This window comes from Variovorax sp. J22R115, from assembly GCF_030317005.1.
Classification (GTDB): Bacteria; Pseudomonadota; Gammaproteobacteria; order Burkholderiales; family Burkholderiaceae_C; genus Variovorax.
Window position 1 is genome coordinate 54,992 of record NZ_JASZYM010000023.1, and the last position, 45,161, is coordinate 100,152.

Genomic DNA, 45,161 nt, shown 5'->3' on the forward strand with positions numbered 1-45,161 from the left:
CTACGTCGGCCCGCGCGACGATTACGGCTACAACCAGGCGCATGCGCAGGCGGCGGCCGAACTCAAGAAGATGCCCGGCCTCAAGGTGGTCGAGGAAGAGAACGTGCCCGAGACCGCGGCCGTGCAGAAGACCATGACCGGGATGATTGCGCAGGACGGCGCGTCCCTGCTCTTCCCCACATCCTTCGGCTACTTCGATCCCCACATCCTGGCCGTGGCGCCGAAGAACCCTGACGTGCGCTTCTCGCATTGCGGCGGTCTCTGGACCGAAGGCAAGCATCCCAAGAACGTCGGCAGCTTCTTCGGCTACATCGACGAATGCCAGTTTCTCAACGGCGTGATCGCCGGCCACATGACGAAGAGCAACAAGATCGCCTTCGTCGCCGCCAAGCCGATTCCACAGGTGCTGCGCAACATCAACGCCTTCACGATGGGCGCGCGCTCGGTCAAGCCCGGCATCACCTGCAGCGTGATCTTCACCGGCGACTGGTCGATGGCCGTCAAGGAAGCCGAGGCCACCAACAGCCTCGCCGACCAGGGTTGCGACGTGTTCACGATGCACGTCGACGGCCCCAAGGTGATCGTCGAGACGGCCGCCAAGCGCGGCAAGATGGTGTGCGGCTACCACGCGAGCCAAGCCAAGCTGGCGCCCAACGCGTACCTCACCGGTGCCGAGTGGAACTGGCTCACGGCCTACAAGACCGTCGTCGAGGCAGCGCAGACCGGCAAGCCGCATCCCAACTTCCTGCGCGGGGGATTGAAGGAGGGCTACGTGAAGATGTCGCCCTACGGCCCGATGGTCACCGACGCGGCGAAGAAGAACGCCGACGACATCAAGGCCAAGATGCTCGCCGGCACCTTCGACATCTTCAGCGGACCGCTGAAGGACAACAAGGGTGCGGTCGTCATCGCGGGCGGCAAGACGCTCAAGCAGACGGACCTGGAGTTGGAAAAGATGAACTATCTCGTCGAAGGTGTTGTCGGCTCCATCGGATAAGCATCCCCGCACTGCGAGCCGACGATGCGCAACGCGTTGAAAGAAATCGCACTGCCGGTATTCGCCATCGCGGCGGCGCTGCTCCTGTTCGGCGTATTCGTGTGGTTTGCAGGCGTGAGTCCGGTGGAGGTGTGGATCATCCTGTTCAAGGGAGCTTTCGGCGACTGGTTCTCGTGGCAGAACACGCTGCAGCGGGCGGCGCCGTTGATGCTCACCGCGCTCTGTGTCGCGATCCCTGCGCGTGCGGGTCTGGTGATCATCGGCGGCGAGGGCGCGGTCGTGCTGGGCGGACTCGCCTGCGCGGCCCTGCCCTACCTGCTGCCGCTCCCGGCCAACATCGTGGGCACCGTGGCGCTTTGCATTGCGGGCGCTATTGCCGGCGCCGCGTGGATCGCCCTGGCGGGCTGGCTGCGCCAATACCGCGGCATCAACGAAACCATCAGCAGCCTGTTGCTCGCGTACGTCGCGATCGGCCTCTTCAAGCACGTGGTCGAAGGTGTGCTGCGTGATCCGGCGAGCCTCAACAAGCCTGCGACGCGCTCGCTCGCGGATGGGTTGTCCATCGGCGGTATCGGCGGTTCCGATGTGCACTGGGGGCTGGCGATCGGCGTGGTCGCGTGCCTGGTCTCGGGGCTCTGGCTGCGGGCCACCGCGTCGGGCTTCTCCGTTCGCGTGGTCGGCGGCAATCCCCGCACCGCTCAGTTGGTGGGCTTGCCGGCCAACCGGCTGATCCTCGCAGCCTGCGGGCTGGGCGGCGCCTGCGCTGGCGTGGCCGGCGCGGTGGAAGTGGCGGCGGTGCATACCAACGCCAATGCGTCGCTGATCGCGGGCTATGGCTATGCGGGCATCCTGGTGTCCTTCATCGCGCGTCACAACCCGGTGGCCGTGATTCCCGTCGCGATCCTGTTCGGCGGCTTCGGCGCCGCGGGCAGCCTGCTGCAAAGGCGGCTCGGCCTTCCCGACGCGTCGGTGCTGGTGCTCCAGGGCATGGCCTTCGTGCTCATCCTGGCGAGCGAAGGCCTGCGCATGATCGACTGGAAGGCATTGTTGAAAAATCGCGCGCCGCACATCTCGCCCACTGCGCCTCTGGCGAAGGAGGCCGCGCAATGACCGCCGACCAATGGATCGCGCTCGTCGCCGGCATCGTCGGCGGCGCATTGCGCGTCGGCGCGCCCTTCCTCTTCGTGAGCCTCGGCGAGTGCCTGACCGAGAAATCGGGCCGCATCAACCTCGGCCTCGAAGGGGTGCTCGTGCTGTCAGCGATGGCTTCGTTCGGTGGTGCATGGCTGACCGATTCCGCTTGGCTCGGCGTGTTGATCGGTGGCGTGGTTGGCGCGATGCTCGCCTTGCTGCACGGTCTGCTGTGTTCGCTCGACCGCGTCAATGACGTCGCGACGGGCATCGCGCTGATGCTGTTCGGCACGGGGCTCGCTTTCTATCTGGGCAAGCCGCTGATCCAGCCGCAGGCGCCGCAGCTGCCGTCCATTCCGCTGGGCAACTGGAGCGACAACCCGGTGATCCGCTCGGCGCTGCAGGTGAATTCTCTGGTGCCCATCGGCATCGTCCTTGCGGTGCTCCTGTGGTGGGGATTTGCGCACACGCGCGCAGGGCTCCTCGTGCGCATGGCGGGCGATTCGGCGAACGCGACGCGCGCGCTCGGCTACTCGGTCGCCGGCCTGCGCATCGCGGCGACCACCGCGGGCGGCTTCATCGCGGGGCTGGGCGGCGCATCGCTCACGCTGTTCTATCCGGGAAGCTGGAACGAGGGCATCTCCAGCGGGCAGGGCCTGATCGCGGTGGCGCTCGTGATCTTCGCGCGCTGGAGCCCGCTGCGTTGCATCGGCGCGGCGCTGCTCTTCGGAGGGGCGGGCGCGATCGGACCGGCGTTGCAATCGATCGGCGTCGGCTGGGGTTACCACCTCTTCAACACGGTGCCCTATGTGCTCACGCTGGTCATCCTCGTGCTGACCTGCAAGCCGGGCAGCGTGGCCGTCGGAAGCCCCGGCGAGCTGTCTTCCACGCGTTGAACCGTCGCCCCATGAGTCCCTCCGCCACGCCACCCGATCTCTTCGTTGCCGCGGACCCGTATCCGTGGCCTTACAACGGCGCGCTCCGGCCCGACAACACAGCGCTGATCGTGATCGACATGCAGACGGACTTCTGCGGCAAGGGCGGCTATGTCGACGTGATGGGCTATGACCTCTCGCTGGTGCAAGCGCCGATCGAGCCGATCGCTCGCGTGTTGGCGCGGTTGAGGCCGCTGGGATTCCACATCATCCACACGCGCGAGGGGCATCGACCCGATCTCGCCGACCTGCCGGCCAACAAGCGCTGGCGTTCGCGTCAGATCGGCGCCGAGGGCGTGGGCATCGGCGACGCGGGGCCGTGCGGGCGCATCCTGGTGCGCGGCGAGCCGGGGTGGGACATCATCCCGGCGCTGGCGCCGCTCGATGGCGAGGTGATCATCGACAAGCCCGGCAAGGGCTCCTTCTATGCGACGGATCTCGAACTCGTGCTGCGCACGCGCGGCATCGAGACCCTGATCCTCGCCGGCATCACGACCGACGTGTGCGTGCACACGACGATGCGCGACGCCAATGACCGCGGCTTCGAGTGCCTGCTGCTGTCGGACTGCACGGCGGCCACCGACCACGGCAACCATCTGGCGGCGCTCAAGATGATCACCATGCAGGGCGGTGTGTTCGGCGCGCATGCGCCTTCGGGCGCCTTGCTCGACGCGCTGTCGGCGTTTTAGAACGGAGAGCCTCCGCATCATGATCGCGCCCGTCGACCCGCTGCCCCCCACCACCGGCGCGCTGGCGCTGGACACCTACGAGCTGACCAAGCGCTTCGGCAGCTTCACGGCGATGGACCGGGTGACGATGCATGTCGAGCCCGGCACCGTGCATGCCTTGCTCGGCGAGAACGGCGCGGGCAAGAGCACGCTGGTGAAGTGCGTGGCGGGTTTCCAGCGGGCCGAGGAGGGGAGCATCCTCATCGACGGCCGGGAGCAGGACATCGCAAACCCGATCGTCGCGCGCGCGCTCGGCATCGGCATGGTCTATCAGCACTTCACGTTGGCGCCGGGCATGACGGTGGCGGAGAACCTGTTGCTGGCGGGCGGCAAGACGCCGGCCGTGATCGACTGGAAGTCCACGCGTGCCGAGCTCAAGGCGTTCCTCGCGACCACGCCCTTCAGCCTGGACCTCGACATGCGGCCCTCCGAGCTGGCGGCGGGCGAGAAGCAGAAGCTGGAGTTGCTGAAGCAGCTCTACCTCAAGCCGCGCCTGCTGATCCTGGACGAGCCGACCTCGGTGCTGACACCGCAGGAAGCCGACGAGGTGCTGGGCCACGTGCGCGAGTTCGCGCGAAGCGGCCTGTGCACGGTGCTGATCATCACGCACAAGTTTCGCGAGGTGATGTCGTATGCCGACAGCGTGACGGTGTTGCGTCGTGGCAAGGCGGTGCACCACTGCAAGGTGTCCGAGACGAATCCTGCGAGGCTCGCGGCGGCGATGATGGGCGAGGGCGAAGCGCCGCCGCCCGAAGGCGACACGGCAGCGCCGATCGGGCGTGCGCTGCATTCGATGAGCGACACAGCTGTGGATGCGCCCGTTGCATTGCGGGTCGAAGGGTTGCAGGCGCAGGGCGATCGGGGGACGTTGGCGGTGCACGACCTGAGCCTCAGCGTGCGGTCGGGCGAGATCCTGGGCGTAGCGGGTGTCTCGGGCAATGGCCAGCGCGAGCTGGTGGAAGCGTTGGTGGGTCAGCGGCCCAGGCTCGCAGGGAAGGTATCGGTGATGGGCGAGCCCTACGCCGCCCGCCGCGAAGAGAACCGGCGCCTGAAGGTACGAAGCCTCCCCGAGGAGCCATTGCGCAACGCCTGCGTCGGCGATCTGAGCGTGGCGGAGAACATGGCGCTGCGTGATTTCGATCAGCCGCCGTTGGCCTGGAAGGCACTCGGTGCCGGGGTGCTCAACTTTCCGTTGTGGCGCAGCAGGGCGCGCGAGTGGATTGCCGAGTATGGGGTCAAGACGCAGGGGGAGGGGGCGCCGATTCGATCGCTTTCTGGGGGTAACGTGCAGCGAGCAGTGTTGGCGCGAGAACTGGCGGGGGACATCAATGTGCTGATCGCGGCGAATCCCGTGTTCGGACTGGACTTCGCGGCAGTCGCGGAGATTCACAGCCGCATCGTGCAGGTGCGGGCGCGTGGCGGGGCTGTCCTGCTGATCAGCGAAGACCTCGATGAACTGCTCGAGATGGCGGATCGAATCGTCGTCATGAGCGAAGGACGCGTGGTGTTCGAGTCCGCCGCGGCCACGGCCGAAAGACATGTACTGGGAGCTCACATGGGGGGTGGGGATCACTCTGCGGTGTCTTCATGATGCAAATAGACGCCAACCCCTTCGCCTACGAATTCGATCTGGCCAAGACAGCGCTGGTCCTCATCGACATGCAGAGGGATTTCATAGAACCGGGCGGATTCGGCGAAACCCTGGGCAACGATGTCTCGCTGCTCGAAGCCATCGTGCCAGCGACGAAGAAGACGCTCGAAGCCTGGCGCGAAGCAGGCGGCCTGGTGGTGCACACGCGCGAGGCACACAAGCCAGATCTTTCGGACTGCCCACCGGCGAAGCGCAATCGCGGCAGCCCGACCCTGCGCATCGGTGACGAAGGTCCGATGGGGCGCATCCTCGTGATGGGAGAACCGGGCAACCAGATCATCGACGCCCTCGCGCCCATCGAAGGCGAGATCGTCGTCGACAAGCCTGGCAAGGGCGCGTTCTACGCCACCGGCTTGCACGAGATGCTGAAGCGGCGCGGCATCACCCATCTGCTGTTCGGCGGCGTGACCACCGAGGTCTGCGTGCAGACCAGCATGCGCGAAGCCAATGACCGCGGCTACGACTGCCTGCTGCTGGAAGACTGCACCGAGAGCTACTTTCCTGCCTTCAAGGCAGCAGCCGTCGAGATGATCCGCGCCCAGGGCGCCATCGTCGGCTGGACGGCACCGAGCGCCGCGCTGTTGGATGCGCTCCGCAAGCACTAACATCCCCACGTGTCCTCTGTCCGATCTCCTGCCGCTCCCGCCGAGCCCGTGGCTCCAGATCCCGCGTTTCGTACGCGAGCCGATCAGGTCTATGCCCAGCTCAAGCGCGACGTGGCCGAATTCAGCCTCGTCCCCGGCGATCGCTTTACCGAGAACGAAATCAGCGAACGGCTCGGTGTCTCGCGCACGCCAGTGCGGCAGGCGCTGTTCCGGCTGCAACAGGAAGGGTTCGTCGAAGTGCTGTTTCGCAGCGGCTGGCGCGTGCTGCCCTTCGACTTCGACCAGTTCGAGCAGCTCTACGACCTCCGGATGGTGCTGGAGACCACGGCCGTGCATCGGCTTTGCGAAAGTGACCATCGCGTCGATCGCAGCCTGGTCGAGGCGCTGGCCGGCATCTGGCTCGTGCCGGCGGCGCAGCGCAGTTCGGACACCGTGCAGGTGGCGCAGTGGGACGAGGCTTTTCACTGCGCGCTCGTTGCCGCCGCCGGCAACGCCGAGATGGCGCGTGTGCACCGCGACGTGACCGACCGCATCCGCATCATTCGCCGGTTGGACTTCACCAAGCAGCCGCGCATCGACGCCACCTACGACGAGCACGCCAAGATCCTGAAGGCGATCCGCGCGAATCGGGGCGATCAGGCCGCGATGCTGCTGCGCGCGCACATCGAGACCAGCCAGTCCGAAGTGCGCAAGATCACGCTGCACCAGGTGCACATGGCGCGGCATGCGGGCCGCCCGCCGCCGCCCGGGCGCTGAATCAGTCCGCGGTGATGCCGCCGCGCTGAACCACGTCGGACCAACGCCGGCCGTCCTTCTGGATCAGCGCGCCGAATTCCTCGGGTGTCGACGCGGACGGCACCATGCCTTGCGCCTCGAAAGCGGTCGCGACTTCGGGCAGCTTCAGGATCGCGCCGATCTCCCTGTTGAGGCGGGCGACCACGGCGGGCGATGCTCCCTTGGGCGCGAGCACGCCGTACCACATGTCGACGTTGCCTCCCTGGATGCCGGCCTCGGCCAGCGTCGGCACGTTGGGCAACTGAGGCAGGCGCTTGTCGCTGCCGGTCGCGATCGCCCTCAGCTTGCCGGCCTGGATGTGCTGCAGCGCGACGTGCACTGGCAGGAACATGTAGTCGATGCGCCCGCCCAGCAGGTCCGTGACCGCGCCGGCCGTGCCCTTGTAAGGCACGTGCAGCATCTCGGTGCCGGTGTTCTGCATGAGCAAGGCCATCGAAAGATGGTGAGGCGTTCCGACGCCGGGCGTCGCATAGGTCAGCTTGCCGGGCTCCGCCTTCGCGGCCGCCACCATCTGGGCCACCGAAGTGGTCTTCTGCACGTTGGGATTGGTCACCAGCAACAGCGTGCCCCAGGAAGTGAGCGACACAGGCGTGAAGTCGGCGACGGGGTCGTAGGCGAGCGACTTGTAGAGGCTCTTGTTCATCACCAGCGTGTTGACCTGCACCATGAGCGTGTAGCCGTCGGGTTTGGCGCGCGCCACCTTCTCGCTGCCGATGTTGCCGCTGGCGCCGGGCACGTTGTCGACGATCACAGGCTGGCCGAGCGCGGCGGGCAAGCGCACGGACAGCTGGCGCGCGATCAGGTCGATGCCCGTTCCGGGGGTGTAGGGCACCACCAGCGTGATCGGCTGGTCGGGCCAGGCATGCGCAGCCACGGCGCTGACGGCCATCGCGAGGGTGGCGAGGATCTTCTGCAATGGGCGCATCGGGGTCTCCGTGTCGTTCTGAATGTCGTGTCTCAAAGGTAGGAAGGGCGAGACTTCAAAGCCGCCGGCTCGTAGCCCGCCACCCGCTTGTAGTTGTCGGAAATGGCTTGCAGTTCCTGCTGCGTCACGAAATCTTCCAGCCGGTCGAAGCGTTGCCCGCCGGAGCGCTCGAACACCTCGCGCAGGATCGCGTCGGGTGGATTGCTGCGGTTGGTGAGCACGACGTTGGTGGTCGCTTTCACGCGCACGCGGTCGTAGTCTTCCAGCGCTGCGTTGCCGACGCCCAGCTTGTGCAGCGCACCCGCGAGATAGCGCGCGTCGATGACCGCCTGCCCGGCGCCGTTCGAGCCGCGCGGCACCATCGGATGCGCAGCGTCGCCCAGCAGCGTGAGCCGGCCGTGGGTCCACTTCGGCAGCGGGTCCTGGTCGACCATCGGGTATTCGAGGATCGAGTCGGACGAGCGGATCAGCGCCGGCACGTCGAGCCAGTCGAAGTGCCAGTCCTCGAAGGCCGGGAGAAAGTCTTCGAGCCGACCGGCGCGGCTCCAGTCCTGGAGTGCCGGCTGCGGTGCGTGGATCTCGGCGACCCAGTTGACGAGCTGGTTGCCTTCGTCGTCCACGTTGTCGCGGATCGGGTAGATCACCATCTTGCCCTGGTCGAGCCAACCCGCGCGCACCATGCTCGCACCCGAGAGAAAAGGCTTGTGCTTTGCTGTGCCGCGCCACATGTTGACGCCCGAGTAGCGCGGCGCGCCTTCGTTCGGATAGAACTGCTTGCGCAGCACCGAATGGATGCCGTCGCAGCCTACGGCCACCGAACCGCGCACGCTGGGCAAGGGCGAGCCGTCCGGCGCGGTGAAGCGCGCGGTGACGCCGGTGTCGTCCTGGTCCACGCCGGCACAGCGATGGCCGCAGACCACGGCATCCGCGCCGAGTCGCTCGCGCGTCGCTTCGAGCAGCGCGGTGTGAAGGTCGCCGCGATGGATGGAGTACTGGGGCCAGTCGTAGCCCGCGGCGATGCCGGCGGCTTCGCGAAACACCAACTGGCCATGCGAATTGAAGAACACGGCCTCCTGGGTGCGCACGCCCACCGAATCGAGCGCGGGCATCAGGCCCAGTTCGCTCAGTTCGCGCACCGCATGCGGCAGCAGGTTGATGCCCACGCCGAGGGGCTTCAGTTCGGGCACTGCGTCGTAGACCCGGCACGCGATGCCGGCCTGATGCAGGCTCAATGCCAGGGTCAGTCCGCCGATGCCGGCGCCCAGCACGATGACTTCGGTTTGCTTGCTCATGTCTTGTTTCCGCTTTTCCTGATTCAAGGAAAAGCGGATTAGACAGAGTCGTCGATCATTTGGGAAGTTTAGATATCGTATGGATCTATCATGAAGTCGTATGAATCTATCCGTCCGCCAGATGCGTGCGTTCCTGCACGTCGCCCGCGTCGGCAACTTCACTCGCGCGGCCGAGCTGGCGCACATGACGCAGGCCGGCCTGAGCACGCTGGTGCGCGAGATGGAGCGCCAGCTGGGCTGCCGCCTCTTTGATCGCACCACGCGCATGGTCAGTCTCACGGCGGCGGGGCGGCGGCTGCTGCCGGTGGTCGAAAGAGTCGTGACGGATCTGGACGACGTCACCGCGCAGCTCGGCGTCGAAGGTGACGCGGCGCGCCAGACACTGCGCATCGCCGCCACGCCACTGGTGTCATCCCACCTCCTGCCGCAGGTCTTCCATCGGTTCCGTGAAAGCCACCCGTCGGTCAGCCTGAAGCTGTTCGACGCCGACCTGCGTGACGTCGAGGCGATGGTCACGAGCGGTGAGGCGGACATGGGGCTGGGCTTTTTCTTCAAGGGCGCGCCGGGACTGGATCGAGCGCCGGTCGGGCGCTTCCACTTGATGCGGGTGGCCGCGGCGGAGTCGGAGCAGGCCTCGCTCGTCACGGGCACCGCGCCCTGGTCGGCGCTGCGCTCCGCCGAGCTGATCGGGCTGCCGCAGAGCAATCCGATCCAGAAGGTCATCGACGTGCACCTGGGCGCAATCGGTCGGGCCGACGCGCAACGGCAGGCCTTCAACTTCTTCGGCACGCTGATCTCGATGGTCGAGTCGGGATTCGGCACCGCCGTGATGCCGACCTTCGCCCTGGCGGCCTGCCGGCGGCACCGCGTGCGCACCGACGTGCTGGTCAAGCCGAAGGTGGAGCTGGATTTCTATCGCATCACCAAGCGAGGCGCGCACGAGAGCGAGGCCATGCGCTCGTTCAGCGACACCCTGGTGAAGGCGCTGCCCGCTCTGTCGCGCTAGCGAACGAGGATGGGCGCGGCGCGCTTCACAGCGTGAAGTCGTAGTCCACCGTGATCGGTGCGTGGTCGCTGAACTTGATGGTCTTGAAGATCGATTCGTGGCGCGCGAGCTTGCCGAGCTTCGGCGTCGCCAGGTGGTAGTCCAGCCGCCACCCCACGTTCTTGGCGTAGGCCTGGCCGCGATTGCTCCACCAGGTGTAGGCCTCGTCGGTGGTGTCGGGCTTGAGCATGCGGTAGACGTCGACCAGGCCGGCGCCCGCCGCGCCGGCGTCGAGCAGGTTCGTCATCCAGGCGCGTTCCTCGGGCAAGAAGCCGCTGTTCTTTTGGTTGCCGCGCCAGTTCTTCAGGTCGATCTCCTTGTGGGCGATGTTGATGTCGCCGCACAGAATGAAGTCGCGCTCGCGCTTCAACGCGATCAAGTGGGGGAAGAAGCCCTTCAGGAAACGGAACTTGGCCGCCTGCCGCTCTTCGCCGGAGGACCCGCTCGGGAAATAGCAGCTGATGATCGACAGCTTGCGTTTCGGCGTGTCGAAGCGCAGTTCGAGGTAGCGGCCTTCGGCGTCGAACTCGCGATCTCCCCAGCCGACGACCACGTCGCTGGGCGCATGCTTCGAATAGATGGCGGTTCCCGCGTAGCCCTTTTTTTCTGCGAAATGAAAGTGGCCCTTGAGCCCCGCCATCTCCTCGAAGCGGCCTTCGATGTCGCTCGCCTGGACGCGGATCTCCTGCATGCAAATACAATCCGGCGCCAGTTCGGCGACCCAGTCGGCGACACCTTTGGTGGCAGCCGATCGAAGGCCGTTGAGGTTGAGGCTGGTCAGTTTGAACACAAGGACATTCCCTATGGCTGAAGAGATTGGAGAAGGCGGCGCGCTCGCACAGGAGTTCGTGCAGTTCGCGCTGGAGTCGGGGGTGCTGCGTTTCGGCCAGTTCAAGACCAAGGCCGGTCGCATGAGCCCCTATTTTTTCAACGCGGGCCTGTTCGACGATGGCGCCAAGATCGCGCGGCTCGCGGGATTCTATGCAGACCGGTTGCTTGCCAGCGGCCTGGAGTTCGACATGATCTTCGGGCCGGCCTACAAGGGCATTCCGTTGGGCGCCACGGTCGCGGCCGAACTTGCGCGCCGGGGGCGCAACGTGCCCTTTGCGTACAACCGCAAGGAAGCCAAGGATCACGGCGAGGGCGGCACGCTGGTCGGCGCACCGCTCGAGGGGCGTGTGCTGATCGTCGACGACGTGATGTCGGCCGGCACCGCGGTGCGCGAATCGATCGCCGCCATCCGTGGCGCCGGCGCCACGCCGCATGCCGTCGCCATCGCGCTGGATCGCCAGGAGAAAGCGACCGAAAACGGCGTGGATGTGGACCACAGCGCTGTGCAATACGTCCGCGACCAGCTCGGCCTCCAAGTAATTGCCATCGCAACGCTTGACGACTTGTTACAGTACCTCTCAGGCCGCGCGGATGATGAACTGGGCGCCCACCGCCAGGGAGTGCTGGCGTACAGGGCCCGGTACGGCGCAGGCTGATGCAACCTGTCTGAAGGATTGACATTGGCGAGAACCCAAGCACTGTATGCATCTCTGGCGCTCTCGCTGGCTGCGGCCGGTGCGGTGCACGCACAACCTCAGGCCGGCGCGCGTCCTGCGACCGGCGACGCGGGGTCGGGTCCCAGCATCTACAGCTGCACCGACGCGAAGGGCCGCACGATCACCGCGGACCGGCCGATCCCCGATTGCATCGACCGCGAGCAGCGCGAACTGAATCCGAGCGGCACCACGCGGCGCAAGCTCGAGCCCACCTACACGGCGCGCGAACAGGCCGAGCGGGAGGAGCGCGAGCGCCAGGCGCAACTGCTGGCCGCCCGCCAGTTGGAGGAGCGGCGGCGCGAACGCGCGCTGCTGATCCGCTACCCGACGCCCATGGCGCACGACCGGGAACGCGCAGAAGCGCTGGTCCAGATCGACGCGGTGATCCAGGCCGCCAAGAAGCGACTGGGCGAGCTCGCCGACGAGCGCAAGCGAATCGACGATGAACTGGAGTTCTACAAGAAGGACCCGAGCAAGGCGCCCGATTCGATCCGCCGCAAGGTCGAGGACAACGCGCGCAGTGTGGCGGTCCAGAATCGTTTCATCGGCGAACAGGAAGACGAGAAGAAGCGCGTGAACGTTCGCTTCGACGAGGAGCAGGCGCGGCTCAAGCCCCTGTGGGCGGCGAAATAGGCTCGCCCCCAGGCTTGCCCACTTCGTGTGGCCGCCCACCCCCTGCCGGGGGCAACACCTGCGGCCCGGCTGAGCCGGATCCGCGGTGTTCCGCGAAAGGGCCGCGCTTTGCGGGCCCTTGTAGGGTTCAGCCTAGCTTGGCTTTGAGGAGGGCGTTGACTTGGGCGGGGTTGGCCTTGCCTTGGCTGGCTTTCATGACCTGGCCGACCAGGGCGTTGAAGGCCTTGTCCTTGCCGGCGCGGTATTCGTCGATGTTCTTCTGGTTGGTGGCCAGGACGCCGTCGATGATCCTCTCCAGGGCGCCGCTGTCGCTCATCTGCTTGAGGCCCTTGGCTTCGATGACGGCGTCGACGTCCTGGCTTTCGCCAGTCCAGAGGGTGTCGAAGACCGTGCGTGCGGCGTTGTTCGAGATGGTGTCGTCGCTGATGCGCTGGATCAGCTTGGCAAGCTGTGCCGCGGTGACCGGCGCATCGGTGATGGCGATGTCCTGCTGATTGAGGCGTCGGGCGATCTCGCCGGTGATCCAGTTGCTGGCCAGCTTGGGCGCGGCGCCCGCGCTCACGGCGGCGTCGAAATAGCTGGCGAGAGCCGGGCTCTGCGTGAGCTGCGTGGCGTCGTATTCCGAGAGGCCGTGCTGCTGCACGTAGCGCTCGGCCATCGCGCGCGGCAGCTCGGGCATCTCGGCGCGCACGCGCTCGATCCACTCGGCGGCGATCGCCAGCGGCGGCAGGTCGGGGTCGGGGAAGTAGCGGTAGTCGGCCGCGTCTTCCTTGGTGCGCATGGCGCGGGTCTCGCCGGTGTCGGGGTCGAACAGCACCGTGGCCTGCTGGATCTGGCGGCCTTCCTCGATCTCCTCGATCTGCCAGCGGATCTCGTAGTCGATCGCCTGCTGCATGAACTTGAAGCTGTTGAGGTTCTTGATCTCGCGGCGGGTGCCCAGCGGCGAGCCGGGCTTGCGCACCGACACGTTGGCGTCGCAGCGGAAGCTGCCTTCCTGCATGTTGCCGTCGCAGATGCCGATCCAGGTCACGATCTTGTGCAATTCGCGCGCATAGGCCACGGCCTCGGCGGTGGAGCGCATGTCGGGCTCGGTCACGATCTCCAGCAGGGGCGTGCCGGCGCGGTTCAGGTCGATGCCCGACTGGCCGATGAAGTCCTCGTGCAGCGACTTGCCCGCGTCTTCCTCCAAGTGCGCGCGCACCAGGCGCACGGTCTTCTTCTCGTCGCCCAGGAAGAAGCTCACCGAGCCGCCCTGGACGACGGGAATCTCGAACTGGCTGATCTGGTAGCCCTTGGGCAGGTCGGGGTAGAAGTAGTTCTTGCGCGCGAACACGCTGCGCGGCGCGATGTGCGAGCCGAGCGCGAGGCCGAGGCGGATGGCGCGTTCGACGGCGCCCTTGTTCATGACCGGCAAGGTGCCCGGCAATGCCAGGTCGACCGCGCAGGCCTGGGTGTTCGGTTCGGCGCCGAAGGCGGTGGACGCGCGGCTGAAGATCTTCGACGCGGTGGAAAGCTGCGCGTGGGTCTCGAAGCCGATGATGACTTCGTAGCCGCGCACCAGCGGGCCGGTCGGACGTCCGCTCTGCGCGGCTTCGAAAGTGTTGATTTCGCTCATGTCAGTTCTTCGCCATCAATAGCCGGCCGGCACACGCTGGTGCCAGTCGGTGGCTTGCTGGAAGCGGTGCGCGGCATTGAGCAGCCGGGCTTCGTCCAGGTAGTTGCCGATGAGTTGCACGCCGACGGGCATGCCGCCGTCGAAGCCTGCAGGCACGCTCATGCCGGGGAGGCCGGCGAGAGAGGCGGGCAGCGTGAAGATGTCGGCGAGGTAGTCGGCGACCGGGTCGCCGCCGTGCTCGCCGAGCTTCCATGCCACCGTGGGCGCGGCCGGGCCGGCGATGACATCGCACTGCCTGAAGGCCTGCTGGAAGTCGTCCGCGATCATGCGGCGCACCTTTTGCGCTTGCAGGTAGTAGGCGTCGTAGTAGCCGTGGGAAAGCACGTAGGTGCCGATCATGATGCGGCGCTTGACCTCGTCGCCGAAGCCTTCCTCCCGCGTCTGCGCGTACATGTCGGCGAGATCGCGGTAGTTGCTGGCGCGATGCCCGAACTTGACGCCGTCGAATCGGCTCAGGTTGCTCGATGCCTCGGCGGCGGCCAGGATGTAGTAGACGGGAATCGACAGTTCGGTGCGCGGCAGCGTGATCTCGACGCGGCGTGCGCCGAGCTTTTCGTACTCGGCCAACGCCGTGTCGACCACCGCGCGCACGCCCGGTGCGACGCCGTCGCCGAGGAACTCCTTGGGCACGCCGATGCGAAGGCCTTCCAGCGAATCGCCGAGGCGGCGCGAGAAGTCTTCCGCCGGCTTGTCCAGCGAAGTCGAATCGCGGTCCGGATCGGGCCCGCACATCGCGGAGAGCAGCAGGGCGCAATCCTCGGCCGACCGGGCCATGGGGCCGGCCTGGTCGAGGCTCGACGCGAAAGCCACCATGCCGTAGCGCGAGGCGCGACCGTAGGTCGGCTTGATGCCGGTCACGCCGCAGAACGACGCCGGCTGGCGGATCGAGCCGCCGGTGTCGGTGCCGGTCGCGGCCGGCGCCAGGCGCGCCGCGACGACGGCCGCGCTGCCGCCCGATGAACCGCCGGGAATGCGCGCCCGGTCCCAGGGGTTGCGCACAGGCACCGCGCTGTCGAAGCCGAGGGCGGGCACGGCGACGTTCTCGTTGGCCGAACCCATCGCGAATTCGTCGCAACTCAGCTTGCCGAGCGTCACGGCGCCGGCTTCGGCGAGGCGGCGCACAACGGTCGCGTCGAAGGGTGAGCGGTAGCCCGCCAGGATGCGCGAACCGGCCGTGGTCGGCAGATCGGCGGTGACGAAGATGTCCTTGTGCGCGATCGGCACGCCGGCCAGCGCCGGCGCATTGCCGGCAGCGATCCGCGCGTCGGCCGCGCGGGCTTGGGTCAGCGTCAATTCTTCGTCGAGCGCCACGAAAGTGCCAAGATCCTGATGCTTCCGGATGCGGGTGAGATGGTGCTGCGCGGCCTCGACCGCCGAGACCTTGCGCTCGCGCAGGGCCTTTGTGAGCTCCGCCACGCCCATCTGATGCAGTTCGGCGCTCATTCGATCACCTTCGGGACGAGGAACAGGCCGTTTTCGACCGCCGGCGCGCTGCGCTGGTTGGCCTCGCGGTTGTTCGGTTCGGTGACGACGTCTTCGGCGAGGCGAAGCGTCACGTCGTCGACCGTGGCGACCGGATGCGCGAGCGGCTCGACACCCGCGGTGTCGACCGCCCGCATCTGCTCGACCAGGTCAAAGAAGCCGTTGATCTGGCCCAGCATGCGCTCGCTTTCGTCGGGAGCTAGCTGGAGCCGGGCAAGCGAGGCGATGCGCGCGATATCGGAAGAAGTGAGGGACATCGGAAAAAGAGGCTGGCGGCCGTGAAAACATGGGCACTCGGAACCCGCAAAAAGGGCGCCAAAACGCTGGAGTGCCAGGGGATTCGGGTATTATCCCGCCTTTGCCGCAACCCCCGCGAACGCGGCGGCATTTGCCGCAAAAACGATTCAAACCACCCCGTCAAACGACCCAGCAAGAGGGCGACGGCCTGCCGACGCGCATGCCGTGCTCCAGAGGATTCCACAATGTTTGGAGCTTTCCGTCGGTACTTCTCTACCGACCTCGCGATCGACCTCGGCACCGCCAACACCCTGATTTTTGCCCGCAACAAGGGCATCGTCCTGGACGAGCCTTCGGTTGTCGCAATCCGTCATGAAGGCGGCCCGCACGGCAAGAAGGTGATCCAGGCCGTGGGTCGCGAAGCCAAGGCGATGCTCGGCAAGGTGCCGGGCAACATCGAGGCCATCCGTCCCATGAAGGACGGCGTGATCGCCGATTTCGTGATCACCGAGCAGATGATCAAGCAGTTCATCAAGATGGTGCACCCGCGTTCGCTGCTCACGCCCAGCCCGCGCATCATCATCTGCGTGCCTTGCGGTTCGACCCAGGTCGAGCGCCGCGCCATCAAGGACGCGGCCGAAGCTGCCGGCGCCACCTCGGTCTACCTGATCGAGGAACCCATGGCCGCCGCCATCGGCGCCGGCCTGCCGGTGTCCGAGGCCAGCGGCTCGATGGTCGTCGACATCGGCGGCGGCACGACCGAAGTGGGTGTGATCTCGCTCGGCGGCATGGTCTACAAGGGCAGCGTCCGCGTCGGCGGCGACCGCTTCGACGAGGCCATCATCAACTACATCCGCCGCAACTACGGCATGCTGATCGGCGAGCCGACGGCCGAAGTCATCAAGAAGAGCATCGGCTCCGCATTCCCGGGCTCCGAAGTCAAGGAAATGGAAGTCAAGGGCCGCAACCTCAGCGAAGGCGTGCCGCGTAGCTTCACCATCAGCAGCAACGAAGTGCTGGAAGCGCTGACCGATCCGCTCAACAACATCGTCTCGGCCGTCAAGAACGCACTCGAGCAGACGCCGCCCGAACTGGGCGCCGACATCGCCGAGCGCGGGATGATGCTGACCGGTGGCGGCGCGCTGCTGCGCGACCTCGATCGCCTGCTGGCCGAGGAAACAGGCCTGCCTGTGCTCGTGGCCGAGGATCCACTGACCTGCGTGGTGCGAGGCTGCGGTATCGCACTCGAGCGCATGGACAGGCTCGGAAGCATCTTCACAAGCGAATAATGCGACTGATGCACAAATGGCCGGCCCGCGTTTGCGCAGGGCCGGCTTTTTCAATTTAAAGCAGTCTTCCCGCCATGCCGCTCGGCACGCTCGATCGCACCGCGCCACCTCTGTTCAACCAGGGGCCTTCGGCGCTCAGCAAGCTGATCTTCTTCAGCGCGCTCGCGCTGTTCCTGATGGTGGCGGATGCGCGTTTCCACATCGTGCAGCCGCTGCGCACGGCCATCGGCGCGGTGCTCTATCCCATCCAGTGGCTGGCGCTGAAGCCGGTGCAACTCGCGGTGGAGGGAAGTCGCTACCTCGAAGACCTGCAGACGGCGCAGAGCAACGAAGCGGTTGCCCGCAAAGCGCTCGCCCTGCAGTCCGAGCGCGCCAGCCAGGCCGACACGCTCGCGCAGGAAAACGCGCGGCTGCGCGCGATGCTCGAACTGCGCGAAACCACGCAGACCCCCGGGCGAGTGGCCGAGGTGCTGTATGACACTGCCGACCCCTATACGCGCAAGCTAGTGATCGACCAGGGCCTGACGAACGGCATCGTGGCTGGCTCGCCGGTGATCGACGAACACGGGGTGCTCGGGCAGGTCACGCAGGTGCTGCCGTTCTCGAGCGAGATCACCCTGGTGATCGACCGAGACCTGTCCATTCCCGTGCAGAACGTGCGCACCGGCGCCCGCAGCGTCGCATTCGGTGACGCGAGCGCCCACGGCGGCGGGCTCGAACTGCGCTTCATGGCCGCCAATGCCGATCTGCAGGAGGGCGACATGCTCACCACGAGCGGCGTCGATGGCGTCTACCCGCCGGGCCTTCCGGTTGCCAAGATAGACCGCATCGAACGTCGCGCGGACTCCGCCTTCGCGCGCATCCACCTCCTGCCGGTGGGGCATGTGACGGCGGCGCGCTACGTGCTCGTGCTGGCACCGATCGGCGCGCAAGCCGTGCCCCGGCCCGCGCCGACCGCGGCCGCGAGCCCCGCGGCCAAGAAGAAGGCCGATCGTGCGGACGCCAAGGCGGCCAAGGCCGACGCAAAGGCCGACGCCAAGAGCGACAAGAAGGCAAAGGCTCCGCGATGATCATGCGTCCCGGTCAGCAGCAGCTTCTGCTGCCCGTCAGCCCGCTGTTCATGTGGGGCAGCCTCATCGCTGCGCTGCTGTTCAACATGGTGCCGCTGGGCCGTGCCGCGTGGACGCCCGACCTGCTCGCGTTGGTGATCGTGTTCTGGAGCGTGCACCAGCCGATGCGCATCGGCATCGGCGCGGCCTTTGTCTTCGGCCTGCTGATGGACGTGCACCAGGCGGCCATGCTGGGCCAGCATGCGCTCTCCTACACCACGCTGGGCTTCTTCGCGATCATGATCCACCGTCGGCTGCTGTGGTTCCCTGTGATCTCGCAGGCGCTGCAAGTATTGCCGCTGTTCGCGCTGTCGCATCTGATCGAACTCGCGATCCGCATGATTGGCGGCGGTGTATTTCCGGGATGGTCGCTGTTGATTGCACCGGTGATCGAAGCCGCCCTGTGGCCACTGGTCAGCATCGTGTTGCTGGCGCCTCAGCGTCGGACGCCGGAACCAGATGCCAACCGTCCCCTCTAATTGGGCTCGCCCCCAGGCTTCGCGCACTTCGTGTCGCTTCGCCAACCCCCTGCCGGAGGCGGCGCGGCCGCTTCGGGCGGCCGTGCGCGGCGCGCCCCTCGAATTGGGGCTCGCGTCGCCTCGCCGCCCGTTGGTTGCTTCCGTTGTTTTGGCCGTTTAAGCTGATTTTTCATGACCGAGATCCGCAATGTTGCTGCCGACCTCTCGCGCTTCCGGCGTCGGGTGATCGTGATCGGCCTTGTCGTGCTGACGGCCTTCGGGTTGCTGTGCGCGCGGCTGGTCTATTTGCAGGTGGTGCGCCATGGCGACCTCGCGGAGCAGGCGGAGAGCAATCGCACGGCCATCGTGCCGGTGGTGCCGAATCGCGGGCTGATCCTGGATCGCAACGGCATCGTGCTGGCGTCGAACTATTCGGCCTATACGCTGGAGATCACACCGTCGAAGGCGGGCAATCTCGAAGAGACGATCGAGAGCCTCACCGAGGTGGTGGAGGTCTCGCCGCGCGACCGCCGGCGTTTCAAGCGGCTGCGGGAGGATTCGCGCAGCTTCGACTCTGTGCCGATCCGCACGCGGCTGAGCGACGAGGAGGTGGCCCGTTTCGCGGCGCAGCGCTATCGCTTCCCTGGCGTCGAGATCAAGGCGCGGCTGTTCCGCAACTACCCCAACGGTGATCTGGCGAGCCATGTGCTGGGCTACATCGGCCGCATCAACCAGGCCGAGAAGGCGGCGATGGAAGACTGGGAGGACGAGGACCTCGCCAACTACAAGGGCACCGAATACATCGGCAAGCTCGGGATCGAGCAGAGCTACGAGAAGACGCTCCATGGCCAGACCGGCGTCGAGCAGATGGAAACCTCCGCTGGCGGCCGGGCGGTGCGGCGGCTCGCCGCGCATCCCGCGACGCCGGGCAACACCGTCATGCTGTCGCTCGACATCAAGCTGCAGAAGCTGGTGGAGGACATGTTCGGCGACCGGCGCGGCGCGCTCGTCGCGATGGACCCGAGGACCGGCGAGATCCTGGCCTTCGTGAGCAAGCCGACCTTCGATCCGAACCTCTTCGTGGAAGGCATCGACACGGAAAGCTGGAAGGAGCTCAGCGAATCGATCGACAAGCCGCTGCTCAATCGCGCACTGCGGGGGACCTATCCGCCGGGCTCGACCTACAAGCCCTTCATGGCGCTGGCGGCGCTGCAGACCGGCAAGCGCGGGCCCAGCGTGGTGGTGAACGATCCGGGTTACTTCAACTTCGGCGGGCACCGCTTCGGCAGCCCCGAAGGCAACATCGGCGGCGTCGACATGCGGCGCTCGATCCAGTTGTCGAGCAACATCTACTACTACTCGCTGGCCAACGAGATGGGCGTGGACCTGATCCACGACGCGATGAAGCCGCTCGGCTTCGGCCAGATCACGGGGATCGACCTCGGCGGCGAGGTGCGCGGCGTGTTGCCCAGCACCGAATGGAAGCGGAACGCCTACAAGCGCCCCGAGCAGAAGAAGTGGTACGCGGGCGAAACCATCTCCCTTGGCATCGGGCAGGGGTACAACACCTTCACGATGCTGCAGTTGGCGCAGGCGACAGCGATCGTGGCCGACAGCGGCATGAAGCACAAGCCGCACCTCGGTCTGGCCATCCGTGACACGGTGACCGGACAGGTAAGGCCCATCGAGCAGCCGCCCGCGCTGAGCCTGGGCATCACCCCCGGCAACGTCGCGGTGGTGCGGGAGGGCCTGGTGGCGGTGGTCAATGCAGGCACCGCACGCGGCGTCTTCGCAGGCGCGGGCTATCAGGCGGCCGGCAAGACCGGAACGGCGCAAGCGGTCGGCATGGCGCAGAACACGAAGTACAACGCCAAGGCGCTCGAAGAGCACCAGCGCGATCACGCGCTCTTCATGGCCTTCGCGCCGGCCAACGATCCGAAGATCGCCGTAGCCCTCATCGTCGAGAACGCGGGCTGGGGTGCGGGTGCGGCGGCGCCGATCGCGCGCCGCGTGTTCGACTACTGGTTGATGGACCAGTACCCGAGCGAGGCGGACATGGCCGCCATCCGGATCGGCAAGGCCACGGCGCCGATCGGAAAGCCGCGGGTCGCCAGCGAGGTCGCATGGCCTTCGGCCGCCGCGACCGCGACGACCGCACCCTGACGGCCGGCGGCACACCTGCCGTCACGGCGGGCCTCAGCGAAGGAACGCGTCGTACGCCGTCTTCACGATCAACGCGCCCACCACGACGATAAACACCTTGCGCACGAAGCCTGCGCCGTGCTTGATGGCCACGCGCGCGCCGATCACGCTGCCGGCCACGTTGGCCACCGCCATCACCAGCCCGTAGTGCCACAGCACATGGCCCTTGAGCCCGAGCAAGAGCAAGGCGCCGAGGTTGGTCATGGTGTTGAGAAGCTTGGCTGAGGCGGCGGCATTGAGGAAGTCGTAGCCCAGCCAGCGCACGAACAGGAATACGAAGAAGCTGCCCGTGCCGGGGCCGAAGAATCCGTCGTACACGCCGAGCGCGAAGCCGATCGCGGCGGTGGCGATCAACTCTGCCTGGCCGCTGAAGCGCGGCGCGTGATGCCTGCCCATGTCCTTTCGTGCGAGCGTATAGAGCAGCAGCACCACGAGGATCACGGGCAGGAGTTTGCGCAGGAAATCGCCCGGGACGACCGTCACGGCCCATGCCCCGGCGATCGACCCGGCGAAGGCGAGAGCGCCTGCGGGAAGCAAGGTGCGCCAGCGAAGCCCGACGCGATGGTGGAACTGCGCCGTGGCCGCCGCGGTGCCCCAGACCGAGGCGCTCTTGTTGGTGCCCAGGAGCGTCGCGGGCGCCGTGCCGGGCAGCACGCTGAACAGAACCGGCACCAGGATCAGGCCGCCTCCCCCCACGATCGAATCGACGAAGCCCGCGAACAGCGAGGCGAGAGTCAGCACCACAATTTCCATGGGGCCGGATTGTCTCACCCAGGTTGCTATCGATTTCGTAGCAACGGACTCAGCATCTGCACAGCCAGGCGCGCCACAGATCGACCAAAAGAAAAGGCGCCGACCAGCGGCGCCTTGTTCAAAAAAACGGCATCTCGTCCGGATGCCTTTTGTCGATTGTTCTGGTTTTGCTAAAGATGTCTCCTCGGTCCCCCGCGCAGCGGGCAGGCCCGTTTGCGAGTGGCGTGACTTTAGTTCGGCGCACCGTGCCAGTGCATCGGGGATTACCCGTCACTGCAACAAATGGAAACGCGAAAAATCAACGTGCCGCTTCGCGAACCCAGGCAGCCGCCTTCTCGGCCATCATCAAGGTGGGGCTGTTGGTGTTGCCGCTGGTGATGGTGGGCATCGCACCGGCGTCGACCACGCGCAGGCCCGCGATCCCCCGAACGCGCAGGCGGGAATCCAGCACCGCCATCGGGTCGTCCTCGCGGCCCATCTTCGTGGTGCCCACCGGGTGGAAGATGGTTGTCGCAATGTCGCCGGCCAGGCGCGCGAGTTCCTCGTCGCTCTGGTACTGCGCGCCAGGCTTCCATTCTTCGGGGCCATATTTCGCGAGGGCCGGCTGGGTGGCGATCCTGCGTGTGACGCGCAGCGAATCGGCGGCCACCTTGCGGTCCTCGTCGGTGCTCAGGTAGTTGGGCGCGATGGCGGGCGCATTCTCGAAGCGGGGACTTTTGATGCGCACCGTGCCGCGGCTGGTCGGATTCAGGTTGCACACGCTGGCGGTGAAGGCCGGAAAGCTGTGCAGGGGCTCGCCGAAGGCATCGAGAGAGAGCGGCTGCACGTGGTATTCGAGATTGGGCCACTCGTGCACCGGCGAGCTGCGCGTGAACGCGCCGAGCTGCGACGGCGCCATGCTCATCGGGCCGCTGCGCTTCAGCAGGTACTCCATGCCGATCTTCGCCTTGCCGTAGAGCGAGGAGGCCAGCACGTTGAGCGTGGGCGCGTCCTTGATCTTGTAGACCGCGCGGATCTGGAGGTGGTCCTGCAGGTTGGCACCCACACCCGGCGCGTCGAGTGCGACCTCGATGCCGTGCTGGCGCAGAAGGTCGGCCGGCCCGATGCCCGAGAGCTGCAGGATCTGCGGCGACCCGATGCTGCCTGCGCACAGGATCACTTCGCGCGTTGCATGCGCCATCACTGATTCGTGGCCGTCCCACACCTGCGCGCCGGTGCAGCGCCGGCTGCCGTCGGCCTGCGTTTCGAGGATGAGGCGGGATACCTGGGCGCCGGTCCACAGCTCGAAATTCGGGCGGCCATAGCAGGTCGGACGCAGGAAGGCCTTGGCCGTGTTCCAGCGCCAGCCGTTCTTCTGGTTGACCTGGAAATAGCCCACGCCCTCGTTGCTGCCGCGGTTGAAGTCCGTGCTGTGCGGCACCCCCGCCTGCACGGCGGCCTCGGCGAAGGCGTCGAGGATGTCCCAGCGCAGGCGCTGCTTCTCCACGCGCCACTCACCGCCGGCACCGTGCAGATCGTCGGCGCCGAGGTAGTAATCCTCGTGCTTCTTGAAGGCGGGCAGCACGTTGTTCCACCGCCATTCGTCGTCGCCGGTGAGCTGCGCCCATTGGTCGTAGTCGCGCGACTGGCCACGCATGTAGATCATCCCGTTGATGCTCGACGAGCCGCCGAGCGTCTTGCCGCGCGGATAGCGCAGCGTGCGGCCGTTCAGCCCGGCATCCGGCTCGGTGTTGTAGAGCCAGTCGGTGCGCGGATTGCCGATGCAATAGAGATAGCCGACCGGAATGTGGATCCAGTGGTAGTCGTCCCTGCGGCCCGCCTCGATCAGCAGCACGCGGCATTGCTTGTCGGCGCTCAGACGATTGGCCATCAGCGCGCCGGCGGTGCCGGCTCCGATGACGATGTAGTCGAAAGTGGTGTCGCTCATTGGCGTGGCTTGTCTCTCTTGTTGTCTGAAACGGGCGCCCGCGAGTATGCGGCCGCCGCCGGGCCGCCCCAAGGCGAGCCGCGCCTCCCCCTCGGGGGGTGGCGAATTACACGCAGCGCAGCGGAGTGAAAAGCAGGGGGGCCGTCATTTCGATGTGGGCATCACGAACTCGGCGCCCTTGCCGATGCTCTCCGGCCAGCGCTGCATGATCGACTTCTGCTTGGTATAGAAGCGCACGCCGTCTTCGCCGTAGGCGTGCATGTCTCCGAAGAGACTCTTCTTCCACCCGCCGAAGCCATGCCAGGCCATCGGCACCGGAATCGGCACGTTGATCCCCACCATGCCGACCTGGATGCGCCGCGAGAACTCGCGCGCCACGTTGCCGTCGCGCGTGAAGCAGGAGACGCCGTTGCCGAACTCGTGCGCGTTGATGAGGTCCACCGCTTCCTTCAGGTCGTGCACGCGCACGCAGGAGAGCACCGGACCGAAGATCTCTTCCTTGTAGATGCGCATGTCGGGCGTGACGTTGTCAAACAGCGTGCCGCCCATCCAGAAGCCTTCTTCGCAGCCTTCACCCGCGCTCTTGCCCTCGAAGCCGCGGCCGTCCACCACCAGCTTGGCGCCTTCTTTCTCGCCCTGCGCGATGTAGCCGGTGATGCGCTCGTGCGCTGCCCGCGTGACGATCGGACCCATCTCGGCGTCCAGCTCGGTGCCGTTCCTGATCTTGAGCGTCTTCGCGCGCTGGGCCAGGAGCGGCAGCACCTTGTCGGCTGCATTGCCCACCAGCACCGCGACGCTGATCGCCATGCAGCGCTCGCCGGCCGAGCCGTAGCCGGAGCCGATCAGCGCGTCGACGGTCTGGTCGATGTCGGCGTCGGGCATCACCACCATGTGGTTCTTGGCGCCGCCGAGCGCCTGCACGCGCTTGCCGTGGCGGGCGCCGGTTTCGTAGATGTAGTTGGCGATCGGCGTCGAGCCGACGAAGCTGATGGCCTTGACGTCCGGATGCTCCAGCAGTGCGTCGACGGCTTCCTTGTCGCCCTGCACGACGTTGAACACGCCGTCGGGCAGTCCGGCTTCCTTCAGCAACTCGGCCATGCGCAGCGAGGGGCTCGGGTCGGTCGGGCTGGGCTTCAGCACAAAGGCGTTGCCCGCCGCGATCGCGACCGGGAACATCCACATCGGCACCATCACCGGGAAGTTGAAGGGCGTGATGCCAGCCACCACGCCGAGCGGCTGGCGCAGCGTCCAGTTGTCGATGCCGGTGGAGACCTGGTCGGTGTAGTCACCCTTCAGCAGTTGGGGAATTCCGCAGGCGAACTCGACGATGTCGATGCCGCGGGTGACCTCGCCTTGCGCGTCGGTGAAGACCTTGCCGTGCTCGGCGGTGATCAGGTGCGCCAGTTCGTCGCGGTGCTTGTTCAGCAGTTCGAGGAACTTGAACATCACGCGCGCGCGGCGGATCGGCGGGGTGTCGGCCCAGGCGGGGAAAGCCGCCTGCGCGGCGGCGACCGCCGCATCGACGTCGGCGCGGTTGGCGAGCGCCACGCTGCCGGTCGCGGCGCCCGTGGCCGGGTTGAACACGTCCTGCGCACGGGTGGATTTCGGGGCGACGACGCGGCCGCCGATGTAGTGGTGGATCGGGGTCTTGCTCATCTGCATGGCGTTCTCCTGCCGGCGCGGGGCTGGCTGATTGCGGAAAAGGGGTAAGTTCGGCTCAGCCGGACATTGTGGCAAACGCTCGCGCATTGCGCGAACGCCTACGCCGATGGGGGTGGATCGGGAGGTCTGGCGCAGACGCACGCGGTTACGATGCTGCGTCTTTAGCCGCCCCATCTCACTCCGGTCACTTCACTCCATGTCCATCGACCCGCCATCGCCCGCCGACGCGCAAGACGCGGCCAGCGTGCAGCCGCGTGTCGAAGAGCGCGACCACGAAGGCGCCCACTGGGCCGTCGCAAGCGGCCGCTGGACCGCGTTGGCGATGTCGTCGCCCAACGCCTGGGAGTCCGTCTCGCAGGACCTCGAATGCGTCCCGGCGCAGGACGATCGGCGCTGGGACCTGCGGCCCATCGAACAGCTCGACCACATCGGCGCCCAACTGCTCTGGAACCACTGGCAGAAGGCCTGGCCGCCACACCTCGAAATGGATTCGCAGCACAAGGCCGTGCTCGATCAGGTCGCGCTCTACACCTGCATGGCGCCTGTCGACACGGGGCCGACGCTGGCGGACCGCTTCAAGGCCTTTGCGCACAACGGTCCGCGCGTGATGTTCGTCGCGCGCGACTTCCTCCGTCTCATTGGGCAGCTCACCCTCGACGTGGGCAAGCTGATCCGCGCACCGCACCGCGGACCGTGGCGCGACTTCTCGGGCCAGCTCTACCAGTTCGGCACGACCGCGCTGCCCATCACGGCGCTGGTGGGATTGCTCATCGGCATCGTGCTGGCCTATCTCACGTCGCAGCAGTTGCGGCAGTACGGCGCCGAGACCTTCATCGTCAACATCCTCGGCCTCTCGCTGATCCGCGAGCTGGGGCCGGTGCTGGCTGCGGTGCTCATCGCCGGCCGCTCCGGTTCGGCCATCACGGCGCAGATCGGCGTGATGCGGGTAACCGAGGAACTCGACGCCATGCGCGTGATGGGCATTCCGCACGGCTTCCGGCTCGTGATGCCGCGGGTGCTGGCGCTGGCCATCGCCATGCCGCTGATCAGCATGTGGACCTCGATGGCGGCGCTGCTCGGCGGCATGATCGCGGCCGACCTGTCGCTCGACATCTCGCCGTCGTACTTCCTCTCGGCCCTGCCGCGCGCGGTGCCGCTGTCGAACCTCTGGCTCGCGATGTCCAAGTCGGCGGTGTTCGGCATCCTGATCGCGCTGATCGGTTGCTATTTCGGCATGAAGGTGAAGCCCAACACGGAGAGCCTCGGCCGCGGCACCACCTCCTCGGTCGTGACCTCGATCACCATCGTGATCCTGGTCGATGCGCTCTTTGCCGTGCTGTTCAAGGGTGTGGGATTGCGCGCATGACTGATACCCCGACCAGCGACACGACGAGCGTCGTGGAGATCCGCAAGCTCTGGACCGTGTTCAAGTCGCCCGACGGCGACCAGGTGGTGCATCGCGATCTCGACCTGAAGATCATGCGCGGCGAGGTGCTCTCGCTCGTGGGCGGCTCCGGCACCGGCAAGACCGTGCTGCTGCGTCAGATTCTCGGGCTGGAGCATCCGACGAAGGGCCAGGTCAGCGTGCTGGGCCGGCCGCCGGGGCAGCTGAGCGCAATGGGCGCTGCCAACGTCGGCATGTTGTTCCAGCATGGCGCGCTGTTCTCCGCCTTCAGCGTGCTCGACAACATCGCCTTCCCGTTGCGGGAACTCAAGCTGCTGCCCGACGACCTGATTCGCGATGCCGCACTGGTCAAGCTGCAGATGGTGGGGCTGTCTCCGCAGCAGGCGACCAAGAGCCCGTCGGATCTGTCGGGCGGCATGATCAAGCGCGTGGCGCTCGCGCGGGCGCTGATCATGGACCCGCCGCTGCTGCTGCTCGACGAGCCCACCGCCGGCCTGGACCCCGAAAGCGCCGACGGCTTCTGCGACCTGCTGCGCGGCCTGCACCGCGAGCTCGGTCTCACGGTGGTGATGGTCACGCACGACCTCGACACCCTCTTCGACCTGAGCACGCGCATCGCAGTGCTGGCCGACCAGAAGGTCATCGTCGCCGGGACGGCGCGCGACGTGATCGCGTACCCGCATCCGTTCATCCACGAGTACTTTCTCGGCGGCCGTGGCCAGCGTGCCATGGAAGCCCTGCATGACGGGTCGGCGCCCGTGGCCGTCGCGGGACGGCCATCCGGCAGCCAGACCCCATCAACTGAAAGGTAGATGCCATGGAAAACAAGGCCCATGCCCTCGCTGCCGGCGCCTTCGTGCTTGGCCTGATCGCCGTGCTCGTCGCGCTGGTCGTCTGGCTCACGCGCGACGACACCGTGCGCAACCTCTATGAACTCTCCACGCGCGATCCGGTCAGCGGGCTGCAGCCGCAGGCGATGGTGCGCTACCGCGGCATCGCGGTCGGCAAGGTTGCCTCGATCGACTTCGACCCGAAGGTGAAGGGCAATGTGCGCGTGCGCATCACGGTCGACGAGCGTGTGCCGCTCACGACCTCGACCTTCGCGACGCTCAGCTACCAGGGCGTGACGGGACTGGCCTTCATCGCGCTCGACGACAAGGGTGAATCGCAAGTGGCGCTCGTGCCCAACAACGACGAGCCGCCGCGCATTCCGCTCAAGCCCTCGCTGCTGGCGCAACTGCAGGATCGCGGCGAGGCGATCATCGGCAAGGTCGAGGAGGCGACCCGGCGCGTGAACACGCTGCTGGGCGACGACAACCAGAAGCGCATCGCCGACGCGCTGGAGAGCATCTCGCTGGCCGCGGCCAGCGCCAACCAGCTCACGCAGTCGCTGGACAACACGGTGAAGACGGGGCTCAACCCGGCGCTGAAGGCCTTGCCGCCGCTTGTGGATCGGACCAAGGACACGTTGGTCACCGTCAAGGCCGCAGCCTCCGATGTCTCCCGTGTGGCGAACAACCTCAACACCACGGTCGGCCGTCTCAACGCCGCGGACGGCCCGATCGACCGGCTGGGCGATGGCACCAAGGCGCTGTCGCAGGCGGTGGAGTCCTTCAACAACGCGACGCTGCCGCGCGTGAATCGCGTGGCGGACGACACCTCCCGCGCCGTGCGCCGGCTCGGCCGTGCGGCCGACGGCATCAACGACAACCCGCAATCGCTGCTGTTCGGCAACGGCGGCGCCCTCGCGGGCCCGGGCGAGCCCGGCTTCTCCTCGCCGGCCGCGCGCCCTTGAAGGTAATGACCATGTACGACGCATTGAAAAACTTCGCGACCGGTGCCTCGTGGGCGCGGCTCTCCGGCCTGGGCGGCGTGGTGGTGCTGCTGCTGGCGACGGGTTGCGGCGCGCTGCCGGACAAGCCAGCGCGCGCCACCTTGTATGACTTCGGACCCGGTGCAGCGTCCAGTGCGCCGGCTTCGATCGCCCCCAAGCCTGCTTTGCCGCCGATCGCGCTGGCGGAGATCGATGCCACCTCTCGGCTCGACGGCACGCAGATGCTCTACCGCCTCGGCTATGCCGACGCCAATGAACTGCGTCCCTATGGCCAGTCGCGCTGGAGCCAGGCGCCGGCCCAGCTGGTGCGCCAGCGCGTGCGCGAGGCGCTCGCGGTCGGCCACACGGTGCTGGGTCCAGAGGAGAGCGCGACGATCGCCCGCACCGAAGGCCGTGTGCCCGACACGCTGCGTCTTTCGTTGGAGGAGTTCAGCCATTTCTTTGAATCGCCGACGAGCAGCGCGGGGCTGGTGCGCATCAGTGCCACGCTGATTCGGAGCAATCCCGGTGGCGACCGCGTGCTGGCGCAACGCACCTTCACGGCCCAACGGCCCGCACCGAGCAACGACGCGCCCGGCGGTGTGAAGGCGCTCGCGGCGGCCAGCGATGCGGTCGCGGCCGATCTGGTCGCCTGGGTGGACCAGATCCGCTGACACGCACCGCACCCATTGCCGCATGCAACGCATCGGCCTGATTTCCGATACGCACGGGCTGCTTCGGCCCGAAGCCCTCGCCTTCCTGCGCGGCTGCGATCACATCGTCCATGGCGGCGACATCGGGTCGCAGCGCATCCTCGATGACCTGGCTGCCATCGCGCCGGTGACCGCGGTGCGTGGCAACAACGACAACGGGCCGTGGGCGGAGATGGTGCCGGAGACGGCCTTGATCGAAGTCGGCGGGCTGCGCCTCTACGCCATCCACGACCTTGCGGATCTGCGCATCGATCCGGCCGCCGAGGGCGTTCGCGTCGTGGTGTCCGGGCATTCGCACCGGCCACTGGTCCAGATGCGCGGCGACGTGCTGTGCATCAATCCTGGCAGCGCCGGGCCGAAGCGCTTCCGCCTGCCTATCGCAGTGGCCGAACTCCTGCTGGACGGCGACGCCGTCACGCCTCGGATCGTCGAACTGCCGGTGGGGTAGGGCGCTCGATCAGAGCGCCCGATGCAGCACCGGGAACAGCGTGCCGAGCCCATCCGCCATCACTTCCACGGCCAGCGCCGCAAGGATCAGGCCCATCAGCCGCGTCATCACGTTGATGCCGGTCTTTCCGAGCACCCGCGCGATGGGCTCCGCGAGCGAGAAGGTGATGCCGGTCGCCAGGCCGATCACCACGCCGTAGCCGACGAGGATCGCCAGCTCCCAGACGTGCTGCGTCCGGTCGGCGAAGATGACCACGGTCGACATGGTGGCCGGACCGGTGAGCAGCGGAATGGTCAGCGGCACCACCGCGATCGACGCGCCGAGCGAGGCCTTCACCTCTGTGGCGCGGATCTCGTCCTTGCTGGTCTTGGATTCGGCCGGCTGCGCATTGAGCATGTTGAGCGAACTGATCAGCAGCAACATACCGCCGCCGACCTGGAAACTCGCGATCGAGATGCCGAAGAAGGACAGCAGCTGCAATCCCAGGAGAGCACTCACGGCAATGACAACGAAGGCGCTGAAGGCCGACACCCAGGCCGTGCGCTTGCGCTGGTGCTCCGTGCATTCCTGCGTGTAGTGGATGAAGAAGGGAACGATGGCGAGCGGATTGACGATGGCCAGCAGCGTGATCAGCGGCTTGATCAGGTCCATCGTGGGCGTGGCCATCAACGACCGCCCGTCACGTCGAGAGAGGTGCCGGTGACGTAGCTCGCTTCGTCCGAGAGTAACCAGACGATGCCGTTGGCGACTTCCTCGGCACTGCCGGTGCGCTTCATCGGCACGGTCGGTGCGAGCTGGGACGCGCGGTCGGGAAGTCCACCGGAGGCGTGGATCTCGGTATCGATCAACCCGGGCCGCACCGCATTGACGCGGATGCCTTCGTCAGCGACTTCCTTCGCCAGCCCGATGGTGAAGCTCTCGATGGCGCCCTTGCTCGCGGCGTAGTCGACGTACTGGCCCGGCGAGCCGAGCCGGGCCGCGGCGCTCGACAGGTTGACGATGACGCCCCCGCTGCCGCCGTGCTTCGTGCTCATGCGGCGCACTGCTTCGCGGGCGCAGATGAAGCTGCCGATGACGTTGATGCGCAGCATGCGCTCGAGGCGCGCGACGCTCATCTCGTCGACCCGCGCCTGCATGTCGACCACGCCGGCGTTGTTGACCAGGGCGGTGAGGCGTCCGAGCTTGGCGTCGACCTTCTCGAACATCGCCATCACCTGCGCCTCGTCGCCGACGTCCGCCTGCACGGTGATCGCGGTGCCGCCGTTTGCGCGGATGGTTCGCACCACCTCGTCGGCGGCCAGCGAGTTCCTCGCGTAGTTGACCGCGACCGCGTAGCCGCGCCGCGCCGCCTGCAAAGCCGTCGCGGCGCCGATGCCTCGGCTGCCTCCGGTGATCAAGAGCACCTGGTTCAAAACCCACCTCCTGCACGGAAGCCGTGCGTCAGTTAAAACCTGTCCGCACGGATTAAATCACCGAGGAGACGCTCTTGAGCCGCAGCATCGACTACTACTTCACGCCCCAGAGTCCCTGGACCTACCTGGGCCATGCGCGCTTTGCCGCCCTCGCGAAATCGTCGGGCGCCGCGGTTCGGGTGTGCCCCATCGATTTCGGCGCCGTGTTCCCGGTGTCGGGCGGCCTACCGCTCGGCAAGCGCGCGCCGCAACGGCAGGCGTACAGGCTGGTCGAGCTGGCGCGCTTCTCGCGGCATCTCGACATCCCGCTGAATCCGAAGCCAAAGTTCTTTCCGGTGCCGAGCGACGATGCGGCCAAGCTGATCGTCGCCGTCGACCTGCATGACGGCACTGATGCTGCGATGAAGCTTTGCGGCGCGGTGTTCGCCGCCGTGTGGGTGCAGGAGCGTAATATCGCCGACCCGAAAGTGCTGGAGGCGTTGACTGCCGAATGCGGGCTCTCGGGTCGCCGCATCGAACAGTCGCAAAGCCAGACCGTGCAGGAGCGCTACGAGGAATACACGCAGCAGGCCATCGACGCGAAGGTGTTCGGCGCGCCGAGCTACGTGATCGACGGCGAAATTTTCTGGGGGCAGGATCGCCTGGATTTCGTCGAGCGTGCATTAAAGCAATAACCACCAACCACAGGAGTCTGACCATGGGTCAATTCATCGATCTCACCGCCAAAGACGGCTTCACCTATCCCGCCTATGTCGCAGAGCCTTCGGGCAAGCCCAAGGGCGCCGTCGTCGTGGTGCAGGAGATCTTCGGCATCAACTCGCACATCCGTTCGGTGGCCAATGGCTACGCAGCCGAGGGCTACTTGGCGGTCGCGCCGGCGACCTTCCATCGGGTGAAGCAAGGCGTCGAACTGGGCTACTCCGAGGACGACATGAAGGCCGGCTTCGCGCTGAAGATGGCGGTAGAGGCATTGCCCGCGCCGGGCGTGATGCAGGACATCCAGGCAGCCGTCGACTATGCGTCGAAGGCCGGCAAAGTCGGCATCGTCGGCTATTGCTGGGGCGGCCTCCTCACGTGGCGCTCGGCCGAGCAGCTGTCAGGACTTGCGGCTGCAGCGCCTTACTACGGCGGCGGCATGACGACGCCCGAAGAAACCGCGCGCAAGCCCAAAGTGCCCGTGCTCGCGCACTTCGGCAAGAAGGACCACTGGATTCCCGTCGAGACGGTCGAGGCCTTCAAGAAAGCGCACCCGGAAGTCGAGGTTCATGTCTACGAGGCCGACCACGGATTCAACTGCGACCAGCGCGGTTCGTACAACGCCGAATCGGCCAAGCTGGCGAAAGAGCGCACGCTGGCGTTCTTCGCCAAGCACATAGGCTGATCCGGTGCCGGGCGTGTCGGGTTCCATGCGCGCCGCATGGGTTGCCATCGCGATGGCCCTCGCGTCGGTGGCCCAGGCGGCCGACTACACCGGGCCACTCTTCGACACGCACCTGCACTACAACCAGGAGGCCTGGGACGGCAACACTGGGCCTTACCCGCCGGCTGATGCGTTGGCGCGGATGCAGCGCAATGGCGTAATGGCGATCGTCGCCAATTCACGTCCCAATGCCGGAACCCAGACGCTCGCCGCTGCGCGCGAGACGCGAGAGGCCGGCGTGTCGGTGGTGCCCTTCGTGCGGCTCTATCGGAACCGCGCCGACTACGACAACTGGTTCCGAGACGACAGCATCTACGAGATGGTCCAGACCGAACTCGCCCGCGGCACTGCGAGCGGACCCTACAAGGGGCTGGGTGAGTTCCATCTCTACGACAGCGCCAATGCCAACGGGCCGGTCGCGAAAAAGCTGATCGTCCTGGCGGAGCGGAAGAAGCTTGCGGTGCTTGCGCATGTGGACGACGTGGCGATCGATCTGCTGATGGCCCATGCGCCTTCCGATGGACGGACGCTGCGCCTGATCTGGGCACACACCGGCATTGGCGGACCGTCCGTCGCACGGGTGCAGGCGCTGCTGGAGCGCTATCCGTTGTTGATGGGAGAACTGTCCTATCGGCCGGGCCTCACCTGCGACGGTGGCGTGTTGTGCCCTGAATGGCGTGCGCTGATCCTCAAGTATCCGGAGCGCTTCATGGTGGGCTCCGACACCTGGGTCAACCAGCGCTGGAGCGCCTACGACGAGATCATGCGCGGCTATCGCACGTGGCTCGGCGACCTGCCGCCCGATGTGGCGCAACGCGTCGCATGGGGGAACGCGGCGGCGCTGTTCGGCGTCAGGTAGCAGCCGGCTGCCTGGCGTTTCGCTTGCCGGCCGTGCGTGCAGCAGGCTTTTCGGTAGGCTCGGGGTCGCGCACGCGCGCTTCCAGAAAGTCCAGCAGCGCCCGCAGGGCGGCGCTGTTGTGCCGGCGCTGCGAGTACGCCGCATACAGCCAGAGATCGCGCGGCATGTATTCCTTCAACACGGGAACCAGCGCACCGCGCTCGATGTGCGACTGCGCCATCATCGCCGGCACGCACACCGCGCCGAGCCCGGCGAGCGCCACGCCGATCAGCGGCGCGGCGTCGTTGGCGTCCATGCGGCTATGCACCGGGACGCTGTAGGGCTCGCCGTCGACCTCGAACGGAAGATGCGGCGCACCGCCAGCGAGCGAGTAGGTCAGCACGTCGTGGCGGCGCATGTCGTCCGGTTTCTTGGGCAGGCCGCGTTGGGCCCAGTAGCCGGGAGCGGCGCACAGCGCGAGGTCCATCAACCGCAATCGGCGCACGATGAGGTTTTCGTCCCGGATGCGGCCCAGGCGCAGCGCAATGTCCACGCCTTCCTCGACCAGGTCGATCACGCGGTTGCTCAGGTGCAGGCTCACATGCACGTCCGGGTAGGTCGCCATGAATTCGCCGACGATGCCGGGGAAGGTGCTTTGCCCGAGGCCGTGCGGTGCCGTGATCCGGAGCCGCCCGCGCGGGTGGCCCGCGTGCTCCTGCAACTCTGTCTGCGTGAGTTCGACCATCTCCATCAGCGGCTTGCTGCGTTCGAGCAGCAGATGTCCCGCATCGGTCAGGCTGACCGAGCGTGTCGAACGATTGAGCAGGCGCACGCCGAAGCGCTCCTCCAACTGGGCCACATATTTGCTGACGTTCGCCTTCGACATGCCCAGGGTCGTGGCCGCCCGGGAAAAGCTGCCGCGCGCGGCGACTTCGCGAAAGGCCTTCAGCAGGTCAAGACCGTCCATTCGGCTCCCATTGTTTCGATTTGATGAACACCATGGTTCATTTTGCTAGGGTTTTTACCTATTTTTTGGGCGCAAACTCCATCTTCACAGAGCAGCCCAGGCTGGTCTGAGTGAACAGACACCGAATACGGTCGCCCGTTCAACATCATCCAAAGCCAACCAAAGGACATTGAAATGAAGACCTCGAAGATCATCGCCGCTGCCGCTCTCACGATTCTCGCCGCCGCTGGCGCACAAGCCGAAACCTACGAAGGCGTGCATGCGCCGGTGTCGGCCAATAGCCGCGCCGACGTGAATGCGCAAGCCGTCGCCGCCGCCCGCAGTGAGAACCCTTACGGTGATGCCGCGTCGTCGCGCGTTGCCCCGGCGCTGACCGCTTCGGCCGACCGTGCGACCATTCGTGCCCAAGCCGTTGCGACCGCACACGAAGCCAACCAGAACCTGGACCGCAAGGCCTTCGTGAACAGCGTGATCCCGTCGCAATACAAGATCGCCCGCCCGGTGACGCAGCAAGCCGGTCTTTGATCCGCAATCCCCATGAAGACCGGGCCCCGCGGCTCGGTTTTTTCATGGCGCGAGTCTTTCGCACACGATTGTTTCGATCGTGGAAACGCGGTGTCTCGTTTCTCGGTGTTTTCCCGTAGGTGTTTCATCGGAGACTCGCCGCACAGGCCAGCGACAGCGAGCCTGGTTTCGAAAACAAACTCCGACGAACAAGGACCTGAAATGAAGACCTCGCACATCCTCGCCGCTGCCGCAATCTCGATCCTGGCTGCCGCCGGCGCCCAGGCCGAAACCTATGACGGCGTGCATGCGTCCGTTTCGGCCAAGAGCCGCGACGAAGTCAATGTGGAAGCCGTGAGCGCCGCTGCCGCCGCCGACCAGAACATTCCGCGTGGTTCGCGTGGCTCGGAGCGCTTCACCCCGACGGCCGACTCGGCTGCTGTGCGCGCACAAGCCATCGCGACCGCGAACGCCGTGGACTCGAACGTGGTTCCCGGCTCGAAGTACAACAGCCGCGTGATCTCGACCATGAACAAGTCGGCCGAGCCCCGCGTTCAAGCGCAAAAGGACGGCGCGGCTACGGCCAAGTAATCCAGGCTTCGGCCTGACAAAAAGCCGGGTGGTGCGCAAGCGCCGCCCGGCTTTTTCTTTGCCCGTCTGGTTCCTAGTGCGGCCGCGCCAGGTAGCGCTTGCGCCAGAACACGACGACCAGCACCACGGCGATCGCGCCCATGGATCCCATTGCGATCCAGAACCCGTCTGCCTTGTGCACGAGCGGGATGAACTCGAAGTTCATGCCGAAGATGCCTGCGATCAGGTTGAGCGGCAGGAACACCGCGGTGAGCACGGTGAGCACCCGCATGATGTCGTTGGCGCGATGGCTTTGGACGCTGAAATGCATCTGGACTGCCGTTTCGGCGTTTTGTTCGAGCCGTCGGACGTGGTGCACCACGCGCTCGATGTGTTCCAGCACGTCCCGGCTGCGAACCATAACGAGTTCGCGTTCGCGGTGCTCGGCGGCGCCTTCCGGCGCCGGCAGGGTTTCGAAGGCATCGATCCAGTCCTGGATGCAGGCTCGCTGGTCCTCGCAGATCTCGTCCAGGTGATGCAGCGACTGCCGCGCGTCCATCAGCGCGCTCCAGTTCGTGAAGCGGCTCTTGGGGTCGATCAGCTCAGCCTGCCAGTGATCCAGTTGCTTGGTCAGCTCGCGCCGGAGGTCGAGGTAGGCATCGACGATCTGGTTGATGACGCGCAGCATGAGATCCGCCGGGCTGGAGGGGATCCGTGCGGAGACAGCGCGCACGTCCAGCGCGGGCAGCGCGGCACGACCGCGATCGCCCGGCGCGGCTGCGGCGAGGAGCTTGGCGGCGAAGGCATCGCGCACGGCGCCATCCTCGGGATGCACCGACAGCAGGACGCGATCGAACACCGCGAAGCCCACGGGCCGCGTGTCCACGCGCCGGAGCACGGGCGGGCCCCCACGCGGAACCATGCCCTCATCGGCTTTCGGTGGCTGGCCCGTGCCGTTGGAGGCGGCCAACCTCCGAAACACGAGAAGGTCGTATTGCGAGGTGTAGTCGTAGCGCGACGGCAGTTGGTCGTTGAGGAGATCGCTCACATGCAAATCGACCAGGTGCGTGTTGCAAAGCGATTGCAGGACGTCTTGCACCTGGGCGAGCGAGGCGCGGAACTCTTCCCGCGTCAGCGACAGCCACAGGTAGCCTTGCTCGCAGGCCCCCGGCGCGGCCATGGGCGCGAGCGCGTCGTGTTCGCTGACCCGTGTGCCGTCGATCTTGAAAATACGCATCAGGGCTGTCCCCTTGTCCTTGTTCTTCTGGCCGCCACCGCGGCCTGGTGCGGCAGGGCGACGAGCGTGCAGTGCCTCAAGCTTGTTTCAGCAATCGGGCGGCATCGAGCGCGAAATAGGTGAGCACCCCGTCGGCGCCCGCGCGCTTGAAGGCCAGGAGGCTTTCGAGCACCACTGCATCGTGGTCGAGCCAGCCGTTCTGGGCGGCGGCCTTGAGCATCGCGTACTCGCCGCTGACCTGGTAGGCGAAGGTCGGCACGCGGAATTCATCCTTGACCCGCCGCACGATGTCGAGGTAGGGCATGCCGGGCTTCACCATCACCATGTCGGCGCCTTCGGCGATGTCGATTGCCACTTCGCGCAGCGCCTCGTCGCTGTTTCCCGGGTCCATCTGGTAGACCTTCTTGTTGCTCTTGCCGAGGTTGGAGGCCGAGCCGACCGCATCGCGGAAGGGACCATAGAAGGCGCTCGCGTACTTGGCACTGTAGGCCATGATTCGCGTGTGGATGTCGCCGCGCGATTCGAGCGCGTTGCGGACCGCGCCGATTCGGCCGTCCATCATGTCGCTCGGCGCCACGATGTCCACGCCGGCCTGCGATTGCGTGAGCGCCTGCTTGACCAGCACCTCGACGGTCGGATCGTTGAGGATGTAGCCGGTATCGTCGAGCAGGCCGTCCTGGCCGTGGCTGGTGTAGGGGTCCAGGGCGACGTCGGTCATCACGCCGAGTTCCGGAAAGCGTGCCTTCAGCGCGGCGACCACGCGCGGGATCAGGCCGTCAGGATTGAAGGCTTCGTCGCCGGACGGGGTCTTCAGCGATGCATCGATGACGGGAAACAAGGCCATCACCGGGATCCCCAGCTTCACGCATTGCTCGGCGACCTGCAGGAGCAGATCCAGGCTGAGCCGTTCGACGCCGGGCATGGACGGGACCGCATCGCGGCGCTTCTTGCCTTCCTGCACAAATACCGGATAAATCAGATCGTGTGGCGAGAGCATGTGCTCACGTACAAGATTGCGCGTGAAAGCATCCCGGCGCAGCCGGCGCGGCCGGCCGGCGGGAAATGGAGCATGAAGGGTCATGTCGAAAATTGTGCCCCAACGGCACGGAGCACCTTCGTTGAATGGCTCCGGCCGACATTCCGTTGGAAACATGCTCAAAACAACCTGACAGTATTGTTTTTGTGAACCTAAAGGTCAAAAAAAGCCACTGGTCGCTTGATAGGTTGTTTTGCCTTTGTTAAATTCTGTCTTGGGCGGCTTGCCGCTCCCCGCTTTTCCTCCCTGAGCGGGTGCCTTGATGTGTGACAGCAAAAGGGCTTCCCAGCCCGGCGCTTGACGCCGGGCTTTTTTTTGCGCGCCGGAGCGCGTGCCCCGCCTGAGGTCCGCGTCGGGAGCGCCCCACTAAACTGCCGCCATGCTCTGGGTCAAATCGCTGCACATCGTGTTCATCGCCAGCTGGTTCGCGGGCCTTTTCTATCTTCCGCGGATCTTCGTCAACCTGGCGATGGTGGCGCCGGAGTCCGTCGCAGAGCGCGCGCGGTTGGTGCTCATGGCGCGCAAGCTGTTCCGTTTCACCACTTTCCTGGCGGTGCCGGCCTTGGGGTTCGGCTTGTGGCTGTGGCTCGGCTACGGCATCGGGCGCGGCCCGGGCAATGGCTGGATGCATGCAAAGCTGGCGCTGGTCCTGGGAGCGATCGGCTATCACCACGGCTGCGGCGTGCTCCTGCGGCGCATTGCGGCGGGCAACGACAACCGAAGCCACCGCTGGTATCGGTGGTTCAACGAGTTGCCAGTGCTCCTGTTGCTCGGCATTGTGGTGCTGGTCGTCGTCAAGCCCTTCTGAACGCTGTGGCAACGCAGCAGCACAAGTCCGTCGCGTTGCCGCTGGCGCTCGCCTATGCCGCGCTGGTCGTCTACGCGAGCCTCTATCCCTTCGCCGATTGGCGCGACCAGGGCATCGCGCCCTGGGCCTATCTGGCCGCGCCCTGGCCGCGGTATTGGACCGCCTTCGATTTCGGGATCAATGTCGTTGGCTACATGCCGCTCGGCTTCCTGGCCGCGATTGCCGTGTTGCGTACACGTCCCGAGGCTGGCGTCGTTGGCGCCGTGCTTCGCGCGACGGTGGCCGGCGCGGCGATCGCATTCGCCATGGAGACCCTGCAAAGCTACCTGCCGGCGCGCATTCCTTCCAACGTCGATCTCGGCTTGAACGCCGCCGGCGCGTTGGCAGGCGCCGTGCTCGCGGCGGCGCTCGAGCGATTCGGCGCGGTGGCCCATTGGCATCGGACGCGCTCCAACTGGTTTGTCGACGATTCACGCGGCGGGCTCGTGCTACTGGCGTTGTGGCCCCCGGCATTGTTGTTTCCGGCCGCTGTTACCTTCGGCCTCGGACAAGTCTTCGAGCGCGTCGAGACGGCGATCTCGGAATGGCTGCTCGACACGCCGTTCATCGACTGGCTGCCGGTGCGCCAGTTCGAACTCGAGCCCCTCGTGCCCGGCGTCGAGCTGCTGTGCGTCATGCTGGGTGCGCTGGTGCCGTGCCTGCTCGCCTTCCTGATCACGCGCTCCATTGCGCGGCGCGCCATTCTCTTGCCGCTGACGCTGCTGAGCGGCATGGCGGCGACGGCGCTGTCGGCCGCGCTCAGCTACGGTCCGGAACACGCCTGGGCCTGGTTGAGTCTGCCTGTCCAGATCGGCATCGCGGCGGCGCTGTTCGTCGGCGTCCTCCTGCTGGGGGCGCCTCGTCGGTTCTGCGCGGCCCTGCTGCTCGTCGCGCTGGTGGTGCACCTGAGCCTGCTGAACCAGGCGCCTGAAAGCGCCTACTTCGCGCAGACGCTGGCGACGTGGGAGCAGGGGCGTTTCATCCGATTTCACGGGCTCGCCCAGTGGCTGGGATGGCTGTGGCCGTTCGCGACGCTCGGCTATGTGCTGATGGCGCTGTCGAGCCGCGCGAAGGGCGCCTGAGCGCGAACCGACCCTGCTGGCGCATGGCCGCGGCGACGCTCAATAGAATGGTTCGATGTCCAGTTCAAGCACCCCCGCGCCAGCGGGTTACTACAGCCGTCACGTCTTCTTCTGCCTGAACGAACGCAAGAGTGGCGAAGACTCCTGTTCGAAGCACAACGCGCAGGAGGGCTTCGATCGCTGCAAGTTGCGCGTCAAGGAAGCGGGCCTGGCCGGGCCCGGCAAGGTCCGCGTCAACAAGGCGGGGTGCCTGGACCGTTGCGCGGGCGGACCGGTAGCAGTGGTCTATCCCGAGGCGGTCTGGTACACCTACGTCGACGAGGATGACATCGACGAAATCGTCGAGTCGCACCTGAAGAACGGGCAGGTCGTAGAGCGCCTGCTGCTTCCTCCCGACATCGGGCGTTAAGGCCGCGCCGATGAATTCGCGTACTGAAAAGCTCCAACTGAAAGGTGCTGCCGGTGCCATCGAGGTGCTGCGCGATCCTGCTGCCGAGGGCGCGCCTGCACTGGGCGTCGCCGTGATCACCCATCCCCATCCGCTCTTCGGCGGCACGATGGACAACAAGGTGGTGCAGACGCTTGCCCGCGCCTTTGTCGCCTGCGGCTGGACGGCCCTGCGCTTCAACTTCCGGGGCGTTGGCGCCAGCGAAGGCGTCCACGATGAAGGCCGGGGCGAGCGCGAAGACATGCTCGAACTCGTCCGGCAACTGGCGCCCGAGGGTCCGTTGGCTATCGCCGGCTTTTCGTTCGGCGCCTTCGTCGCGAGCGGCGCCATCGAAACCCTATGGGCTTCGCGCGACATCCGCCACGTCGTCCTCGTCGGCACGGCCGCATCGCGCTTTTCCGTCGCGACGCTGCCGCCCGATTCGCACGAACGCGCGCTGGTCGTGCACGGGGAGCAGGACGACACCGTGCCGCTTGCCGCCGTGATGGACTGGGCTCGTCCACAGTCACTTCCTGTCACAGTCGTTCCCGGAGGCGGACATTTCTTTCACGGACAATTGCCGCTGCTCAAGAGTCTCGTGGTCCGCCATCTCCGCGCGGGCTAGTTTTCCGTCTCACGCTCCCCATGAATCGTTTTTTCAAGACGCTGCGCGCGTTGGCAGTCACTGCTGCCGCATCCATCTGCCTGATCGCCGTCGCCCAGGTTCCGGTGCCACCCGAAGTCGCTGCGCGCAGCTACCTGTTGCTCGACGTCACCGCCAACCAGTTGCTGGCGCAAAAGGACATCGACACCGCGGTCGAGCCTGCCTCTCTCACCAAGTTGATGTCGGCTTACCTGGTCTTCGAAGCGCTCAAGGCCAAGAAGATCACTCTGCAGCAAACGCTGCCGGTCAGCACGCGCGCCTGGAAAATGCCCGGCTCGCGGATGTTCATCGACCCGAAGATGCAGGTGCCGGTCGAAGACCTGATCAAGGGGCTGATCGTCCAGTCGGGCAACGACGCCACGATCGCCCTGGCCGAGGGCGTAGGCGGGACGGTCGAGCACTTTGTCGAACTCATGAACGAGCAGGCCAAGGTGCTCGGACTGAAGAACACGGTCTACAAGAATCCGGAAGGACTCACCGCGCCGGGGCACACCACGACCGCGCGCGACCTGAGCACGCTGGCGACGCGGCTGATGCGCGACTTCCCGGAGTACATGCACTACTACTCGATCAAGAAGTACCGCTTTCCCGGCACGCCATCGACCAACGACACCAATCGCAATCTCCTGCTGTTCCGCGATCCGACCGTCGATGGCCTGAAGACCGGCCATACGGAAGCTGCGGGCTATTGCATGGTCGTAACGGCCAAGCGCGACTTCCCGAACCTCGGCGGTGGCCGCCGCCTGCTATCCATCGTCCTGGGCACCGCCAGCGAAAACGCACGTGCCAACGAATCCCAGAAGCTCCTGAACTGGGGCTATACCGCCTATGACGCGGTCCGCCTGTTCGATGCCGGCCAGCCCGTCGCGACGCCGCCCGTGTGGAAGGGCAAGGAAAACACCGTCAAGCTCGGCCGCCCGGAGGCGATCGTGGTCGCGGTCCCGGCGGGTTCCGCCAGCAAGATCAAGACTTACGTGGCGCGCCCGGACCCGCTGGTTGCGCCGCTCGCCAAGAACCAGCCTGTCGGTACGCTGAAGGTCTCCCTGGCGGATCAGCCGGTGACCGAGGTGCAATTGGTTGCACTCGATGCCGTGGAGCAGGCGGGCCTGCTGGGCCGCGCGTGGGACGCCGTCCGCCTCTGGATCAAGTAGCTGTTGTTCAGCTGAGGTCAGTGCTATACTCGTGGGCTTTTCGGAAAAAACCGAAGGGTTTCACGTTTTCGTCATCTCCCGGCCTCCTCGCGCCATGTCACGTCATGAAGAGGAATCCGGCCGGAGTGTTTTGGGATTAATTCATTCATGCCAACCATCAATCAACTGGTGCGTCAGGGTCGCGAGGTCGAAAAGATCAAGTCGAAGAGCCCTGCCATGCAGAACTCGCCGCAACGTCGCGGTGTCTGCACCCGGGTCTACACCACGACCCCGAAAAAGCCGAACTCGGCGCTGCGTAAGGTCGCCAAGGTGCGCCTGACCAACGGCTTCGAGGTCATTTCCTACATCGGCGGCGAAGGCCACAACCTGCAGGAACACAGCGTCGTGCTGGTTCGCGGCGGTCGTGTCAAGGACTTGCCCGGTGTTCGTTACCACATCGTGCGCGGTTCGCTCGACTTGCAAGGCGTGAAAGATCGCAAGCAGTCGCGTTCCAAGTACGGCGCGAAGCGTCCCAAGAAGGCCTAAGGCTTTCCGAATTTCATTCAGCGGTGTTCGTGTGCCTTGGCCGGTGCATCGAACGAAGTGACCCGATTTTGGGTCGAGTAAGTGAGAGTTCTTGTTGGCTCTCGCGGTGTCGGAAACGGCGCCAACTGAAGCAAAGAGGTTAGAAAAATGCCACGTCGTCGCGAAGTCCCCAAACGTGAAATCCTGCCGGATCCCAAGTACGGCAATGTCGAGCTGTCGAAGTTCATGAACGTGATCATGGAAGGCGGCAAGAAGGCAATCGCCGAGCGCATCATCTACGGTGCGCTCGACCAGATCGAGAAGAAGAACCCGGGCAAGGACCCGCTGGAAGCTTTCACCATCGCCATCAACAACGTCAAGCCGATGGTCGAAGTGAAGTCGCGCCGCGTGGGCGGTGCGAACTACCAGGTGCCGGTCGAAGTGCGTCCGGTCCGTCGTCTGGCGCTCTCGATGCGCTGGATCAAGGAAGCCGCCCGCAAGCGCGGCGAGAAGTCGATGGCCCTTCGTCTGGCCAACGAGCTCATGGAAGCCACGGAAGGCCGTGGCGGCGCCATGAAGAAGCGCGATGAAGTGCATCGCATGGCCGAGGCCAACAAGGCCTTCAGCCACTTCCGCTTCTAAGAGTCGTCCCCCTAAATACAGACAGGCTGGAAGCCCGACCCACCGATGCGGTGGGCGGGCTTTCATCCGTTAACGGAGTAAATTTCATGGCACGCAAGACCCCCATCGAGCGCTACCGCAACATCGGTATCTCGGCCCACATCGACGCCGGCAAGACGACCACCACCGAGCGCATCCTGTTCTACACCGGCGTGACCCACAAGCTGGGCGAAGTGCATGACGGCGCTGCCACGACCGACTGGATGGAGCAGGAGCAAGAGCGCGGCATCACGATCACCTCGGCTGCCGTGACCTGCTTCTGGAAGGGCATGGACCGTTCGCTGCCCGAACACCGCATCAACATCATCGACACCCCCGGTCACGTGGACTTCACCATCGAGGTGGAGCGTTCCATGCGCGTGCTCGACGGCGCCGTGATGGTGTACGACTCGGTCGGCGGCGTGCAGCCCCAGTCCGAGACCGTCTGGCGCCAGGCCAACAAGTACAAGGTGCCCCGCCTCGCGTTCGTCAACAAGATGGACCGCATCGGCGCCAACTTCTTCCGCGTGCGCCAGATGATGATTGACCGCCTGAAGGCCAGTCCCGTGCCGATCGTGATCCCGATTGGCGCTGAGGACAAGTTCCAGGGCGTGGTCGACCTGCGCAAGATGAAGGCCATCTTCTGGGACGAGGCCTCGCAGGGCATGAAGTTCGAATACCGCGAGATCCCGGCCGAACTGCTCGAGTCCGCCAAGGAATGGCGCGAGAAGATGGTCGAGAGCGCCGCCGAGGCTTCCGAAGAGCTGATGAACAAGTACCTCGAAGAGGGCGACCTCAGCGAGGACGAGATCACTTTCGGCCTGCGCACGCGCACCATCGCGGGCGAGATCCAGCCGATGATGTGTGGCAGCGCGTTCAAGAACAAGGGCGTGCAGCGCATGCTCGACGCCGTGATCGAACTGATGCCCTCGCCGATGGACATCCCCCCGGTCGAAGGCACCGACGACGACGAAAAGGAAACCAGCCGCAAGCCGACCGACGAAGAGAAATTCTCGGCACTGGCCTTCAAGCTGATGACCGACCCGTACGTCGGCCAGTTGACCTTCGTGCGCGTCTACTCGGGCGTGCTGAGCAAGGGTGACACGGTCTACAACCCGGTCAAGGGCAAGAAGGAGCGCATCGGCCGTATCGTGCAGATGCACGCCAACGAGCGTCTCGAGATCGACGAAATCCGCGCCGGCGACATCGCCGCATGCGTGGGCCTGAAGGATGTGACCACCGGCGAAACGCTGTGCGATCCGGACGCGATCATCACGCTCGAGCGCATGGAGTTCCCCGAGCCCGTGATCTCGCAGGCCGTCGAGCCGAAGACCAAGGCCGACCAGGAAAAGATGGGCATTGCGCTCCAACGCCTGGCTTCCGAAGATCCGTCGTTCCGCGTGCGTTCCGACGAGGAATCCGGCCAGACCATCATCTCCGGCATGGGCGAGCTTCACCTCGAAATCATCGTGGACCGCATGAAGCGCGAGTTCGGCGTGGAAGCCAACGTCGGGAAGCCGCAGGTGGCCTACCGCGAAACGATCCGCAAGACGGTTGAAGATGCCGAAGGCAAGTTCGTTCGCCAGTCGGGCGGCAAGGGCCAGTACGGCCACGTGGTGCTCAAGCTCGAGCCGAACGAAGCCGGCAAGGGCTTCGAATTCGTCGACGCGATCAAGGGCGGCGTGGTGCCGCGCGAGTACATCCCCGCTGTCGAAAAGGGCGTGATCGAAGCGCTGACCCAAGGTGTGCTGGCCGGCTACCCGGTCGTCGACGTCAAGGTCACGCTGCACTTCGGTTCGTACCACGACGTGGACTCGAACGAAATGGCATTCAAGATGGCCGCGATCTTCGGTTTCAAGGAAGGCGCCCGCAAGGCTTCGCCGGTGATCCTGGAGCCGATGATGGCCGTGGAAGTCGAGACCCCGGAAGACTACGCCGGCAACGTGATGGGCGACCTGTCTTCGCGTCGCGGCATGGTGCAGGGCATGGACGACATGATCGGTGGCGGCAAGCTCATCAAGGCGGAAGTCCCCCTGTCGGAAATGTTCGGCTACTCGACCACGCTGCGCTCGGCCACGCAAGGCCGCGCCACCTACACGATGGAGTTCAAGCATTACTCCGAAGCACCGCGCAACGTGGCCGAAGCCATCGTCGCGTCGCGCTCGAAGTAAACCCGTTCAGTCTGCGACCCCGTGCCTTTCGTTGCCCGTGGCGAGAGAACCAGCAACAGGGTGCAGACGTTAAACCCCACACGGGCATTGCTCTTTCAAGGATAGAAAATGGCAAAAGGAAAATTCACCCGTACGAAGCCGCACGTGAACGTGGGCACGATTGGTCACGTGGACCATGGCAAGACGACGCTGACGGCGGCGATTGCGACGGTGC

General features: G+C 65.9%; 47 protein-coding genes (1 of these 47 cut by a window edge). 33 read left to right on the forward strand and 14 right to left on the reverse strand.

What is annotated here, in order from left to right; translation table 11 throughout:
• The 7 genes in view from QTI04_RS30285 to QTI04_RS30315 are tightly spaced (at most 48 nt apart) and all read left to right on the forward strand, a layout consistent with a single transcriptional unit that may run on beyond the window.
• Window positions 1-997 carry the 3' portion of a BMP family ABC transporter substrate-binding protein gene (locus tag QTI04_RS30285; protein ID WP_286604906.1) on the forward strand. It extends 119 nt beyond the left edge of the window, so the window shows 997 of its 1,116 coding nt (coding positions 120-1,116); its start codon lies beyond the left edge, outside the window; the stop codon is at window positions 995-997.
• A gap of 24 nt (window positions 998-1,021) precedes the next feature.
• Window positions 1,022-2,107 carry an ABC transporter permease gene (locus tag QTI04_RS30290; RefSeq protein WP_286618905.1) on the forward strand — a complete coding sequence of 362 codons (1,086 nt, stop codon included), beginning with the start codon at window positions 1,022-1,024 and terminating at the stop codon, window positions 2,105-2,107.
• On the forward strand, window positions 2,104-3,024 hold the full coding sequence (locus QTI04_RS30295; protein ID WP_286604904.1) for an ABC transporter permease: 921 nt from the start codon (window positions 2,104-2,106) through the stop codon (window positions 3,022-3,024). The genes QTI04_RS30290 and QTI04_RS30295 overlap by 4 nt, the downstream gene beginning before the upstream one ends.
• 11 nt (window positions 3,025-3,035) lie before the next feature.
• A complete protein-coding gene (locus QTI04_RS30300; RefSeq protein WP_286618906.1) occupies window positions 3,036-3,752 on the forward strand; it encodes a cysteine hydrolase family protein in 717 nt (238 codons plus the stop codon).
• 19 nt (window positions 3,753-3,771) lie between these two features.
• A complete protein-coding gene (locus tag QTI04_RS30305) occupies window positions 3,772-5,382 on the forward strand; it encodes an ABC transporter ATP-binding protein (RefSeq protein WP_286618907.1) in 1,611 nt (536 codons plus the stop codon).
• Window positions 5,382-6,047, forward strand: coding sequence for a cysteine hydrolase family protein (locus QTI04_RS30310; RefSeq protein WP_286618928.1), 666 nt, complete (start codon window positions 5,382-5,384; stop codon window positions 6,045-6,047). The genes QTI04_RS30305 and QTI04_RS30310 overlap by 1 nt, the downstream gene beginning before the upstream one ends.
• Before the next feature lie 48 nt (window positions 6,048-6,095).
• Window positions 6,096-6,803 (forward strand): GntR family transcriptional regulator, encoded by a 708-nt coding sequence (locus tag QTI04_RS30315; protein WP_286604900.1) that lies wholly within the window; start codon window positions 6,096-6,098, stop codon window positions 6,801-6,803.
• Between the two features lies 1 nt (window position 6,804).
• Here QTI04_RS30315 and QTI04_RS30320 read toward each other — a convergent pair whose 3' ends face one another.
• Window positions 6,805-7,767, reverse strand: coding sequence for a tripartite tricarboxylate transporter substrate binding protein (locus QTI04_RS30320; protein ID WP_286618909.1), 963 nt, complete (start codon window positions 7,765-7,767; stop codon window positions 6,805-6,807).
• 32 nt (window positions 7,768-7,799) lie between these two features.
• Window positions 7,800-9,059: a flavin-dependent oxidoreductase gene (locus QTI04_RS30325; RefSeq protein WP_286618911.1), complete on the reverse strand. Its 1,260-nt coding sequence runs from the start codon at window positions 9,057-9,059 to the stop codon at window positions 7,800-7,802.
• 100 nt (window positions 9,060-9,159) lie between these two features.
• Between QTI04_RS30325 and QTI04_RS30330 the strand changes: the two genes are divergently transcribed.
• A complete protein-coding gene (locus tag QTI04_RS30330) occupies window positions 9,160-10,065 on the forward strand; it encodes a LysR family transcriptional regulator (RefSeq protein WP_286604896.1) in 906 nt (301 codons plus the stop codon).
• Between the two features lie 25 nt (window positions 10,066-10,090).
• On the opposite strand, the gene QTI04_RS30335 is transcribed toward QTI04_RS30330, so the two are convergent.
• Entirely contained in the window at window positions 10,091-10,894 is an 804-nt protein-coding gene (locus QTI04_RS30335; RefSeq protein WP_286604894.1) for an exodeoxyribonuclease III, read from the reverse strand.
• A gap of 13 nt (window positions 10,895-10,907) precedes the next feature.
• Here QTI04_RS30335 and pyrE point away from each other — a divergent pair, with 13 nt between their 5' ends.
• Both pyrE and QTI04_RS30345 read left to right on the forward strand, forming a co-directional pair.
• Window positions 10,908-11,591 carry an orotate phosphoribosyltransferase gene (gene pyrE / locus QTI04_RS30340; protein ID WP_286604892.1) on the forward strand — a complete coding sequence of 228 codons (684 nt, stop codon included), beginning with the start codon at window positions 10,908-10,910 and terminating at the stop codon, window positions 11,589-11,591.
• A gap of 24 nt (window positions 11,592-11,615) precedes the next feature.
• Window positions 11,616-12,284, forward strand: coding sequence for a DUF4124 domain-containing protein (locus tag QTI04_RS30345; RefSeq protein WP_286604890.1), 669 nt, complete (start codon window positions 11,616-11,618; stop codon window positions 12,282-12,284).
• Between the two features lie 127 nt (window positions 12,285-12,411).
• On the opposite strand, the gene gatB is transcribed toward QTI04_RS30345, so the two are convergent.
• The 3 genes from gatB to gatC are packed head-to-tail and all read right to left on the reverse strand — an operon-like array spanning window position 12,412 to window position 15,698.
• Complete coding sequence (gene gatB / locus QTI04_RS30350; RefSeq protein ID WP_286618912.1) at window positions 12,412-13,899, reverse strand: Asp-tRNA(Asn)/Glu-tRNA(Gln) amidotransferase subunit GatB; 1,488 nt, start codon at window positions 13,897-13,899, stop codon at window positions 12,412-12,414.
• Between the two features lie 15 nt (window positions 13,900-13,914).
• On the reverse strand, window positions 13,915-15,402 hold the full coding sequence (gene gatA, locus QTI04_RS30355) for an Asp-tRNA(Asn)/Glu-tRNA(Gln) amidotransferase subunit GatA (RefSeq protein WP_286604886.1): 1,488 nt from the start codon (window positions 15,400-15,402) through the stop codon (window positions 13,915-13,917).
• Entirely contained in the window at window positions 15,399-15,698 is a 300-nt protein-coding gene (gene gatC, locus QTI04_RS30360) for an Asp-tRNA(Asn)/Glu-tRNA(Gln) amidotransferase subunit GatC (protein WP_286604884.1), read from the reverse strand. The genes gatA and gatC overlap by 4 nt, the downstream gene beginning before the upstream one ends.
• Window positions 15,699-15,923: 225 nt before the next feature.
• On the opposite strand from gatC, the gene QTI04_RS30365 reads away from it, so the two are divergent.
• From QTI04_RS30365 to mrdA, 4 genes are all read left to right on the forward strand, one after another.
• Complete coding sequence (locus tag QTI04_RS30365; RefSeq protein WP_028249609.1) at window positions 15,924-16,967, forward strand: rod shape-determining protein; 1,044 nt, start codon at window positions 15,924-15,926, stop codon at window positions 16,965-16,967.
• A 74-nt stretch (window positions 16,968-17,041) separates the two neighbouring features.
• Window positions 17,042-18,037 carry a rod shape-determining protein MreC gene (gene mreC / locus QTI04_RS30370; RefSeq protein ID WP_286618914.1) on the forward strand — a complete coding sequence of 332 codons (996 nt, stop codon included), beginning with the start codon at window positions 17,042-17,044 and terminating at the stop codon, window positions 18,035-18,037.
• A complete protein-coding gene (gene mreD, locus QTI04_RS30375) occupies window positions 18,034-18,555 on the forward strand; it encodes a rod shape-determining protein MreD (protein WP_286604882.1) in 522 nt (173 codons plus the stop codon). Before mreC ends, mreD begins: the two co-directional genes overlap by 4 nt.
• Window positions 18,556-18,726: 171 nt before the next feature.
• Window positions 18,727-20,697: a penicillin-binding protein 2 gene (gene mrdA, locus QTI04_RS30380; protein WP_286618915.1), complete on the forward strand. Its 1,971-nt coding sequence runs from the start codon at window positions 18,727-18,729 to the stop codon at window positions 20,695-20,697.
• Window positions 20,698-20,730: 33 nt separating this feature from the next.
• Here the strand turns inward: mrdA and QTI04_RS30385 are convergent, their stop codons facing one another.
• From QTI04_RS30385 to QTI04_RS30395, 3 genes are all read right to left on the reverse strand, one after another.
• Window positions 20,731-21,489, reverse strand: a complete 759-nt coding sequence (locus QTI04_RS30385; protein WP_286618916.1) for a TSUP family transporter — start codon at window positions 21,487-21,489, stop codon at window positions 20,731-20,733.
• A 298-nt stretch (window positions 21,490-21,787) separates the two neighbouring features.
• Complete coding sequence (locus QTI04_RS30390) at window positions 21,788-23,416, reverse strand: GMC family oxidoreductase (protein ID WP_286604875.1); 1,629 nt, start codon at window positions 23,414-23,416, stop codon at window positions 21,788-21,790.
• A 144-nt stretch (window positions 23,417-23,560) separates the two neighbouring features.
• A complete protein-coding gene (locus QTI04_RS30395) occupies window positions 23,561-25,072 on the reverse strand; it encodes a CoA-acylating methylmalonate-semialdehyde dehydrogenase (protein ID WP_286618917.1) in 1,512 nt (503 codons plus the stop codon).
• Between the two features lie 202 nt (window positions 25,073-25,274).
• Between QTI04_RS30395 and QTI04_RS30400 the strand changes: the two genes are divergently transcribed.
• Genes QTI04_RS30400 through QTI04_RS30420 form a run of 5 tightly spaced genes read left to right on the forward strand, consistent with a single transcriptional unit; the run spans window position 25,275 to window position 29,457 of the window.
• Window positions 25,275-26,444 carry an ABC transporter permease gene (locus QTI04_RS30400; protein WP_286604874.1) on the forward strand — a complete coding sequence of 390 codons (1,170 nt, stop codon included), beginning with the start codon at window positions 25,275-25,277 and terminating at the stop codon, window positions 26,442-26,444.
• A complete protein-coding gene (locus tag QTI04_RS30405) occupies window positions 26,441-27,295 on the forward strand; it encodes an ABC transporter ATP-binding protein (protein ID WP_286604873.1) in 855 nt (284 codons plus the stop codon). Before QTI04_RS30400 ends, QTI04_RS30405 begins: the two co-directional genes overlap by 4 nt.
• 5 nt (window positions 27,296-27,300) lie before the next feature.
• Window positions 27,301-28,278, forward strand: coding sequence for an MlaD family protein (locus QTI04_RS30410; RefSeq protein WP_286604872.1), 978 nt, complete (start codon window positions 27,301-27,303; stop codon window positions 28,276-28,278).
• 11 nt (window positions 28,279-28,289) lie between these two features.
• Window positions 28,290-28,970, forward strand: coding sequence for an ABC-type transport auxiliary lipoprotein family protein (locus tag QTI04_RS30415; RefSeq protein ID WP_286604869.1), 681 nt, complete (start codon window positions 28,290-28,292; stop codon window positions 28,968-28,970).
• Between the two features lie 22 nt (window positions 28,971-28,992).
• Window positions 28,993-29,457 (forward strand): metallophosphoesterase family protein, encoded by a 465-nt coding sequence (locus QTI04_RS30420; protein ID WP_286618918.1) that lies wholly within the window; start codon window positions 28,993-28,995, stop codon window positions 29,455-29,457.
• A 9-nt stretch (window positions 29,458-29,466) separates the two neighbouring features.
• On the opposite strand, the gene QTI04_RS30425 is transcribed toward QTI04_RS30420, so the two are convergent.
• Both QTI04_RS30425 and QTI04_RS30430 read right to left on the reverse strand, forming a co-directional pair.
• Window positions 29,467-30,108, reverse strand: coding sequence for a MarC family protein (locus QTI04_RS30425; protein WP_286604997.1), 642 nt, complete (start codon window positions 30,106-30,108; stop codon window positions 29,467-29,469).
• A 14-nt stretch (window positions 30,109-30,122) separates the two neighbouring features.
• The gene (locus tag QTI04_RS30430) at window positions 30,123-30,869 is read right to left on the reverse strand and encodes an SDR family oxidoreductase (protein WP_286618919.1); all 747 of its coding nucleotides are present in this window, start codon (window positions 30,867-30,869) and stop codon (window positions 30,123-30,125) included.
• 74 nt (window positions 30,870-30,943) lie between these two features.
• Here QTI04_RS30430 and QTI04_RS30435 point away from each other — a divergent pair, with 74 nt between their 5' ends.
• The 3 genes from QTI04_RS30435 to QTI04_RS30445 are packed head-to-tail and all read left to right on the forward strand — an operon-like array spanning window position 30,944 to window position 33,148.
• The gene (locus tag QTI04_RS30435) at window positions 30,944-31,543 is read left to right on the forward strand and encodes a 2-hydroxychromene-2-carboxylate isomerase (protein WP_286604865.1); all 600 of its coding nucleotides are present in this window, start codon (window positions 30,944-30,946) and stop codon (window positions 31,541-31,543) included.
• Between the two features lie 23 nt (window positions 31,544-31,566).
• On the forward strand, window positions 31,567-32,250 hold the full coding sequence (locus tag QTI04_RS30440; protein WP_286618920.1) for a dienelactone hydrolase family protein: 684 nt from the start codon (window positions 31,567-31,569) through the stop codon (window positions 32,248-32,250).
• A 25-nt stretch (window positions 32,251-32,275) separates the two neighbouring features.
• Window positions 32,276-33,148, forward strand: coding sequence for an amidohydrolase family protein (locus QTI04_RS30445; protein WP_286618930.1), 873 nt, complete (start codon window positions 32,276-32,278; stop codon window positions 33,146-33,148).
• On the opposite strand, the gene QTI04_RS30450 is transcribed toward QTI04_RS30445, so the two are convergent.
• Window positions 33,141-34,094 (reverse strand): LysR family transcriptional regulator, encoded by a 954-nt coding sequence (locus tag QTI04_RS30450; RefSeq protein WP_286604862.1) that lies wholly within the window; start codon window positions 34,092-34,094, stop codon window positions 33,141-33,143. The genes QTI04_RS30445 and QTI04_RS30450 overlap by 8 nt on opposite strands.
• 174 nt (window positions 34,095-34,268) lie before the next feature.
• On the opposite strand from QTI04_RS30450, the gene QTI04_RS30455 reads away from it, so the two are divergent.
• Entirely contained in the window at window positions 34,269-34,619 is a 351-nt protein-coding gene (locus tag QTI04_RS30455) for an alpha/beta hydrolase (protein ID WP_286604860.1), read from the forward strand.
• Window positions 34,620-34,820: 201 nt separating this feature from the next.
• Window positions 34,821-35,189 carry a DUF4148 domain-containing protein gene (locus QTI04_RS30460; protein ID WP_286618922.1) on the forward strand — a complete coding sequence of 123 codons (369 nt, stop codon included), beginning with the start codon at window positions 34,821-34,823 and terminating at the stop codon, window positions 35,187-35,189.
• Between the two features lie 73 nt (window positions 35,190-35,262).
• Here QTI04_RS30460 and QTI04_RS30465 read toward each other — a convergent pair whose 3' ends face one another.
• Window positions 35,263-36,405, reverse strand: coding sequence for a magnesium transporter CorA family protein (locus QTI04_RS30465; protein WP_286618923.1), 1,143 nt, complete (start codon window positions 36,403-36,405; stop codon window positions 35,263-35,265).
• A 76-nt stretch (window positions 36,406-36,481) separates the two neighbouring features.
• Window positions 36,482-37,486: a porphobilinogen synthase gene (gene hemB, locus QTI04_RS30470; RefSeq protein WP_286604857.1), complete on the reverse strand. Its 1,005-nt coding sequence runs from the start codon at window positions 37,484-37,486 to the stop codon at window positions 36,482-36,484.
• A 334-nt stretch (window positions 37,487-37,820) separates the two neighbouring features.
• Here hemB and QTI04_RS30475 point away from each other — a divergent pair, with 334 nt between their 5' ends.
• From QTI04_RS30475 to QTI04_RS30515, 9 genes are all read left to right on the forward strand, one after another.
• Complete coding sequence (locus tag QTI04_RS30475; RefSeq protein WP_286604856.1) at window positions 37,821-38,249, forward strand: CopD family protein; 429 nt, start codon at window positions 37,821-37,823, stop codon at window positions 38,247-38,249.
• A 5-nt stretch (window positions 38,250-38,254) separates the two neighbouring features.
• Entirely contained in the window at window positions 38,255-39,370 is a 1,116-nt protein-coding gene (locus tag QTI04_RS30480) for a VanZ family protein (RefSeq protein WP_286604855.1), read from the forward strand.
• 55 nt (window positions 39,371-39,425) lie between these two features.
• Window positions 39,426-39,779: a ferredoxin gene (locus tag QTI04_RS30485; protein WP_286618924.1), complete on the forward strand. Its 354-nt coding sequence runs from the start codon at window positions 39,426-39,428 to the stop codon at window positions 39,777-39,779.
• A gap of 10 nt (window positions 39,780-39,789) precedes the next feature.
• Window positions 39,790-40,422, forward strand: coding sequence for an alpha/beta hydrolase (locus QTI04_RS30490; RefSeq protein WP_286618925.1), 633 nt, complete (start codon window positions 39,790-39,792; stop codon window positions 40,420-40,422).
• A 20-nt stretch (window positions 40,423-40,442) separates the two neighbouring features.
• A complete protein-coding gene (locus tag QTI04_RS30495; RefSeq protein WP_286618926.1) occupies window positions 40,443-41,612 on the forward strand; it encodes a D-alanyl-D-alanine carboxypeptidase family protein in 1,170 nt (389 codons plus the stop codon).
• Between the two features lie 147 nt (window positions 41,613-41,759).
• A complete protein-coding gene (gene rpsL, locus QTI04_RS30500; RefSeq protein ID WP_028249584.1) occupies window positions 41,760-42,137 on the forward strand; it encodes a 30S ribosomal protein S12 in 378 nt (125 codons plus the stop codon).
• A gap of 147 nt (window positions 42,138-42,284) precedes the next feature.
• A complete protein-coding gene (gene rpsG / locus QTI04_RS30505; protein WP_286508375.1) occupies window positions 42,285-42,758 on the forward strand; it encodes a 30S ribosomal protein S7 in 474 nt (157 codons plus the stop codon).
• A gap of 86 nt (window positions 42,759-42,844) precedes the next feature.
• The gene (fusA, locus tag QTI04_RS30510; RefSeq protein WP_286604848.1) at window positions 42,845-44,947 is read left to right on the forward strand and encodes an elongation factor G; all 2,103 of its coding nucleotides are present in this window, start codon (window positions 42,845-42,847) and stop codon (window positions 44,945-44,947) included.
• A gap of 108 nt (window positions 44,948-45,055) precedes the next feature.
• A partial coding sequence (locus tag QTI04_RS30515; RefSeq protein ID WP_007829589.1) for a GTP-binding protein occupies window positions 45,056-45,161 on the forward strand: 106 nt, incomplete at its 3' end.

What these genes read in the sequence shown, in the direction of transcription:
- QTI04_RS30305 (WP_286618907.1), top strand. Translation starts at nt 3,772, where the DNA reads ATGATCGCGCCCGTCGACCCGCTGCCCCCCACCACCGGCGCGCTGGCG.
- mreC (WP_286618914.1), top strand. Translation starts at nt 17,042, where the DNA reads ATGCCGCTCGGCACGCTCGATCGCACCGCGCCACCTCTGTTCAACCAG.
- QTI04_RS30410 (WP_286604872.1), top strand. Translation starts at nt 27,301, where the DNA reads ATGGAAAACAAGGCCCATGCCCTCGCTGCCGGCGCCTTCGTGCTTGGC.
- QTI04_RS30425 (WP_286604997.1), bottom strand. Translation starts at nt 30,108, where the DNA reads ATGGACCTGATCAAGCCGCTGATCACGCTGCTGGCCATCGTCAATCCG.
- gatA (WP_286604886.1), bottom strand. Translation starts at nt 15,402, where the DNA reads ATGAGCGCCGAACTGCATCAGATGGGCGTGGCGGAGCTCACAAAGGCC.
- QTI04_RS30485 (WP_286618924.1), top strand. Translation starts at nt 39,426, where the DNA reads ATGTCCAGTTCAAGCACCCCCGCGCCAGCGGGTTACTACAGCCGTCAC.
- QTI04_RS30495 (WP_286618926.1), top strand. Translation starts at nt 40,443, where the DNA reads ATGAATCGTTTTTTCAAGACGCTGCGCGCGTTGGCAGTCACTGCTGCC.
- QTI04_RS30415 (WP_286604869.1), top strand. Translation starts at nt 28,290, where the DNA reads ATGTACGACGCATTGAAAAACTTCGCGACCGGTGCCTCGTGGGCGCGG.
- QTI04_RS30445 (WP_286618930.1), top strand. Translation starts at nt 32,276, where the DNA reads ATGCGCGCCGCATGGGTTGCCATCGCGATGGCCCTCGCGTCGGTGGCC.
- QTI04_RS30465 (WP_286618923.1), bottom strand. Translation starts at nt 36,405, where the DNA reads ATGCGTATTTTCAAGATCGACGGCACACGGGTCAGCGAACACGACGCG.
- QTI04_RS30290 (WP_286618905.1), top strand. Translation starts at nt 1,022, where the DNA reads ATGCGCAACGCGTTGAAAGAAATCGCACTGCCGGTATTCGCCATCGCG.
- gatB (WP_286618912.1), bottom strand. Translation starts at nt 13,899, where the DNA reads ATGAGCGAAATCAACACTTTCGAAGCCGCGCAGAGCGGACGTCCGACC.
- pyrE (WP_286604892.1), top strand. Translation starts at nt 10,908, where the DNA reads ATGGCTGAAGAGATTGGAGAAGGCGGCGCGCTCGCACAGGAGTTCGTG.
- QTI04_RS30460 (WP_286618922.1), top strand. Translation starts at nt 34,821, where the DNA reads ATGAAGACCTCGCACATCCTCGCCGCTGCCGCAATCTCGATCCTGGCT.
- QTI04_RS30365 (WP_028249609.1), top strand. Translation starts at nt 15,924, where the DNA reads ATGTTTGGAGCTTTCCGTCGGTACTTCTCTACCGACCTCGCGATCGAC.
- QTI04_RS30390 (WP_286604875.1), bottom strand. Translation starts at nt 23,416, where the DNA reads ATGAGCGACACCACTTTCGACTACATCGTCATCGGAGCCGGCACCGCC.
- QTI04_RS30405 (WP_286604873.1), top strand. Translation starts at nt 26,441, where the DNA reads ATGACTGATACCCCGACCAGCGACACGACGAGCGTCGTGGAGATCCGC.
- QTI04_RS30310 (WP_286618928.1), top strand. Translation starts at nt 5,382, where the DNA reads ATGCAAATAGACGCCAACCCCTTCGCCTACGAATTCGATCTGGCCAAG.
- QTI04_RS30330 (WP_286604896.1), top strand. Translation starts at nt 9,160, where the DNA reads ATGAATCTATCCGTCCGCCAGATGCGTGCGTTCCTGCACGTCGCCCGC.
- QTI04_RS30325 (WP_286618911.1), bottom strand. Translation starts at nt 9,059, where the DNA reads ATGAGCAAGCAAACCGAAGTCATCGTGCTGGGCGCCGGCATCGGCGGA.
- QTI04_RS30420 (WP_286618918.1), top strand. Translation starts at nt 28,993, where the DNA reads ATGCAACGCATCGGCCTGATTTCCGATACGCACGGGCTGCTTCGGCCC.
- QTI04_RS30450 (WP_286604862.1), bottom strand. Translation starts at nt 34,094, where the DNA reads ATGGACGGTCTTGACCTGCTGAAGGCCTTTCGCGAAGTCGCCGCGCGC.
- QTI04_RS30400 (WP_286604874.1), top strand. Translation starts at nt 25,275, where the DNA reads ATGTCCATCGACCCGCCATCGCCCGCCGACGCGCAAGACGCGGCCAGC.
- hemB (WP_286604857.1), bottom strand. Translation starts at nt 37,486, where the DNA reads ATGACCCTTCATGCTCCATTTCCCGCCGGCCGGCCGCGCCGGCTGCGC.
- QTI04_RS30320 (WP_286618909.1), bottom strand. Translation starts at nt 7,767, where the DNA reads ATGCGCCCATTGCAGAAGATCCTCGCCACCCTCGCGATGGCCGTCAGC.
- fusA (WP_286604848.1), top strand. Translation starts at nt 42,845, where the DNA reads ATGGCACGCAAGACCCCCATCGAGCGCTACCGCAACATCGGTATCTCG.
- rpsG (WP_286508375.1), top strand. Translation starts at nt 42,285, where the DNA reads ATGCCACGTCGTCGCGAAGTCCCCAAACGTGAAATCCTGCCGGATCCC.
- QTI04_RS30395 (WP_286618917.1), bottom strand. Translation starts at nt 25,072, where the DNA reads ATGAGCAAGACCCCGATCCACCACTACATCGGCGGCCGCGTCGTCGCC.
- gatC (WP_286604884.1), bottom strand. Translation starts at nt 15,698, where the DNA reads ATGTCCCTCACTTCTTCCGATATCGCGCGCATCGCCTCGCTTGCCCGG.
- QTI04_RS30300 (WP_286618906.1), top strand. Translation starts at nt 3,036, where the DNA reads ATGAGTCCCTCCGCCACGCCACCCGATCTCTTCGTTGCCGCGGACCCG.
- mrdA (WP_286618915.1), top strand. Translation starts at nt 18,727, where the DNA reads ATGACCGAGATCCGCAATGTTGCTGCCGACCTCTCGCGCTTCCGGCGT.
- mreD (WP_286604882.1), top strand. Translation starts at nt 18,034, where the DNA reads ATGATCATGCGTCCCGGTCAGCAGCAGCTTCTGCTGCCCGTCAGCCCG.
- QTI04_RS30490 (WP_286618925.1), top strand. Translation starts at nt 39,790, where the DNA reads ATGAATTCGCGTACTGAAAAGCTCCAACTGAAAGGTGCTGCCGGTGCC.
- rpsL (WP_028249584.1), top strand. Translation starts at nt 41,760, where the DNA reads ATGCCAACCATCAATCAACTGGTGCGTCAGGGTCGCGAGGTCGAAAAG.
- QTI04_RS30475 (WP_286604856.1), top strand. Translation starts at nt 37,821, where the DNA reads ATGCTCTGGGTCAAATCGCTGCACATCGTGTTCATCGCCAGCTGGTTC.
- QTI04_RS30385 (WP_286618916.1), bottom strand. Translation starts at nt 21,489, where the DNA reads ATGGAAATTGTGGTGCTGACTCTCGCCTCGCTGTTCGCGGGCTTCGTC.
- QTI04_RS30295 (WP_286604904.1), top strand. Translation starts at nt 2,104, where the DNA reads ATGACCGCCGACCAATGGATCGCGCTCGTCGCCGGCATCGTCGGCGGC.
- QTI04_RS30455 (WP_286604860.1), top strand. Translation starts at nt 34,269, where the DNA reads ATGAAGACCTCGAAGATCATCGCCGCTGCCGCTCTCACGATTCTCGCC.
- QTI04_RS30440 (WP_286618920.1), top strand. Translation starts at nt 31,567, where the DNA reads ATGGGTCAATTCATCGATCTCACCGCCAAAGACGGCTTCACCTATCCC.